Here is a 55,815-nt window from a genome sequence, read left to right on the forward strand (position 1 = left end):
TGACACAAGGGTGTCAGGAGCTGTGTTACGCGAAGCCAGGCCGCCTGCTCAATTGAACCACAGCGCGAAGGTCAAAAACCCACCGCCACCGAACTGGCGCTGGATCTGGTCGAACTCGCCGCTGGTTACGATCTCACCGCTCTCGAGGTAGGGCGCGATGGCCGGGCCGGTAATCGACAGCACTAGGTCGAAAGGCTTCGGTTCTTCGAAGAAACGCTTCATGTTGATGCCCTGGCCGGTGCTGACCGTGATGCGGAAATGCGGCAGCAGCTTGCGGCCTTCCAAAAGGTCTTCGGCCATGGTCAGAGTGGCGAGCCAGGCCTCGACCTGCTCCTCGCCGACTTCGAGCCCGGTGAGCGGGTTCTCGCCCTTCTGCTGCGGTCCCGGCAGCCATTCGCGGTCATTGTCGGTCTCGGCGCGGATCGCCTTCCAGTCCTGGCGCGACAGCCGGATCATTTCGAGCAGATGGCGGCGCGCCGCTTGACGTCGCTCGGGCTCGACCACCGGCCAGTTGACGAGGTGAACCATGGAGATGAAATCCGCGATGCGCCATTCCGATGAGAAGATGCTGCTGCCCATGTCCCCGGCGGGAGGCACCAGAACGTCCTGCAGCGGCAGTTTGGCGCGCGGGAACAGCATGTGGAACGAGCCGTCGAACATGGTCCTGAAATCATGCGCCAGCCAGAAATCGGCCTGCGCCATCAGGAATTCGGCATAGCCCTGCAGCCAGAAACCGTCGGCCCGGTCGAAGCGGAATGTGAGCGAGGGAGCGGCGCCGTCCGACGAGATACCGCCGCGCGACAGCGAGGCCATGATCGCGGCCATGCTTTCATCCGGCGCGATGGCACCGTCTTCGTTGAGATCGATGCCGGCATGGGTGAGGTCGACGACCATGCCGATATCGGCATCGGCGGGTACCGAGCCCAGAGTGGCCGCGGATGTCTCCAGCCGGTCGCGGAAGGCGACCAGAATGGCGCGGAACTGCTCATAGGTCAGCGGTTCGGGATTGGGATTGTCCGGAATCGGCAGCCGCATCAGCGGCAGCATGAATGATTGCGGGCTTTCGAACCCGTGGCGGTGCAGACCGCCGGCGAGGATTTCCAGCGCGGTGAAGAATTCGCCGGCCCCGGCGGCATAGGCTGACGCCGGATCGCCCTGGGCTGCAGCCTCGAGCGTGGTAAGCGCGGCGTTGCGCTCGGTCACCGTTTTGGCCTCGAACAAAGCGGTTGCCGCTTTGGGCGCGGCGGCGCGGGCCGAAGATAAAGGCAGCAACAGGAGGAGGGCGGACGCCAGCAGGCCTGCAAAACGTGTCATCTCATCCCTCCACTATGCGATGCGCAGACATTACACGCATTTGGCGCCGTGTCTCCCGGCGGCAGTGTTTCAAGGACTGACGGTCGACACTTCCCGGGCAGACCGTCTACACAAGCTAACCGATTGGGCAAACGATTGGGCGTCGCGTGTCGAACTATCCGCTTTCCTACAAACTGTCATGGCTGCCGCGCTTCCTGAAACCGTCTCTCGGCGGCGATGTCAGGGATCTCGCACCGAGGGCGGCGACGACGATCATCGATCCGCCGCCGGGGCGGAAGGTGCGGCTGGCCTTTGTCGGCGATATTTCGGCGGTGGCCAACCGTAGTGCGCCGGAGTGCGATCCGGAAATCGCAAAGCTCTTGGGCTCAGCCGATCTGGTGATCGGCAATTGCGAAAGTCCGGTCGTCGAGCGGCCGAGCGTGGCGTTTGGCACGCGGCTTGGCACTCACCATGCGATGAGCGAGCGGTTTCTTGCCGCGGCGCTTGCTGCCGTAGGCATCGCGCGTGAAAAGCTCGTGCTGTCGCTGGCCAACAACCATGTGCTCGACCAGGGCGTCGCCGGTTTCGACGAGACCGTTGCGGCGTTGAAGCGGCTTGGAATCCGCACCATCGGCACCGCGAAAAAAGGATCGGTCGAGCAGGTCAAGGCCGGGCCGCTGTCGATCGGCTTTGCCGCCTTCACACTGTGGCGCAATGGTGACGCCGGGCCATTCACCGAGCTTGTCTCGATGCAAGGCGATCCGGCGGCATGGCCGAGAGGCGCGGCCGACAAGAACATCGATCTTACCTGTGCGGTGCCGCACTGGGACTGGGAGTTCCGGCATTTTCCGCAGCCGCAAACGCAAACGCTGGCGAGGTTGCTGGCCGGTCACGGCGTGGGGCTGATTGCCGGGCACCACGCCCATGTCGTGCAGCCGGTGCAATGGGTCGGCAAGACGCTCGTGGCTTACGGGCTTGGCGACTTCCTCGGCACGGCGCTGGCGCGACAGCCCTGGCCCGGCCGCATCGGCGGCATTTTCGTCGTCGATGTCAGCGCCGATCTCGGCAAGCGCGGCGCGATCGCCGGCTACCGGATGCATCCCTTCATGCGGCTGCGCTCAGGCGGGCATGAGCGGTTGGTTCCGGTCGAGGCGCTGACTGGCCGGATGAAGGGCAAGGTCGAAGCCAGGCTGAAGGCGATCTTTGGCGACTGACGACTTTCCCGCTATTATAGGCATAAACGGACTTTGCGAGGGGGCGATGGAAGCAGCTGAGTTCATGCCTGATGAAGCGGTGGTCGCCGGCATCAGGAAGAATATCGAGATCTATGAGGCTGGACGGGCTTCGGCCTACCGCCAGGTGCGCTGGCGGGTGCCGGTGTTTCTGGGGCTGCTGCTGGTTTTTGTCGTGCTGGTGGCCTGGCTGTTCAACAAGGTCGCTGACTTGAACGAGCAATGGTTCTCGACGCCGCATGTGTTCCTCTATGCCGGCGGTTTCTTCGCGGCGCTGCTGCTGTACTTCCTGGCGATCAGGCCGGCGACGAGGGTGCAGCAATCGTTCCGTGACACGCTGCTGCCGATCATCTTCGGCTTCATCAGGGATGTGCGCTATCAGCACAGCGTGACGCCGAATTCCTTCGACCGGCTGCCGCGCGCCGTGGTCGGGGCCTTCAACCGGCAGAGTTTCGACGACATCGTGTCAGGCCGCTACGAGGATTTTCCGTTCGAGCTCTACGAGGCGGAGTTGCGCCAAGGTTCGGGCAAAGGCTCGTCGACGGTCTTCAAGGGCGTCATCGTTGCGTTCGAGACGATCGCGCCGTTCCCCGGCATATTGGTCGCGACGCGCCGCAGCAACGCGGTGGTCGGTTTCTTCCGCGGCATCTTCGCCGGCAAGATGCAGGAACTGTCCAGCGGCGATCCGCTGCTCGACGGCGACTACGAATTTCGCACCGACAATGTCGCCGCCGCGCAGCCGCTGGTGAGCGGCCGGCTGGCGCAGGCGCTGAAATGGCTGCACGAGACATGGCGCGATGATCCGGCGCGGGTGGCGCTTAATGGCAGCGATGGTTTCCTGCTCTTGCCGCAGCCGAAGAATTTCTTCGAACTGCCCGCCATTTCCGTGCCGCTCGATTACACCAAGCACATCGCGCCGATGATCGCCGATATGGGCGCGATCCTGGCGACCGCGGCGCTGGTGCGCAAGATCGGCGCGACGGATGGCGAGGCCTAAAGCGCCGCGCGTCGAAACGAATTCATGCGACGCGCTTCAGGTCTTGTTTTCATGCATATCGTTGCGCCAAAACGGCGGTCCTGTTTGGGCGCATGCATTAGCCAGGCTGCCGCTCGTCAGCAGTCGAAGCCGTAGTTCTGGCGATAATATTCGACGTCTTCTTGCGCCATCGTCTTGAACATCACGCAGACGGTGAAGCTGCCGACCTGGCGACCGTTTCTGGTGTAGCCCCAGTCGGAAATATCGTCCCGGTTAAATTCGAGTTCCTGGCCGGCCACGACATTGTGCACCGCTTGCGGCTCATTGGCCAATGTTCCTGCAAAGCCGGTCGCGGTCTTGTGGAAGGGGATGATCCAGAAATGCTCCGAGGCGTCTCCGTCCCTGACCTCGACCTTCAATTTGTAGCTGGTTGTCCCGGCTGGCGGCGCATCCGACAAGGACAGGAATTCATCGAGGCTGGCGCGCGCCTGCGCAATGGCCGCCGCCATGTCCGGATCGTCCTTGGCGACGCCTACAACCTTGTCGCCGCCCTGGCCGGAATCCTGCGCACCGGCCGGAATCGGCGCCAACGCCAGCACCAGGGACAGCATGGTTCGAACTGCATGCTTCATGAAATGGCGCTCCTGCGTGTCGATGCTGACACCATCATGCATCTATCTGGAGTTTTCAACGGCAGTGCGACAGCGTGGTACGGTCCGACCGGCAGGCCGCTCACAACCCGCTCGGCACCAGCCCTGCCAGCCAGTTCGCGGACCGCTTGGCCATGCCGACCGTTGCCGACGCGACGCGGCCGAGATCTGTCGTCACCACGGCGTAGCCGTTCCTGGTGCGGTAGAGCACGCCTGTTCCGCCATCGACCACTTGCTCGTAGGCGACGGGCCGTGCCGCTGCTGTCTCCATGGCCGTCGTCGGGGAGCCGACGGAAACGCTCGGCCGATGGCTCAGTTCCGGCGGCAACGGGGTTTGGACATTCCGGCTGGCCGGCTTCAGTTCCGGGCGGGATGCGGCCGCCGCCAGTTGCGAAGAAGACGCCGACCCCTTGCTGCGGCATATGCCGGAGACCAGCGGATAGTCGAAGTTCTTTTGGTGCAGCATCTGGCTTTTCATCGCCGCTTCGCAGTCGGCGATGGTCGCCCACTTCGCCGGCGTCTCGCCGATATATTCGCAAAGCTTGGCGTCGCAGTCGCAGCCGACAATGGTCATGGCGACAAGGGCGGTCTTGAGCACGGTCTTGTCCTTCGGATTGCCCCCCGGCAGCCAGTCCTTCCATCGCGCGCGAACAAGGCGGGATTTTGGCCGCGATCACGCGATGAGCCGGGGGATGCGTTTTTCGGGTACGGCTCACTATAGGTGGATTTCGAGACACCCGGTAGCAGATATGGCGGGGGCGTGATGCATTTGCAGGAAGAAGCCTGAATAAATCTTGTCGGCTATGGCCGCGACAACTGTTTCTTGGCCCGGTTTTCTACTACGATACTCACGGGGCGATACAACAATATAGGAGGGGTTTGTCATGGGAAGAATTGTCCGGTCCGCCGAGCCTGTGCCGAAAAGGGATTCAACGCTCGAGGGCATTCCAGGCGATGCTCCGCTCGGCGTCGACGATGACAAGCAAGAAGATCAAGGATCGAAAGGCGGCGACGGCTATCTCGACCGGGTTGCGAAGTACGTGCCTGCCGAAGTCGTGGCATTTTTCATCTTCGTCAACTCCATCCTGGTCAATGCCACTGAGCAGCCGGTTGCCAAGGCGTTGACCGATGCGGTGGCGGAAGAGACCAAAGGCAATCCGGGGGACATTCCGGGTAAGGTGCAGGCAGCCATCTATAAGATTGAAATGGCCGGTATCAGCGTCTGGACCATTTCATGGATCATGTTGATCGTCGCGCTGGCGATGACGCCGGTGTATCTGAAATCGGTCAGCGATTCAGCCGACAATGCGGAGGCTCCGGGAGCCAACATCGTCATGTCGATGCTCGCCTTCCCATTCTGGGCCTATGCCGTCAACGCGCTGGCCCTCAGGCCATGGCATGACGGTGCGCTGGCCAGCATCATGCTCGCCACCTTCACGCTCATCAGCGGCGCCATACGGCCGGAATATATAAACGCTGGCCTCAATTTGATCCCGGGCATCGGCCCGAAGAAGTAGCTTGGCCCGCCGGGCAGGCCGCGGTGCAGGGCGCGGCTTCAGTTGTAGACGCGCTCCAGCCTCGCGCCTGCTTCGAACAGCGCCGGCAGCACGATGTGCAGCTTGCGCACGGCGACGATCAGCCCGGTGCGACGGGTGGCCGGATCGATCGGAACGGTTGGCTGAACAGCGCCCGGGCGCCTTCGGGCGGAGCGAAGTCTGCCGCCGAAAGCACGGTGAGCATGATCGCGTCATTGCCACCGATCTCGACGAAGGACACGCCTCTGTCGATCAGGCGCGGGATCATGTCGGTGAATTGCTGATCGCGCCTGGTGATGAAGATGGTTCCGTCAGCGCCGAAATCTCGTTCCAGCAAAGTATCGGCTTCTTACGCGTCGCTTCGCCGACCGGACCTTGGCCCAAAAGACAGTCGGCGCCGGGATTTCTCCCAGCGCCTCCCTGTCAGATCAGGACACGGTCGCGGCAGCAACTTCCGCAAAGTCGTCGCGCCATGCCGGCCTTGATTTTGACGGTACTGCCAGTCACCGCCCGAGGGCAGTGCCCGTTCCAGACCACGCCGTTCTCCACCCTTGCGAGCTTCGTTCGGCGCGCCATCGAAGGTTTTCGCCGTCCTTCATGGCAGCATCGGTCCGCCGTTGGCGTTCGCACGCTTTCCGCGGCCCCGTAGGTCTCGGCATCCGTCCCTCGAACAAGCAAGCCTGCTCTCGCTTCGGGCCGTACGGGCCTCAGGAAATCCGCCTTTTCGCTTTGCCTTTCGGCGCGACGATCGGTAGCCGCCTGAGATGGGTTAAACTTACGCCGGGTAAGGGTTTTGGGGAATGGGCGTGAGCCTGTGGATAACGGGATTATCGGGGACGGTTTGCCACAAAGCTCGGAATTTCGACTCCAGCTGCATTAGACAGCCCGCCCGCTTTTTGGCGCCTGATCGGCTGTGCCCCTTGCTCCGCCGGCTGGCGCGGGCTTCAATGCAGGCAAAGCATCGAGCCTATCGGCTCGGTGCGGGGAGGGTGCGTATTGAAAGTCGGGGTGGTGCTCAATCCGATTGCCGGCGGCGGCCGGCTGAAACGGCATTGGCCGGAGGTGGCTGCTTCGCTGAAAAAGCATTTCGGCGAATTCGAGCTGCGCGAGACGCAGGCCGAAGGCGACGCCGAACGGCTGGCGCTCGACCTCGCGGCAAGCGGCTTCGAGCTGGTGATCGCGGCCGGCGGCGACGGCACCGCCAGCGAAGTGGCCGACGGATTGCTGCAGGCTTTCGATGAGAGCGGCCGGACAACCGAACTTGGCTTGCTGCCTTGCGGCACCGGCATCGATTTCGCGCGCGGGCTCGGGCTGCCGAAAGAGGTGGATGCGGTGCTGAAGCGGATCGCCGAAGCCAAGGCGCGCAAGGTCGATGCCGGGCGCATCTGCTACATCGACGACCATGGCGCGCTGGCCAGCCGGCACTTCATCAATATCGCCAGCCTCGGCCTATCCGGCGCCACGGACCGTGCGGTCAATGCCGACAAGCGCAAGGGCAGGATGTCGGCCAAGGCGCTGTTTTTCTGGCGCACCGTGGTCGAGTTCATCCGCTACCGCTTCCAGGACGTCAGGATCACCGTCGACGATGGCACCCCGGTCGAGGCGCGCATGGCGCTGGTGGCGGTCGCCAACGGAAAGTTCTTCGGCGGCGGCATGATGATCGCCCCGGACGCCGAACTCGCCGACGGCCAGTTCGACATCGTCATCCTGCGCGCGGCCGGCAAGCTGAAGCTGATCTGGGATATTCGGCTGCTCTATGGCGGCCGGCACCGCAACCATCCGGCCATCACCATATTGCGTGGCCGGAAAGTGGTGGTCGAACCTATCGGCGATGTCGAGAAGAACGGCGCGCTGGTCGACATAGATGGCGAGTCGCCGGGGCGTATACCCGCGACGTTTGAGATCCTGCCCGGAGCGCTGACGCTGAGATATTGAATCAAGGCGTTGAGGGATTGATTCAGGTGGTTTGAGCGGCGATTCCGGCGAACCGGCCAAGGGCCTGAAATCGCAGGACATATTTACCCGGCTTAGCTTTCCAGCTTGGCTGGGAAACCGGGCGCGCGCAGATCCATGTCGACGGCATCCTCGAGCAGTTTGACGATCTGGGTCGACCAGGCGCCGCCGCCATATTCCTGTTTGCCCATCAGGAAAATCTCACTCACAAGCGGCGCCAGTTGGAGTGGCAGTCTGAACTCCCTGCCCATCGCAAGCGCAAAGCCGAGGTCCTTCAGTGCCAGGTCCATGGTGAAGCCAATGTCGTAGGAGCCGTTGAGGATGAGCTGGCTTTCGGTCTCATGGACGAAGCTGTTGCCGGAGGAGGCGACGATGGCGTGGTAGGATTGCGCGAGGTCGAGGCCGCCTTGCTTGGCCAACATCAGCGCCTCGCCGGCGGCGACGAGATGGATGAAGGCCAGCATGTTGGTGATCACCTTGATCACCGCCGCCGAGCCGACCGGACCCATCAGGAACGACTTTGCGCACATCGCTTCGATGGCCGGACGATGGCGCTCGTAAAGCGCAGCATCGCCGCCGACAAGCGCGGTGATCTTTCCGACCGCGGCCAGATGCACGCCGCCGGTGACCGGGCACTCAAGCGTTTCGACGCCCTTGGCCGAGGCGAGGGCGGCGAGGCGCAGAATCTCGTCGCGGCCATTCGTCGACATCTCGATCCATGTGCCGCCCTTGGGCAATCCTTCCAGCAGTCCACCGGGACCAGCCAGCACCGCTTCACTGACCTTGGGCGAGGGCAGGCATGTGATGGCGTTGCCGGCTAGCGCTGCCGCTTCAGCCGGGCTGGTCGCGGCCGTGGCGCCGAGCGCCACGAGGCGCTCGACGGCGGCGGGGTCGCGGTCGAAGACGATGACGACAAAACCGTTGCGCAACAGGCTGGCGGCAAGGTTGGCGCCGAGATGGCCAAGGCCGATGAAGGCGTAGCGTTCGCTCACGGCATCAGCGGCGTTTGCATCATCTGCAAATGCAGGTCCTTGCCGGTGTAGGGATGCGCGTCGCAGACCGCTTCGTCCAGCTCGACGCCGAGGCCCGGCTCCTTCGATGGAATGACATTGCCGTCCTGCCATTCGATCTTCTTCTTGAGCAGTGTCGCGTGGAAGCCGTCCCACTGCTTCAGCGATTCCAGGATGAGGAAATTGGGCAGCGTCACCGCCAGCTGGATGTTGGCGGCGCCAACGATCGGCCCACAATAGCAGTGCGGCGCGATCTGGATGTGGTAGGCCTCGGCCATGGCGGCGATCTTCTTGGTTTCGAGAATGCCGCCGGAACGGCCAAGGTCCGGTTGCAGGATGGTGGCGGCGCGGTTCTCGATGATTCGGGCGAATTCGAACTTGGTCGTTAGCCGCTCGCCGGTGGCGATCGGGATCGACGTGCCTCGCGCCACCTGAGCCATCACTTCGGGCATGTCGGGCGGCACCGGCTCTTCGAACCACAAGGGATCGTAGGGCTCGATGGCACGTGCCATGCGCAGCGCACCCGACGCGGTGAACTGGCCATGCGTGCCGAACAGAATATCGGCGCGGGTGCCGACCGCTTCGCGGATCGCCTTGACCATGCGGGTGGAGACATCGATGTCGATCAGGCGCGGCTGGTGGCCGTCGAAGGCGGTGTAGGGGCCTGCCGGGTCGAGCTTGACGGCGTTGAACCCCTGCTCGACATATTCGAGCGCGCAGGCGGCCGCCAATTCGGGGTCATTGTAGACGTTCCGGCCGTCCGGCGCGTCCTCCGAATGGACGCTGCCGGTGTGCGGATAGAGATAGGTGTAGGAGCGCAGCGTCTCGTGCACCTGGCCGCCGAGCAGTTTGTAGACCGGCTTGTCGGCTTCCTTGCCGACAATGTCCCAGCAGGCCATTTCCAGCGCCGAGAAACAGCCCATGCCGGTAACGTCGGGGCGCTGGGTAAATCCTGAGGAATAGGCGCGGCGGAAGAAGGTCTCGATGTCATGCGGATCGTGGCCGATCAGGTAACGCTCGGCCATGTCCTCGACCAGCTTGGCCGTTATGTGAGCCGAGAAGGTGGCGTTGTAGGCCTCCCCATAACCGACCACGCCGCCATCGGTGGTCAGCTTGACGAATATGAAATACTTGCCGCCGATGCCCGGCGGCGGGTTGCCGACTACCCAGGTCTTGACGTCGGTGATCTTCATTCTTGGTCCTCCAGAACCAGTTCGGCGCCCTTCCATCCGGTCATGACCGAGGCGGCGTTGGTGTTGCCGGTGATGTTGGCGGGAAAGATCGAGGCGTCTATGACGCGCAGACCTTCGAGCCCGTGCACTTTCAGGCGCGGGTCGACGACGGCGGCCCCGGCGTCCGGCCCCATGCGGCAGGTCGAGACCGGGTGATAGACGGTGCCCGAGCGCTTCCTGAAATCCTGGATCAGGTCGGCATCCGATTGGATCGATGGGCCCGGCAAAACCTCCTCAGTGATGATCTCGGCCATGGCGGGCATCGAGGCTATCTTGCGCACGAATTTCACCGCCGCCAGCATCTCGTCGACATCGGCGTTGGTGGAATAGGCGTTGGCGACGATCCTGGGATAGTCCAGCGGATTGCTGGAACGGATCATGATCTCGCCGCGGCTGGACGGGCGGCAGTTGGAGAGGCCGATGGAAAAGCCCGGCCACGGATCTGGCGTCAGGATCGGCCGCTCGCCGCTCTTCGGAATGACGGTCGAGAAAGCCTGGAAATAAAGCTGCATGTTGGGGCGCGAAAACGCCGGGTCGGTTCGGAAGAAGCCGCCGCCATGGTTCATCGACAGCGACAGCGGGCCGGAGCGGGTGAGGATGTACTGCATGCCGACCAGCAGCTTGCCCCACCAGGGCCGCAGGATTTGGTTGAGCGTCGGCACGTTTCCCTTGAAGGTATAGTTGATGCCGACATGGTCCTGCAGATGCGCGCCGACATTTTCGTTGGCGTGGACGACCGGGATGCCAAGCCCCTTGAGCAGTGACGAGGGGCCGACGCCGGACAGTTGCAAGAGCTGCGGCGAGTTGATCGAGCCGGCGGACAGGATGACTTCGCGGCCGGCCCGCGCCGTCTTGGTCTCGCCGTTCTGCAGATATTCGATGCCGACGGCTCGCTTGCCCTCGAACAGGATCCTGCTCGCCAGCGCATTCGTCTCGACGCGGACGTTTTTGCGCTTCATCGCGGGGCGCAGGAAGGCGCGCACGGCCGACATGCGGCGGCCGTTTTTGGTGGAGATCTGGTAGGTGCCGACGCCTTCCTGGGCGGCACCGTTGAAGTCGGGGTTGAGCGGCAGCCCGGCTTGCTGGCCGGCGGCGAGGTAGCGCCTGGTCAGCGGATGGACGGCGTTCGTGGTGTCGGTGATATGCAGCGGCCCGCCGGTGCCGCGCCATCTATCGGCGCCGGCCTCATTGTCCTCAAGCGCCTTGAAGCCCGGCAACAGATCGTCATAACCCCAACCGGGATTGCCGGCATCGCGCCAGTCATCAAAATCCTCGCGCGCGCCTCGGATCCAGACCATGGCGTTGATCGAGCTTGAGCCGCCAAGCAGCTTGCCGCGCGGCCAATGGTCGACATTGCCGGCAAGGCCGGGGTCCGGCTCGGGCTTGTAGTTCCAGTTGACCGCGGGGTCGAAGAAAGTCTTGCCGTAGCCAAGCGGCATCTGGACATAGAAGCGGCGGTCGCTGCCGCCGGCTTCCAGCACCAGCACGGAGTAACGGCCGGAAGCCGACAGCCTTTCGGCGAGAACCGAGCCGGCTGAGCCGGAGCCGACGATGATGAAGTCATAGGTCTGCATGATTGGTGTTGGCGGCTCCGCAAAACTGGCTGCAGCCTATCCGCGGCAGGCTTCCGAAGTCGCGGTGCCTTCCGGCATGCGTTGTGAAAAATGCGACCGTGAGACGCCTGGCCGGAAAAGCTGCCATGGAACCGACATTGCGCCGGGAGCCTCGCCCGTCGCGTTGACCTCTTGGGTCCATGACGCTAGGGGATCGAGGGCAATCGTTTCAGGGGATCCGGCAGATGGTGCATTACGCGGACGGACGGCCGATCGGCGATCTGACCTTGCGTACGCTCGCCATGCCGGCCGATGCAAATGCGGCCGGCGACATCTTTGGCGGTTGGGTGATGGCGCAGATGGATCTTGCCTGCGGCATCCGTGCGGCCGAGCGGGCCAAGGGTCGCGTGGTGACGGCGGCTGTCAAGGAAATGTCCTTCGCCAAGGCGATGAAGATCGGCGACACGCTGTGCATCTACACCCATGTCGAGCGCGTCGGCCGCACCTCCATGACGCTCAAGGTCGAGGCCTGGGCGCAACGCTACCTCTCCGACCTGATGGAGAAGGTCACCCACGCCGATTTCGTCATGGTGGCGCTGGATAGCGACGGCAAGCCGAAGCCGATTCCAACCGAAAGTTGACATCGTCGATTCTGCCAAGCTTGCGCTTATGTAACATCCCCCGCGCGGGCGATGCGCTGCGCGACATCCAATGTTGCCTTCACATCCGCTTCTGCGGGCGGCGGAGGGAAGACAATGCGTCAACACATGCTGAACGGCTGGCTCGTGGCGGCCCTCGTCGCGGTGATCTGCCTGCTTGGCACGACCGCTTATACCGAGATCAGGAAAGAGCTTTCAAGCGTTGCCTGCACGCACGACCGGACCGTTGGCAACGAGCGGACTGCCCAGCGGTCTGCAAGGGTAGAGACGTGCGGCGCAGTGTGTTGCAGCAACCCTGCGTCAAAGGCCTGAGGGCCCGTCAGCGGAAGACCTCGTCAGCCTCAAAATGATGATGCGCCGGCGAACGAAACGCTGCAGCTATGTCGCGATGGCGTGACCAACGATGCAAGGGCGGATCCAGTTAAACCCGGGTACGCGTCGTCGACGGCAAAATCCGTAAACTATTGCTGGGCAACGGTTTTCAGGCGTGCACGCCATCGAATCTTTCACGCGCCGCCTGGACCCGCGAGGTGTTTTTCCGCGCCCATTCGCCGAGCGCGCCGACCGGCACCAGCAGCTCATGGCCGAGCTCCGTCAGCTCATAGTCGACGCGTGGCGGGATGGTCGGGAACACGGTTCGGGTGACGAAGCCGTCGCGCTCAAGACCGCGCAAGGTGGTGGTCAGCATCTTCTGCGAAATGCCGCCGACAGCGGCGCGCAACTCATTGAAACGCAGCGGTCCGCCGCCCAGCTTGCCGACGACCAGAACGGTCCATTTGTCGCCGACGCGCTGCAGGATTTCCGAGACGGCGCGGCAGTCTTCGGTGTTGTGCGGGTGCCTCAGTAACATAACGGTGCCTCCTTGCGCTGCCATTTGTCAGTATCTCATATAGCGCCGGTATCCAAACGATACCAGCTTTTGCATATATGGAGAGCCCCATGTCCAAGCCCAAAATTGCCATCGTCGTCGGTTCGACACGCGCCGCGCGTTTCGCCGATGTGCCCGCCCAGTGGATCGCCAAGATCGCGAAATCTCATGCCGACATCGACGTCGAGACCGTCGACCTGCGCGACTGGCCGCTGCCCTTTTTCGACGAGGTCGCCTCGTCCGCCTGGGCGCCGTCGCAGAACGAAGTTGCCCAGCGCTGGCAAAAGAAGGTCGCCGAATTCGACGGCTTCATCTTCACCGCCGCCGAATACAATCATGGCCCGACGGCCGTGCTGAAGAACGCCATCGATTACGCCGCCAATGAATGGAACAAGAAGCCGGCCGGTTTCGTCGGCTATGGCAGCGTCGGCGGCTCGCGCGCTGTCGAACATTTGCGTCTTGCCGCGGTCGAATTGCAGATGGCGCCGGTCAAATCCGCCGTTCACATTGCCTGGAGCGATTTCCTGGCGGTGCGCCAGGGCGAGAAGAAGCTCGAGGAGATCGAGCATCTGAACCAGGCTGCCACGGCGCTGGTCAACGACGTTGCCTGGTGGGCCCGCGTGCTCAAGGCAGCGCGTCAGGCCGACGCGATTGCCGGCGAAGCCCAGGCGGCCTGAGCCTTATCCTCCCAAGGATCGATGATTTTTCCAAAGGGCGGCGTTTGCGCCGCCCTTTTTCATTCACGTGAAGAGGCGCTCTCGGCTCCCTTGGCCGGATGGTGGAGTCGGACCGGCAAGGTCGCGCTGATGCCTTGACGATCCCGCGCGAAGGATCGCCGCCTGTCACAGCCAACCGCCGGAAAACCCGGCTCGGCGCAGTCCTGTGGTGATGGCCGGCACGCGGCGCATCAATCGCCACAGGAAGTCGGACCGGTAGTTCTCGATCATCAGGGCGATCGGCCCCTGGTTGATGCCGACATGGTCCGGCGATACCCAACCGCAGGCGCGGCCGTCGTCGGCAGCGATCGTCGGGTTGAAGCTCGCGGTGAAGCCGTAAGGGTTGCCGTCGCGCAGGTCCATCTCGTGGAAATGGCGCAGCGCCGGCAGCACGATTTCCGGCGCAAAAGGCAAGGAGGCGATTGCCGCCCATGGCGACAGCGTGCCGTCATCGGGGCCAAACGGTGCGCCGCGGGCGAGATAACCGAAGAAGCGGCGTCCATCGGCTCGCCGCGCGATCGGACCTGGGCCGTCGCTGGCGGTGACGCCCCAGCAATTCTCGCCATAGCCCGCGAACCCCCTCGGATTGCGGATTGCGTAATCGCGCTGCAGATACGTCGCCTGGCGGCTGTTTTCGAAATAGTCCCGGTCGTGATCGCGCATGAAGGCATCGCGGATGTCGCGAAAATCGATCCAGATATGCGAGAACTGGTGGATGAAAAGCGGGCCGGCATAGACCATCTCGCGGCCGTAGATGGTCTTCCATTTGTAAGTGGACAGCCAGGCCGCGTAGCTCTCGGGAGTTAGCGAGTGGGTCGGCGAACCGAGACCCAGGACGTACAGGATCAGCGCCTCGTCAAATCCTTCCCAGCGGTAGCGGAGAAAGCCTTTTCCAGGCCGCCAGCCATGGGTGACGGTGGCGCCGCCGTTCTGCGCCCAGCGCCAGTCGGCACGGCGGTAGAGCGCATCGGCAAGCTGGCGGATTTCCAGTTCGAGCTCATCGTCCTCGTCGAAATAAGCGCCGGCGGCCAGAACACCGGCAAGCAAAAGGGCGGTATCGATCGTGGACAGTTCGCAATTCCAGACGCGGCGGCCGGTCTTCATGTCGAGGAAATGATAGTAGAAACCCCTGTAGCCGGTGGCATCGGGCTCCGGCCCGTGCGGGGCGTTCCAGAAGAAGCGAAGCGTGGCGAGCGTCCGCTCGATTGCGGCATCGCGCGTCATGAAACCGCGCTCGACACCGACGGGATAGGACGACAAAGCGAGCCCGACGGCGGCTATGCTGGCAGGCGACGCCTGCGTGTTGCGGTCGGCGACCAGGCCGTTGGCAGGGTTGGCCTCGTTGAGAAAATACTCGAAGGACAGGCGCTGGATATCTTGGAGAAGCTCGTCGTTTAGCGCGTGTTCGTTCGATGCATCCATGACAATCGATATAGAGGCTTTGGTTGCTTTTGCCATTCTTCCAGCGGATCAATCATGGGTGAGGGCAGGCTGGGGCCGATAGCGAAAGGCGCTGCCGACGCACCGAATTCAAATCGAGGGGCTGCGAAGATCGGTTGGACCGCCATATGCATGGCCCTGCCATCTGGCCTGGCCGTCCTCCCCTGATATATCCGGCTGCGATCCATCACATGAGCATGCCCCGTGAAGTCACCCAGCCTGTCAGGCGTCGTTTCCCCCATGACCCCGGTGCTGGTCTGTGCACTTGCGATCTTCCTTCTGTCCGCCATGGATGCGGCGATGAAAATCCTGGTGATCGCCGTCGGTGTCTACAACACGGTGCTGTGGCGAAGCATGCTTGCGAGCGTGGTCGCGGGCACGGCCTGGGCGGCGGGGCCGCGTTCCCTTCCCACGCCTTCCGTGCTGCGGCTACACGCGCTGCGCGCCGTGATCGTGGGCATCGTTCTGCTTTCGTTCTTCTGGGGCCTTGCCAGATTGCCGCTAGCGGATGGGATCGGGCTTAGTTTCGTCGCGCCGCTGTTCGCTCTCCTGCTGGCGGCGCTGCTTTTGGGCGAACGCATACAGCGCCAGGCGATCTGGGCGTCGCTGGCGGGCATCGCCGGCGTCGTCATCATCATGGCCGGACAGTTCGGGCAAGGGAACTATACCGGGGATGCCCTGCTTGGCACGGTGGCGGTGCTCGCATCGACGGTGTTCTACGCCTACAATCTGATCCTCTCGCGGCGGCAGGCGCTGGTAGCCAAACCAGTCGAGATCATGCTGTTCCAGAACCTGTGCGTTGCCGCCGTCCTTCTCCCCGCCGCTCCCTGGCTCGCGGTTGCCCTGCCGGGCAATCTCTGGCTTCCGCTGGCCGGGGTGACGGCGCTGTCGCTCTCCGGCCAGTTCCTGATGAGCTGGTCCTACGCGCGGGCCGAAGCGCAATATTTGATCCCGACGGAGTATTCTGCCTTCATCTGGGCGATCGTGTTTGGCTGGCTGTTCTTCGACGAGGCGGCGACCTGGACCACGCTGGCTGGAGCGGCCCTGATCGTGGCCAGTTGCCTGATCGCCTCGCGCTCCAATCCGAAGCTTGCCGAACCGATCGAAGCCGCAGTCTGAGGGCGCTATTCGCTTTGACGGCAGAGTGTCAACGCACCACTTCGCGATGGCCGCTGGGCAGCCGGGTGGCGATCAGCTTGTCGATGCGGCGGCCGTCGAGGTCGACGACCTCGAAACGCCAGCCTTGCGCGTCGACGCATTCGCCGGTCGCTGGCAGATGGTGCATGTGCGACAGCACATAACCGGCGACGGTCTCGTAATCGCGGTTTTCCGGCAGGTCGATACCGAGAACGTCAGCCATCTCGTCGGCTTGCATGTATCCCGCGAGCAGCCATGAGCCGTCCTCGCGCCTGACGGCGTTTTCCTCGTCGCCGGCGTCGGTATCGGCCCGGAAGACGCCGGTGATGGCCTCGAGGATGTCGGCAGGTGTGACGATCCCTTCGAAATGGCCGTATTCGTCATGCACCAGCGCCATCGGCACGTCGGATTCCTTCAGCTTCTGCAGCACATCCAGCGCGTCGGCCTGGTCGTAGACGATGGGGGCGGCGCGCACATGCTTGCGCGGATCGAGTGCGCGGCCGGCGAGCAGGGCGGCCAGCACGTCGCGCGTCTGAACAACGCCAACCATGACGTCGACGCCGCCATCGCCGGCCGGCAGGCGCGAATGCTGGGTCTCCATCAAGAGCTTGCGGATGGCACCCTCATCGGACTGCAAATTGATCCAGTCGACCTCGGTGCGCGGCGTCATCACGGCGCGCACGGCGCGATCGCCGAGCCGCATGACGCCGGCGATCATGCGCCGCTCGTCGGATTCGATGGTGCCGTGGTGCTCGGCCTCGGCGACCAGCATCTTGATCTCTTCGTCGGTGACCTTCTCCTCGCTCTCGCCGCGCTGGCCAAGCAGCCACAATATGGCGCGGCCGGAAATGTCGAGCAGGAACACCAGCGGCGCCGAGACGGTGGCTAGGATGGTCATCGCAGGCGCCGCGCGGGCGGCAACACGCTCGGGATCGCGCAGCGCGATCTGCTTGGGCACCAGCTCGCCGACGATCAGGGAGAAATAGGTGATGATGGCGACGACGATCCCGACGCCGAGCGGGTCGGCGATGTTTTCGCGCATGCCGGTCGTGGCCAGGTACACCGAAAGCCTGTCGCCCAGCGTGGCGCCGGAGAAGGCGCCCGACAGCACGCCGACCAGAGTGATGCCGATCTGCACCGACGACAGGAATTTGCCGGGATTGGAGCCGAGCGTCAGCGCACGCCCGGCGCCATTGACGCCGCGGTCGATCATCGCCTTGAGCCGCGCCGGGCGCGACGACACGATGGCGAGCTCGGACATCGACAGAAGGCCGTTCACACAGATGAGGACGACCACGGTGGCGATTTCGACGTATAGCATCAGGGCTCAATAGCATTGCGGCGGGCCGCAGGAAAATAGTCCGCGATGATTTTTGGGAAATGACGGTGGTTCAGGGGAATTGCCTGAGCACCCCGGCAACAGCCTTGCCGTCGGTGAAATAGGGATCGCCGCCGCCGTTGCGTCCGGTCCTGGTGGCGCCGATGCCCGGGATGTCGCTCGCCGAGGTCACCATGCCGGCCGCCGACAGGTCGTGGATCACGAGATCGCGCTCGGCGTCGATGTCAGGGGCGATATGGTGGGTGATGGCGCCGGTATCGTGGCTGAGACCAACGCCGCGGTCGAAACTGGCCGAGCCCATCCAGAGCGTTCGGCCGTCGTCGCCGGTCGCATCGCTGCGCCAGAAGCGGACATGATGGCGCCGGTCGGCGCTCCCGCCGACCGGCTTTTCGAAGGCGAGATCCTGGGCCCGGCCTTCGAACAGCAGCCGGCTGACCGGGGCGTCAGGATAGGGATGGTCGAACAGCACGCTCTCACCGATTTCGATCGCGGTCTTTAGCGTCACGCCATCGGCCGTATCCCATCCGGTCATGGCGAAGGCATGGACCATCTCTTTTTCGGTACCGACAAGGCCGATATTGATCGGGTCGCCCGGAATGCCTTGCGGCGTGTGTGTCACCATCTCGAAAGTCTGCGTGCGAAAGCCGCGGTCGCGAACCGTCCAGAATTCCGGCGCAGCGACATAGGCGAGGGCCAGCCAGACCGCCAGAAGAGCGGCGAGCCAGGTCAATGCGCGTCGTTGCAGGCTTCGTCGGCTCATGAAAGCGGCTCGATCCGTGCGGTATCTGTGCCTGACGGACCCTGGAAATCAATGGCCAGCGGCGAGCAGCCGTTCTATCGTCGGCCATCGTTTTTGCGTGGGGTGAGCAGGAATGGATAAGAAGCCGGTGGGTCGCAGCTCGATGGCATTGACTGCGGACCTTGTCGCAAGGGTCGAGCGTGTCGAACCGGATGCGGGTCCCGAGCCCGGAACAACCGAGCATACGGACGCGGAGTTCGATAGTCTTGTCGAGCAACTTCTGTCGGAGCATCGGCCTGAAGCGCTATGGGTCTTTGCCTACGGGTCGCTGATCTGGAACCCCGAATTTGCCCATGTCGAGCAGCGCCCGGCCACGGCGCCAGGATGGCACCGCTCGTTCTGCCTGACGCTGACCCGTTGGCGCGGAACCCGTGATTTGCCGGCGCTGATGCTGGCGCTCGATCGAGGCGGCAGCTGCAACGGCATCGTCTATCGGCTGCCCGCGGAAGACCATTTCGGGCAACTTGGCCAGTTGATGCGCCGCGAGATCGATGCCAACCCGCCGACTAACGTGCCATGCTGGATCAAGGTCAAGACCAAGGATGGGCCGTTGCGGGCCTTGGCTTTCGTCGCCGCGCCAGACGGCAGGGCCTATGCGGGCCGGCTGCCATTGGAGCAGGTTGCCGACACGCTGGCGCGGGCTGCCGGGCATTGGGGCTCGTCGGCTCAATACCTGTTCCGAACAGTCAGCAAGTTGGAAGAGAGCGGTATCCGCGACAGGAACCTTTGGCGCATCCAGGATCTGGTGGCCGAGCAAATCATCGCTTCCACCGGAAACGCCAATCCCGACTGATTTCTGAACGGTGAACGCCTTAGCGGCAGGCGCGGTAGCCGCTTTTGCGGTTCTTGATGTCGAAATGGAAATGGTTGCGGTGATCGTAATTGTAGCCGGGACCGAGCACGGTGGTGAAATACTGGCAGCCGTCGGCGCGCACATTGTTGAGGAAGCCGCGGGTGCGGAAGGCAAACAGGCCGGGCTTGCGCACATCGATGTCGTCGCCGTTGTTGAGCTCGATGCTCATGACGTCGAGGGCGTTGCCCTTGCCGTGCTCGGACAGGACACCTTCGCCGGCGATGTTGCGGCAGGAATAGCTCGAGCCCTGGTGGATGGTCTTGACGCCCGAGAAATAGCGCCAGCGGGCGGAAGGAACCAGTTCGTTGCTGGTCCAGGCGGCGAAACTTGCGGCCATGTCGCAGGTCAATGTCGCGGCGGGCTTCATCTGGATGCCGCCGATGGCGGAGACCTTGACCGGCCAGTCTATGCCGCACTGTCCCTCACGGATCGGCTGGACATCGGTGTAGACGACGCGAAGGCGCTTCAGCTCGCCACGGCAATCGGTTTCGCTGGCCGGCATCTGCTGCGGCTCCGACTCCGACATCGGCTCGTCCATGCGCGGATAGGCGGCAGTCATGTAGGGATTGGACGGGACGAGCTTCTGCATGCCTTCATATTGCGGCACGGCCGCGGTCTGCGAGCCGACATCGACGGCCGGCTGCAGCGACAGCACGCTGCCCGTGTTGCAAGCCGAAACGGCGGCCAGCGCAAGACCGGCGGCCAGTATCGCTGCGCTTTTTGCCTTCGCGGCCCGAAATATTGCGGCCATGGGCGGAATCCTGTCCTTGATCGGTGGGATTTTAACGATCAAGGGTAAAGGAAAACTCAGCGTCCGCGTTCATGCCTGCGGCCGAAATGCGGCAGCCAGACCATCACCGGCATGACGATCACTGGAGGGCCATTACTGGCAGAAAGTGCCACCATTCCGGCGCGGTTCGAGATCCAGATGGAAATGCAGGGAATGGTCCGGGTCCGCGCCCGGCCCAAGCACGGTCTTGAACGGTCCGCAGGCGGCCTTGCGCACCGCATTGAGGAATTTGCCGTCCTTCTCGGGCGGCGTTGGACCGACTTCGACCTTTCTGCCATCCGACAACGTGAAGCTGGCAATATCGAGCGCATTGCCGAAGGCATGTTCCGACAGATGGCGCGTGCCGTTGCGCGGCCGGCAGACAAAGGCCGATGCCTGGTTGATCGATTTCAGGTCGGCTCCGAACTCGGCTTTCGCCGCCGGCTGTATGATTTCGGCGGCAAAGCGGGCTGCCGCCTCGGCCATCGGGCAGTTGAGTTCGGTCGCGGGGCCGATGGCGATGGATTTTCCGAGCGACTTCAGCACCAGGGGATAGGGGATCGAGCAGCCGATGTCGGGATTGCTTTCCGCCTTATGCTCCTCGAATTCGACACCAAGGGCCGTCAGCCGCTCGCGACAGGCGACTTCCGCCGCCGGCATTTTTGCATCGGGCACATCGGCCGAGCGCGGATCAGGCAGCATCTTCTTGTCGCCGGCATCGGGTTTTTCAGGTGGTTGCGGAGCAACGGCCGGCGGCTGAGCTTCAGGTTCCGAAGTGTCTGGCTTTTGTGTCGGAATCGGCACCGCGGCCGGCGGCTCGGGCTCGCTTTGCCTATCGGTCGACGGCTTCGGGGCTGACGGTCCGGGCCGCGCCTGCTTTTTAAAACCGGACTTTTCTTCGTTGAATCGATCGTCATTGGACCGGTTGGGCGCGCCAAGGGGGTTCGGACCTTCGGCCTTTTGCTTTTCGATCGGTGCCGCGCCGGTCTTCGGCGCCTCTGAAGGACGCGCCTCGGGCAGCGGGACAACGCGCGAGGGCTGCACCGGAACATCGGCGGGCGAGGGCTCTTTATCCGGGGTCTTTTGTTCCACCTGCTTTGGCGTGATGTGCCGCTGTGGCCTGGGCTTCTGGCGGTGTTTGCTGCGCGGCTTAGGATGCGAGTCGACCCGCGGTGAAAACAACTGCTCCAACCGCTGTGACAGCGGCGTGTAATGCTTCTTGCGCTGTTTGGCGTCGGCTTGCGTCAGCAGCAGAGCCGTGACGACCATGACCAGTGCAACCCTGCATGTTCGGGAAAGTACAAGCGACCCCATCCTCCTCAACGGCGCGAGCGCCCGGAGGTTGCCTGCGGCCCATCACGAACGGTAACCACGCCGTTACGCGCCAATCGCTTCCAGCCCTTCTTCCAGCCAGTCGGCCAAAAGCGGCATGCCGAGCAGGTATTTCGCCGTGCGCTTGTTGGCGCGGTCGCGCGCGGCGGCAACCGCATCGGACCATTCCGCAGCGTCATAGTCGCCGCGGCCGACCCAGGCCAGCGCGATCAACTCGGCCGCTTCGTCGACGTTGAGGTCGTTGATCAGCTCGCGCAGCTCTTCCTCGGTGAGGTCTTCCGCGCTTTCCTCCGCCAGACCGTCATGGTGGTGATTGGCATGTGATTCACCATCGAGCTCGACCTCATGCTCGGCACCGTCGGCATAGTCTTCGTTGACGGCAGCACTCAGTCCCTTTGCCTTGAGAATGAACAGGCGCACGGTGTCCGGGCCGATCGATAGCTCCCATTCCCGTTCATGGCGCTGTTGCACTCTCGCGCACCCCGCTGATCATTTCCCGAATGATAGCGGATTTGCAGCGCGCGTCACGTCATGTTCTGATCCCTGACCCCCGCCTTTGACCGAATTCAGGTCAGGCACGGCCGCACAAATAGTTCCGGCGGCTGCGGGTTTCCGGGATGAAAAGTCTGCATCCCGGCGTTAGCTTTTCATTATCGTCATTTTCCCTCAAGATCGTCATTATCCCTCAAGGAGGCTTCGATGCATAAAAGAGTGTTGATCCAGGCGGCTGCGGCGCTTGTCGCGCTGCAGTTCTTTGCGGTTGCGGTGTTTGCGGCCGGCGGCGGTGGCGGTGGTACCGAGACCACCACCCAGTGCAAGAAGGGGCAGGTCTGGGACAAGAAAAAGCAGAAATGCGTCGCGCCGAAGTACGGCATGCTGGACGACGATAACATCTATGATGCTGGTCACGACCTGGCCATGGCCGGGCGTTATGACGAGGCGATCGCCGTGCTCAGCCTTGCCGCCAACAAGCAGGATCCGCGCATCCTCAACTATCTCGGCTATTCGCATCGCCATTCCGGCCGTGTCACCGTCGGCCTCGGCTATTACGAGGAAGCGCTGCGCATCAACCCGGATTACACGCTGGTGCGCGAATATCTCGGCGAGGCCCATCTGCAGATCGGCGATCTGGCCGGCGCCCAGGAGCAGCTGGCCGAGATCGAGAAGCGGACGGGCAAAGATTCGCGCGAATACGGCATGCTGGCCGAACAGATCTACCATTTCATGAGAAGCTGACCCCACCCCAACGGCTTCTCTGGGCCGGCTGCGAGCAATCGCAGCCGGTTTTTGTTGTCGCAACTGCAACACGCTGCACATGCCGTGACGGCAATTGCGCAAGTCGGCTCATGATTTTTCAAAAAGCCTGCTTTTTCAGCGTGAAAAACGCGCGAGGATCGCTATATTGGGGAAAATTGCGGTGAAACGGTTCCGTTAGCCCGAGGCTGCCGGACCCGTTTTCTTTTTATACCCATCGACAAGGCTTTCCCCGAAATGCGGGGGTGGCGGCAGGAAAGGTCAGGCATCATGAACAAGGTCCCGATGACAGGCGAGGGGTTCGCGTCATTGAAGGAAGAACTGCGCTGGCGCCAGCAGCAAGAGCGGCCGCGTATCATCGAGGCGATCTCCGAAGCGCGCTCGCATGGCGACCTGTCCGAAAATGCCGAATATCATGCCGCCAAAGAGGCGCAGAGCCTCAATGAGGGCCGTGTCAACGAACTCGAAGACTATATTGCTCGGGCCGAGGTGATCGACGTCACCAAGCTTAGCGGCGACAAGGTCAAGTTCGGCGCCACGGTGGTGCTGGTCGACGAGGACACCGAGGAAAAGAAGACCTACCAGATCGTCGGCGACCAGGAAGCGGACGTGAAATCGGGCCGTATTTCGATCTCCTCGCCGATTGCCCGTGCGCTGATCGGCAAGGAAGTCGGCGACGCCATCGAGGTCAACGCCCCTGGCGGCGCCAGGGGTTACGAGATCGTCCAGGTGCAGTTCATCTAGCACCTCAGATCCTTCTGAAAGGCTCTAGGCAGGTGCTCGTGATTTGAGCGCCAGCTGCTTCTCAGCTTCCGCCACCACCTTCGCCGGCGTTAGGCGCTCCCCCGATGCGGCCAGCAGCGTTGAGGCATATTGCCCGCGCGGGCCGGTCAAACCCGGCTCGGTCGCCAGGAACACCGCGACCGTCGGCAGGCCGAAGGCGCTGGCGAGGTGGGTCAGACCGGTGTCGGCACCGATAACCAGCGTCGAGCGGCCAAGGATCGCGGCAATGTCTGCCAGCGGCGATCTCGGCACCACGATCGTTGACGGCACGGCTTTCGCGATCGCCTTGGCCACCGCCTTCTCACGCTCGTTCGACCAGGTGGTAACCGGCGTCATTCCGGTACCAACCAGCAGGCGAGCGGTTTCGATCCAGTCTTCGGCGGGCCATTTCTTGTCTTCGCGGCTGGTGCCGTGCAGCAGGAAGGCCGTCTTGCCGTCGATGCCGGCCAGGCGGCCCGGAGGCGGCACAATCCCGGATGCCAGCGCCGAAAGATCGGGCTCGTAGCCGAGCGCCAGCCCGAACAGCTGGCGCGTGCGTTCGATGGCGTGCAGGTTGCGCGGCACGGCGTATCTGCGCTGGTAAAACAACGTTGCCGAGGGCTCCCGCGCGCTTGCGCGTTCGAAACCTGCGATTGGTGCCGCTGCCTGTTTCGCCACCAGGGCCGATTTCAGCAGCCCCTGCGCATCGAGGACGAGGTCGTACTCGCCTGCTTGCAGAGCGCGGCGCAAGCTTGTCGCCTCCCGCCATGTGCCGGCGTTGAACAGATGCTTGCGCCAGCGCCGGATGGCGACGGTATGGATCTTTGCTATCGCCGGATGCAGCGCGACGATGCCGGCAAAGGCTTCTTCGACGCACCAGTCGAAGGCGATATCGGGGCGCTTGCGGCGTGCATCTTCGACGGCGGGGAAGGTGTGGATGACGTCGCCCATCGAGGAGGTCTTGACGATCAACACCTTCATGCGGCGGCCGGGAGTTCCAGCAACCTGTCCGCCGCCGCTGCCACTCGGGCAACGTCCAGCGTCTTCAGGCAGTTGAGGTGGCCGAGCGGACAGACCTTCCGGTGGCAGGGCGAACAGGACAGATGCAACCAGATCAGTTCGCGCTGTTCAGCCAACGGCGGCGTGTTTTCCGGCGAGGTCGAACCGTAGACGGCAACGACCGGCGTGCCGACGGCGGCCGCGACATGCATCAGCCCGCTGTCGTTGGACACCGCCAGCCTGGCCGCGGCGATCAGGTCGATGGCGTCCTCCAGCCGTGTCTTTCCTGCCAGATCGACGACACCGGGCGCGAGTGCTGCGATCTCGGCGGTGACGTCGCGATCGTTCTTCGAGCCGAACAACGCGACCTTGAATCCTTTCGCCATCATCTCTCCGGCGAGGCCGGCATAGCTTTCGCTAGGCCAGCGTTTGGCCGGACCGAATTCGGCGCCGGGCATCATGGCGACGAATTTTCCCGGCTGCACTGCGAAGCGAGCGAGCAGATCTTTCTGATTGCCGGCGTCGACGGTGAGCCGCGGCGGCCGGAAATGTCCGCCTTGGGCGAGGCCAAAATAGGCCTGCGCGGTGCGCCGTTTGACGGCATCGGGCAGCGGCACGATGTCGGTCAGCAGGCCGTAGCGCATTTCCCGGAGATTGCCGAAGCGGCGGGGGATGCGGGCAAAGAACGGGATCAGCGCCGATTTCCAGCTGCCCGGCAGGACGTAGGCCATGTCGTAGCGGCCGCGCAGCAGGCGGCCGAAGCGGCGGCGAATGGTGAATTCGAGCGCGCCCGGTTGCAGCGGGAAATCGATCTGCTGGCGAATCTCGGGCATGCGCTTGACCAGCGGGGCCGCCCAGGCCGGGGCCAGCACGTCGATGGCGGCGTTGGGATGGACGTCCTTCAGCGCTGAAAACAGGCACTGCGCCATGACCATATCGCCCACCCAGCGTGGGCCGATCACGAGGATCGTTGGGCTTTCAGCCATTCGACATAGTCTCTGACGCCGGTTTCCACGCTGCGGAATTGCCCATTATAGCCGGCTGCGCGCAAGCGGGACATATCAGCTTGGGTAAAACTCTGGTAGCTGCCCTTGAGGTGATCGGGGAATTCGATGAACTCGATCTCGCCCTGGCCCAGCGTATCGATCACGGTCTCGGCAATGGCGCGGAACGGCTGGGCGCGGCCGGTGCCGCAGTTGAAGATGCCGCTCGAGCCGCGCTTCCACAGCCACAGATTGACGTCGGCGACATCGCCGACGTGAATGAAGTCGCGGCTTTGTTCGCCGGGGCCGAAGCCGTCATGGGCGCCGAACAGCTTTGGGTTTTCGCCGCGCCCGACCTGATTGAACAGATGGAAGGCGACCGAGGCCATGGCGCCCTTGTGCGCCTCGCGCGGGCCATAGACGTTGAAGTAGCGCAGGCCCGCGACCTGCGAATGATCGGTGTCGAACACGGTGCGCCTGACATAGTCGTCGAATAGTTTCTTCGAATAGGCGTAGACGTTGAGCGGCCGCTCAAGTGCGGGATCCTCGCGAAACTCCGAACCGCCGCCGTAGACGGAAGCCGAGGAGGCATAGAGGAACGGTATGCGCAGCGAAAGACAGCCATGCAGCAAGCGCTTTGAGAAGGCGTAGTTCACGTCCATCATGAACTTGCCGTTCCATTCCGTGGTGGTCGAGCAGGCGCCCTGGTGGAAGACGGCCTCGACGCGGCCTAGGTCGCCGGCTTCCAAGGTGGCCAAGAATTCGTCCTTGTCGAGATAGTCGGCTATCTGCAAATCGGCCAGGTTGGCGATCTTGTGGCCGTCGGTGAGGTCGTCGACGACGAGGATGTCATCATGGCCTTCGGCATTGAGTGCGGCGACGATGTTGGAGCCGATCATGCCGGCCCCGCCCGTGACGATGATCATGAAGGCCTCTGGTTGCTTGCGATTCCGGTCCTTATAAGGGAGGCCAAGCGTACTGTCGATGAAGCACCACGACGCCACAGTGAGACCGCGAAGCGGCCCGCTTTATTCGAGGCCCGCAAGCTAGGGGACAAAAAATGCCGTCGACCGAACTGCTCATTGCGTTTTTCGCCACCACGGCGATCTTTGCCTATATTCCAGGACCGGCGATGCTCTATGCCGCCGCGCAGACCATGGCGCGCGGGCGCTGGTCGGGGCTGACGGCGGCACTTGGCATCCATCTTGGCGGTTATTTCCATGTCTTTGCGGCTGCCGCCGGGCTGTCGGTGCTCTTCCATGCGGTGCCGCCGCTCTACATGGCGGTCAAGCTCATCGGCGCGCTCTATCTGATCTGGCTTGGCGTGTCCTTGTTCCGCAAGCGCGGGGACGGTGACACGGCGCTGCCGGCGATCGAGCGCAAATCGGCGCGCCGGGCATTTTTCGAGAGCATCACCGTCGAAGTGCTCAATCCGAAGACGGCGATCTTCTTCATGGCGTTCCTGCCACAGTTCATCGATGCCTCGGCGGGTTTCCCGGTGTGGCTGCAATTCGTCGTGCTGGGCACCATCGTCAATTTAATGTTCTCTTCGGCAGATATTGTCTGCGTGTTGCTGGCAGGCATGGTGATCGCCCGGCTGAAGCGCTCCAGCCGTGCGCAGCGCATCATGCAGAGGGCGGGCGGGGCGGTGCTGGTCGGACTGGGCGTCCACGTCGCGTTGCAGAAGAGCTGACGGCCGCCCTGACGTTGCGCTGCGCGGATTTGCGGTATATCGGCTTCGCCATGAACGATCCGGCCCGTAAATTGACAATTTTCAGCGTGATTGAGGTCGGCCTTTCCCTCGCATTGCCAGTGACATGATCAAGCACAATCCGCCTTCGCCCGAACCTTTGCACCGCGCCATTGCCCGCTTTGGCGACGTTGCCGTGCTGGTGGTCGGCGACTTCATCCTCGACCGTTTCGTCAACGGCGTCATCGAGCGCATCTCGCCGGAAGCGCCGATCCCGGTGCTGCACGGGCGCGGCGAGACCTCGACGATGGGCGGCGCAGGCAACGTTGTCGCCAACATCGTCTCGCTGGGTGCCAGCGCTATTCCCATATCGGTGATCGGCACCGATGTGGCCGGCGACAATCTGGTGCGCATGCTGCGCGAACTCGGCGCCGATACGGCTGATATGGCGCAGGAGCGCGGTCGCATGACGTCGTCGAAGAGCCGCTTCAGCGCGCTCAATCAGCAGGTGCTGCGCTTCGATGAGGAAGAGATCAAGCCGCTCGACGACAAGGAACGGGCGGACCTGGTCCGGCATTTTCGCGCCGCACTCACGCGCGCCGACATCGTCATTCTGTCCGACTATGGCAAGGGCATCTTGCTCGACGGCGTCGCCGCCGACCTGATCGCCATCTGCCGCGAGGCGGGAAAACCGGTGCTGGTCGATCCCAAGGGCCGCGACTATGCGCGCTATGCCGGCGCGACCGCCATCACGCCCAACCGCAAGGAGCTTGGCGAAGCTGTCGGTCGCCCGGTTTTCGCCGACGACGAGATCGTCGCGGCGGCACGCCAGCTGATTTCGGCACATGGCTTCGACTTCGTCGTCGCCACCCGCAGCGAAAAGGGCATGAGCGTCGTCGGCGCGGATGAGGCGCGCCACATCGCCACCCAGGCGCGCGAAGTGTTCGACGTTTCGGGCGCCGGCGATACGGTAATCGCGAGCTTCGCGCTGGCTCTGGCCGCGGGCGCCGATCGCGTCATGGCCGCCTCCATCGCCAATGCCGCCGGCGGTGTGGTGGTGGGCAAACGCGGCACCGCGCGGCTGACCGTGGAGGAACTCACCGGCGCGCTGTTCCGCTCGCACGGCCCCACCGCCCATAAGGACGCCATCCTCGATGCCGCATCGGCCGCGCGCATGGTGGCGGCGTGGAAGGACGAGGGCCTGAGCGTCGGCTTCACCAATGGCTGCTTCGATATATTGCATGCCGGCCATGTCAGTCTTCTCCACGCGGCGCGCAGCCAGTGCGACCGGCTGGTGCTCGGCCTCAACAGCGATGCCTCGGTGCGTCGGCTGAAAGGCGCAGGGCGCCCGGTCAACGATCAGCATGATCGTGCCTGCGTGCTCGCCGCCCTGGCCTCGGTCGATGCGGTCGTGGTGTTCGAAGAGGATACGCCGCTGGCGCTGATCGAGGCGCTTCTGCCCGACATTCTGGTCAAGGGCGCCGACTACACGGTCGAAACCGTTGTCGGCGCCGATGTGGTGCAGAAGGCGGGCGGGCGCGTCGTCCTGGTCGACCTTGTCGCCGGCAAGAGCACCACCGGCACGATCGGCAAATTGCGCGCCGGCGGCGGTACCAACTGAGGGATTTCATGTCCGGACTGAATGACTATCTGGTCCGCTCGGCGGCCGCGATCACCGCGACAGTCGAGCGTGACCTGACCGCCGAGATGGAACGTGCTGTGAGTGCGGTCGTCGCCGCGCTTTCCTCGGGCAAGGCGCTGCTGGTCTGCGGCAATGGCGGCTCGGCCAGCGACGCCATCCACATTGCCACCGAACTGGTCGGCCGCTTCCTTAAGGAGCGCAAGGCCTACAATGTGATTGCGCTGCCGGCCAACGCGGGCATGCTGACCGCCTGGGGCAATGACTATGGCTTCGACACCGTGTTTTCGCGCCAGGTCGAGGCGCATGGCGCGCCCGGCGGCGTGCTGCTTGCCATCTCGACCAGCGGCAATTCGCCGAGCATTCTGGCTGCCGCCGAACAGGCTCGGATGATGGGCATGACGGTGGTCAGCCTCACCGGCGACAGCGGTGGCAAACTCAAGCCGCTCACCGACATACTGCTCAACGTGCCCTCGACCTCGACGCCGATCATCCAGCAGGGACATCTCTGCCTCTACCACTATCTCTGCGAGGTGGTGGAAGACCGTCTGTCGAATGGCTGACACCGGGGCCTACGGTCCATACCCGCTGGCTGAGCCCGGCCTGTGGGTTGAGCGGGTGGGTTCGCGGGTGTTTCCAGCCAACGCGCCGGCGCTGTTCCTCGACCGCGACGGCACCATCAATGTCGACACCGGCTATCCCGACGATCCAGCCAAAATGGCGCTGCGCGACGGCATCGTGCCGGTCATCGCGGCGGCCAACCGGGGCAACATCCCGGTGGTCATCGTCACCAACCAGTCCGGCATCGCGCGCGGCTATTTCGGCTGGAAGGAATTTGCCGCGGTCAACGGCCGGGTTCTCAAGCTGCTTGCCGCCGGCGATGCCTTCGTCGACATGGTTCTGGCCTGCGCCTACCACGAGGCGGGCAGCGGGCCACTGGCGGTCGCCGACCATCCAATGCGCAAGCCCAATCCGGGCATGCTGCTACAGGCCCGGCAGCGTCTCGGCCTCGATCTCAAGCGCTCGCTGATAGTCGGCGACAAGGCCGCGGATATGCAGGCCGGACAACGTGCCGGCCTGCCGCGCGGCTGGCTGGTGGATGGCGAGGGAAGTAATGAGCCGGGCTTCGAGGTTCTGCCGCTGCGCAACCCCGATGATCTGGAACGGCTTTTGAGAGCTGTCGAGTCGCTCGGATCGAGACTGATTTAGCTTTCCGGATCTGTTGCGACGCAATCTCAATGGGTTAGCTTGAGCGTTTCACCGTTTCGCAGAAACGGCGAGCCGATCCATTTCTTTGCTTTGACGCTATTCCCCAGGAAAGCACCATGCTCTTTTGCGGAAAAACTGCAGAGATCAGACATCATTCAAGCAAGAAATTTGCAGATGTCATTCCATCGAAGAACGAGGGGAATTCATTGAAGAAAGCAATCTCTGTTGCCGTTGTCTTGTTGATATTGGCTGTGCTTTCAGCCGTGGGGTATGTCTGGCAAAAACACGGCGTGTATGGGCTCAATGCACTTCTTCGCCGCGGCGGAAGCTACTGGATCGCCGTTGCACCCGACGATGCGCGTCTCTCGCCTGCCATGCAGCTTGCGTTGAAATCGGAAATTCCTGATGTGACCGCTGGAGCCAGCTCATGGAATGAAACCGAGCCTGGATTCCAGGTCAGAGAAATCCCCGTCATGGCGGGCGACCGTGAAATTGACCGGCTCTATCTCAACCGTTTCGATCCAGCCAAATTCCGTTTCGTTGCCCGTAACGAGCCCAGTGGTGCCAAGGACATCGACCAGTGGGAAGCGGCACTCAATCCACAAGGCGCAGGCGGCACCGTTCTGATCGTCAATGGCAGTTATTTCGGACTGAAGGGCGAAGCCGACACGCCCTTTGTCAGCATGGGTGCGAGGCTCGGGCCGGATGAATACGATGCGAAGGCCGGCGCCTGGTTCGTGAATGCCTCCGGCACGCATGTGGTCGATCTCAATTCACGTGACTGGCGCGCAGTCACGGAGAATGCCGAAAACGCTATGGTTTCCTATCCATTGCTTGTCGGTGAGGACGGCCGCAACAATGTACGCGCCAAGAGCAACTGGTTGGCCAACCGCACCTTTATCGCGGAAGATCGTCAGGGCTGGATCATCGTCGGTTCGACCAAGGACGCTTTCTTCTCGCTGGACCGGCTAGCAAACTTCCTGTTGCAGACCGACCTCGATCTCAAGACGGCGCTAAACCTCGATGGCGGGCCTGTTGCCTGCCTCAGCGTCCGCTCCGGGAACTACCGGTTGAAACACTATGCCAAGTGGGAAGCCCAGGTCGCGGATGGCGACGTCTCACTGCTTCAAGCACCGCTAGATGTGCCCTGGGGATTGCCTGTTGTTCTCACGGTGGAGCCGCAGGTAGCAGATCCTGCCCTTGGCAGGGTGGGTCAAAGTACTCCCTATTCCGTAGCTGAAACCGGATGGCATATTCAACCTTGGCCGCTCATGTTCACGCAATCTGACCCGGAATACCCTACGATTTCGGCGCCAGAATTCGCTTTCTGGCTCATATTCGTCGTCAACATGATTGTGATCGGCGCGGCGTTCTCGCGTCAAAAAACATTTTCCGTCTCAAATGGTTGCCGCATGTCATCACATTCGTCTGGCTTGCTTGCTCACCTATTTTGCTAGCCTTTTTAGCTTTGCCGGAGATGTCCCCTGGTGAGAGCCCCGGCCCTGGGGACGGCTTCATTCTTTTGCCAGTTGTCGGAGAGGTAGCAGTGTGTCTGTTGGGGTATGTCTTGGTCGGCGTCGCACATGCTTTTTCGAAGTTAATCTCGCTTATCAGGCGCTGAACGCCACCAGCCCTTCGTCCTTGACGCGGCGGATGGTCAGCGCGGTGCGCACCGTGTCGACATTCGGCGCCGAAGCCAGTTCTTCGATGACGAAGGTCTGGAAGGTGCCGAGATCACTCGCCACGCAATGCAGCAGGAAGTCGGATTCGCCCGAGACCATCCAGGCGTCGCGCACGATCGGCCAGCCGCGAGTGCGCTCGGCGAAAGCTTTGAGCTCCGCGTCGGCTTGGTGATGCAGGCCGATCAGGCAGAAGGCGACGACATCCATGCCGAGCGCCGGCGCGTTGAGCAAGGCGCGATAGCCTCTGATGATGCCGGTTTCCTCCAGCCGCCGGACACGGCGCAGGCAGGGCGGGGCGGAAATGCCGACACGGCTCGACAGTTCGACATTGGTCATGCGCCCGTCGGCCTGAAGCTCGCGCAGAATCTTCCAGTCGATGGCATCGAGGTCGGCTTTCAGGGGCATGGCGGTCTCGGCTTAGCGCAAGAATCTTTCGCGCTCTCGTCCTTAAACGACTTTTGTGTCGATGCCAGCCCTTTGGTCGGGCGATTTCGCAACCGTAACGAAAGCGGCCATTGCGCGAATAAGCCTGTAGGCCGAAGCTTTCCGGGGACGACGGCCTGATCGTCTTGCTGGTGTGGTTGGCAACCCTTACATTACCAGCAACATTTCACGTCGTTTTCCAAGGCACACTCGATTGTCTGCCCCGCAGAGGCTTTAGATGACCACCAAGCACGCGCCTGTCCTTATCATCGGTTCCGGCCCGGCCGGCTATACGGCGGCGGTCTACGCCGCGCGCGCCATGCTGAAGCCGATGCTCGTCGCCGGCCTGCAGCAGGGCGGCCAGCTGATGATCACCACCGATGTCGAAAACTATCCGGGCTTCGCCGATCCGATCCAGGGCCCGTGGCTGATGGAGCAGATGCTGAAGCAGGCCGAGCATGTCGGCACTGACATCGTCAACGACATCATCACCGAGGTCGACCTCAATGTGCGGCCGTTCCGCGCCACGGGCGATTCCGGCACCACCTACACGGCCGATGCGCTGATCATCGCCACCGGTGCGCAGGCGAAGTGGCTGGGCATCCCCACCGAACAAACCTTCATGGGCTTCGGCGTGTCGGCCTGCGCCACCTGCGATGGTTTTTTCTATCGCGGCAAGGATGTCGCTGTCATCGGCGGCGGCAATTCGGCGGTGGAGGAGGCGCTCTATCTCTCCAATCTGGCGAAGAGCGTGACCGTCATCCACCGGCGCAACGATTTCCGCGCCGAGCGCATCCTGCGTGAGCGGCTGTTGAAAAAGGACAATGTCCGAGTCATCTGGGACACGATCGTCGACGAGATCACCGGCCGGCCCGGCAAGACGCCGCTGCCGCCTTCGGTCGAAGGGCTGAAGCTCAGAAATGCGATGACCGGCGAGGTCAGCCATCTCCAGGTGGACGGCGTGTTCGTGGCGATCGGCCATGCGCCGGCGGTGGAATTGTTTGTCGGCAAGCTGAAGCAGAAGCCGAACGGCTATCTGTGGACGGCGCCGAATTCGACCCGCACCGATGTGCCCGGCGTGTTCGCCGCCGGTGACGTGACCGACGATATCTACCGTCAGGCGGTGACCGCCGCCGGGCTCGGCTGCATGGCCGCGCTCGAGGCGGAAAAATACCTGGCCGGCATCGAGGTGCACCGCGAAGCGGCGGAATAAAATCTATCAAGACGGCGTCGCAAGCCGTTCAAAAGCCTGATTTTTCATTCAGACGCCAAAAACAGAACGAGGGGAACTCAATGGCGTTGGACTGGGACAAGCTTCGCGTGTTTCACGCAGCGGCGGAGGCTGGGTCGTTTACCCATGCCGCCGAGACTTTGCACCTGTCGCAATCGGCGATTTCACGCCAGGTCAGCGCGCTCGAACATGATGTCGGGGTGCCGCTGTTCAATCGCCATGCCCGCGGCCTGGTGCTGACCGAGCAGGGCGAAATGCTGTTCCGCACGGCGCATGACGTGCTGATGAAGCTGGAGACCATCAAGTCGAAGCTGACCGAGGCCAAGGACCGTCCCTCAGGCGTGCTGAGGGTAACGACCACGGTCGGGCTCGGCGCCGGCTGGCTGACCGAGCGGGTGCAGGAATTCATCGAGCTCTATCCGGAAATCAGCCTGCAGCTGATCCTGGCCAATGAGGAACTCGACCTCACCATGCGCCAGGCCGACTGCGCGATACGGCTGCGCCAGCCGCAGCAGCCCGACCTTATCCAGCGCCGCCTGTTCACCGTGCATTTCCACCTCTATGCCTCGCCGTCCTATGTCGGCAAGCACGGCAAGCCGACCTCGGTCGCCGATCTGAAGAACCATCGCATCGTCACTTTCGGTGTGCCGGTGCCGTCGCATCTGTCGGAGCTGAACTGGCTGGAAACGATCGGCGATTTCGACGGTGGGCAAAGGGTGCCGACGCTGCAGATCAACGACATCTTGTCGATCAAGCGCGCCGTGCAGGGCGGCGCCGGCATCGCCATGCTGCCCGACTACGTGATCTCCAAGGAATCGGATTTGGTGCAGCTTTTGCCGGAGACCGAGGTGCCGTCCTTCGACACCTATTTCGCCTATCCCGATGCAATGAAGAACCAGGCCAAGCTGCACGTCTTCCGCGACTTCATCATCGCCAAAGCGCGCAGCTGGTCATTTTAAACATGCCCTTGGGAGGTGCTGGTCACCCCCGCCAAGGCGTCAGCCGTGGCAGCCAGCCGGGAACATTGCGGCGGTAGGTCTCGTATTCGCCACCGTAGCGGCGGGCGAGAGTCGGCTCCTCATAGAACCTGACGAAAGAGCCCATGACGATCGCGCCGATGGCGGCATAGGCAGCGACGCTCCAGCTTGAAAACAGCAACGCCTGGCCGAGGATGATCGACAGCACGGCGACGTACATCGGGTTGCGGACATGGCGGTAGACGCCGCCGATCACCAGTCTCTCGGTGGGTGCTACAGGCGCCGGCGTGCCCATGCCTTCGAGCGCGAAGCGGGCAAAGGAATGGACGAGCAGGGCGATGGCCGCGACGATTAGGATGGAGCCAGCCGGCACGAAGCCGGGCACCGTCGACAGCGGCAGACGGTAGCGGTCCGTCAGCAGCCAGGGCACCAGCCCGGCCACGACACAAGGTGCGGCGATGAAGAAGACCGCGCTGCCGGCGATCGCCTGGGGTGTCCGCATGTCAGGTCTCCCTTCTTCCGGCCGACCCTTCCCATCCCGCTGCCGCAAAAATAAACGCCTGCTGCCCGATTCAACGTCATTCGGCTTTTTGCCCGCGAGCGCGAGAATCAGCCCGACTTGCGGTTCTGCGAAGGCAACCGCACGGTCGCGCCATTCATTTGGCAACTTTTCGTGGTCCTATGGCCCCTAGACATGGGTTAGACCACAGCCTGTACCTTTTTGCATGCGTGTGTTGCAAAATAGATGCTTGTTTCTTGGGCATGAACAGCACATATATAGATCATCTCCTGGGCGCGTTCTCCTCCCATTAGCGCCCTCGAGTGTTCCCCTCTGGAGGTTAGCCTTAACAGGCACTTCCAATCAAACTCAGCCGGATCTTCATTGATCCGGCTTTTTTGTTTCCGGGCCTGCCGTAGCCAGCGAAAAATCGAGCAAAATCGCCGCGTAACAGTGACATGTAACCTCAGGTAACATGCCGCAGGCGCGATTCATCGTTTAAGCAGATCATAGGACGCGGTGTGGTTCGACCGGGAGATGGGGGCATCACTCGGAAGATCCGGGCTCAGGCGGCTACCGCGTCCGAACCTATTCGTCTGTCAGTGCCGCATGGCGCGGCGGATACGTGCGGCGGACCTGCCGTTTTCCTCCCAAGAAGACGGTCCGCAATAAGAGCGGCGTCCGGGTCATCCGGGCGCCGTTTTTTGTGCGGATCATCCTTCGGCCTGTCAGGCAGCCTTGCCGTTGGCGTTCATCGCCTCGTCGGCCAACCGACCGGTCAGCTCGGCCATGTGATCGAAGGCGCAACGATAGCTGGCGACGCCGGAGGTCGCCGAGCGCAGTTCGATGATCAGGTCGCCGATCTCGGCCTGCGGCATGGTCGCCTCCACGACATCCCATCCCGGCCAGTCAGGCCGCGCGTCGTAGCCAAGGATCTGGCCGCGCCGTTGCGGGATCAGCGCGATGATCTTCGAAGTGGCTTCGGACGGCGTGACGATCTCGACCTTCATGACCGGCTCGAGCAGCACCGGCGAGCAGGCCGCCATGCCTTCCTTCATGGCCAGCTTGGCCGCCATCTGGAAAGCCATGTCGGAGGAATCGACGGCGTGGTAGGAGCCGTCGGAGAGGTTGACGGCGACATCGACGACAGGGAAGCCGAGCGGGCCGGATTTCAGATAATCGCGCACGCCGGTTTCGACCGACTGGATGTAGGTCTTGGGCACGACGCCGCCGGTGATGGTGTCCGAGAACTGAAAGCCGGAGCCGCGCGGCAGCGGCTTGATCTCGATCACCACATCGCCGAACTGGCCATGGCCGCCGGACTGCTTCTTGTGGCGGCCGCGCTGCTGCACCGTCTTTCGGATCGTCTCGCGATAGGGGACGGCAGGCGCATGGCCTTCGACCGGAATCTGATTCTTGCCTTCCAGCCGCTCGCGCACGACCCGCAGATGCATCTCGCCATGGCCGGACAGCACGGTCTCGGCCGAGTCCTGGTTGTGGCGCAAGGTGAGCGAGGGATCTTCCTCGGCCAGGCGCTGGATGGCCGCCGACATTTTGACCTCGTCCTTGCGCTCCTTCGGCCGTAGCGCAAAGGCAAAGACCGGCTGCGGCGGCGTAAGCGTGACCAGCGGCTTGATACCGCCCTTCGTGGAACTCAACGTCTGGCCGGTCTTGACCTCGTCCAGCTTGCCCAACGCCACCGTGTCGCCGGCCTTGGCAGCGGTGAGCTTGGACTGGTCCTTGCCGAGCATCTTGTAGATGCCGGAGACCTTCGCCGTCTCGCCATTCGACAAATAGAGTTCGGCTGCATCGGCGATCTGGCCGGAGAGTACGCGCGACACGGACAGCTTGCCGCCATGCGCGGTGTGGATGGTCTTCATCACCTGGACCACGGTGTGATTGCCGTCGGGGACGCCGAGCCGTTTGCGCGTCGCCTCGACATCCGGTGCGTCATGGCGGATCGCCTTCAAAAGGCGCAGCACGCCGTTGCCTTTTTCGGCGGTGCCGATAAGCACCGGCGTTATGGCGCCGGCGCGCAGGTCGGCGGACAGATCGTCGAAGACCGCGTCTTTCGGCGGCTCGATCTCCTCCAGCAACTGCTCCATCAACTGGTCGTCATGGTCGGCAAGCGTCTCCAGCATGGAGAAGCGAGCCTCCAGTTCGCGCGCCTTGTCGTCAGTTGGAATTTCGGCAACCTGGCTTTCGGCATATTCGCGGTAGATGTAGGCGCGCTCTAGCGCCAGGTCGATGGAACCGATCACCACATTGTCCTTGCGCAGCGGAATCTGGCGCAGCAACAGCGGCGCCGCGCTCGTCGGCTGCAGCATCTTCAGCGTATCGCGTACGCCGGCGATTGCCTTGTCGACCTTGTTGAGGAACAGGATGCGCGGCACGCCGAGATCGTCGAGCTTGCGCATGATGAGCTGCAAGGCTGGGATCTTCTTCTCGTCGGCCTCGGCGACGACCACCGCGAGATCGCAGGCTGCCAGCACCGGCTCGGCCTCGAAGGAGAATTCGATCGATCCGGGACAGTCGACGAAGGTGATCTGCTCGCCCATGAATTCGGTGGTGGCAAAGGTCGCCTCGACGCTCATGGCGTGCGCCCGCGCCTCGGGCGAATGATCGGAAACGGTGCTTCCCGATGAAACGGGATTTTGGCGGGGGATGGCGCCCGTACGGGCGAGGATGGCTTCGAGAAGTGTCGTCTTACCGCTTGCAAAGGGACCGACTATGGCAATGCATTTCGGTCCCGTGCGTCGTCCTCCGGCGCGAGTACCCATGGCTGACCTCCACTCAGGCTTGGCCCTTGGAGTGCGATCAGCAAAAGTGGAAACGGTTTTGCGCCGATCGCACCCTGTCGTGAGCGGCGGCCGGCCTGTTCGACCGTCGCGGGGCGGGGTTGTTTCTCTTAGCCACCTGCCCAAGCCCATCGTCCCACGGGTTAGCCGGCAGGGCAAGGAAAATAGGAATCCGGTGCGCCGTCAGGCGGCCGAGGCAAGACCCCGGGATCAGAACCGTCCGGCGATTTCAGCTTGCCTGGGTGCGGCGCGTGGGCGTGGCGGCTGCACTCTGCTTCACCACCATCTCGGCGTAGCGCGACAGCAACGGGTTGAACAGGTCTGGGCGTTCCCAGAACGGTGCATGGCCGGCGCCTGATATGACATGGCATTGTTCCCACAGCAAGCCATAGGCCACCGTCTCGAAGTAACTCAGCCGCACCAGCGGATCATGCTCTCCATTGATCACCGCAACCGGGAACGGGGCGTGCTCGACCACCTGTTTCTGGTCGGCGCCCTTGCCGGCAAACATGCTGCGCGCCACGCCGGCGCGAAGCCTGCCGTCGGTGCGCCTTATGGCTTCGCGGAAAGACGGACTGGCGGTATCGCCGAAGCAAAGCGCCTCGAAGCGCTCGATGTCGCGTTCGGAGTAGACCTTCTTGGAGGCCAGCAGCATGTCCCAGTTGGCGTGAAAGCCGCGCAGCATGCCAAGCGGCCCCCGCGACACCGGCGGCGCTCCGGTCAGCACCAGGCCGCTGACCGCATGGTGAAAGCTGGCCAGTTCGACCGCCACATGGCCGCCGAGCGACCAGCCGAAGATGATGGCGTGGCCGATGCCCAAAGCGTCGAGAAGCCGGGCTGTGGTCTGGGCAAGGCCGGTAATCGTATAGGCGGTCGCCGGGTCGCGGGCATCGGAGGACTCGCCGTGGCCGGGAAGGTCGAAGGCGATCAGCCGATGGCCGTCGGCAAGCGGGCTATCGAACTGACGGGCAAACACGGCGCGCGAACTGCCCGACCCATGGATCATGACGATGGGCATGCCGGACCCAGACGACTGGCTGAGGCGCAAGTCGGCCTGCGGCGTGCGGATGGTGCGGTGAGTGATGCTCATGCTGGATTAGACCTTGAGATTTGCCTGACCGCCAACATCGCATCGCTGGCTCTATATGTTCTTTAAACATGTGGTTAAGAAAGGATTTCTAAAGAGATAGCCGGCACGATCGCTGGCTCCATGGCAATCACGCGCGGAATCCCGACAATGGAACCAGTCCTTGATCTTCTTGTCTCGATCTGCAGCATCGCGACGCTTGGCCAATATGTCTGGTCGATGCGGGCGCATTTCCAATCGCAGGCGATGTCTCCAGGCGCCATGGTGATTTCGGCGGCGGTCATCGCCACGGCGCTGTTCCTTCTCGCCATCCTTTGGATCCAATCGCAGCCGGGTTCGGCAAAGCTCACCGGACTTGCCGTCGAACTGGCGAGCTCTGCCCTGTTCTGGTGGGCGATTGTCACGTCGCGCAAGGCGCGATTGCGCTTCGCCTTCGCACCCGACGATCCACACAGCCTGCTGACCGACGGCCCCTACGGCCATGTCCGCCACCCCTTCTATACGTCCTACATCGTCTTCTGGATCGGGTGGGGGATCGCGACCTGGTCGATCTGGGCGGTGGTGCCGATCGCCGGAATCGCTATCCTCTATGTGTTTGCGGCGCTGGACGAAGAGAAGAAATTTTCGCGCACGCCGCTGGCCGGAGCCTACGCGGACTATCGCGTACGTGCCGGCCTGTTCTGGCCCCGGCTGGGGTGGTAGCCGGCACCGGGGCAGGGTAGGTTCTGCCAAACTTAGGGATCACCAGAGATGAAGATCATTGCCTGCGGCAGCGTGCCGACCATCATCGCGCCGGACCAGTATTTCACCGGCCGCGTGCTGCAGACGCCCATCATCGAGAAGGAAGCGCCGGCCCGGCTCAGAGCCACGCTGGTCAGCTTCGAGCCCGGTGCGCGTACCCACTGGCACACGCATCCGCTCGGCCAGACGCTTTATGTCACTGCGGGGGCCGGCCTTGCGCAGACATGGGGCGGGCCGATCCAGCAGATCAAGGCGGGCGACGTGATCTCGTTCGAGCCCGGCGAGAAGCACTGGCACGGCGCGGGTCCAAAGACGACAATGACCCACGTCGCCATGCAGGAAGCGCTGGACGGCGTCCATGCCGATTGGATGGAAGCGGTCACCAGCGAGCAGTGTGGCGGCTGAGGTCTGCTCCTGACAAAAAACCCGGCTCGAAGCCGGGTTTCACGTCTCGGTGCCGCCAGTTCAGGTCAGCGATGCCGTGAACCGCTGGATGCGGGCGCAGGCTTCCTCCAGCAGCGTCTCCGACGTGGCGTAGGAGATGCGGAAGTTGGGGCCGAGGCCGAAGGCCGAGCCGAACACCACTGCGACACCCTCGCCTTCGAGCAATTCGGAGCAGAAAGTCTCGTCGGTGTCGATTATCTTGCCGGCTTTGGTCTTCTTGCCAATCAGCTGGGCGCAGGACGGGTAGACATAGAAGGCGCCTTCCGGCGACGGGCAGGTTATGCCGCGCGCCTGGTTGAGCATCGACACGACGAGGTCGCGACGGCCCTGAAAGATCGCCTTGTTCCTGGCGACGAAATCCTGCGGGCCGTTGAGCGCCTCGACCGAGGCCCATTGCGCGATGGTGCAGGCGCCCGAGGTCTGCTGGCCCTGGATCATGTCCATCGCCTTGATCAGCTGGACGGGACCCGCGGCATAGCCGATGCGCCAGCCGGTCATGGCGTAGGCTTTCGAGACGCCGTTCATGGTCAGCGTGCGCTCGTAGAGTTTCGGCTCGACCTCGGCGATCGTCCTGAAGACGAAGTCGCCATAGGTCAGGTGTTCGTACATGTCGTCGGTCAGTGTCCAGACATGCGGATGCTTCAAGAGCACGTCGGCCAGCGCGCGCAGCTCGGCTTCCGTGTATGCGGCGCCGGACGGGTTCGACGGCGAGTTCATCAGCAGCCATTTTGTCTTCGGCGTGATCGCCTTTTCCAGCGCGGCGGGAGTGAGCTTGAAACCATTGTCGATCGAGGTGTCGGCGAACACCGAGGTGCCGCCGCAGATCGCCACCATTTCGGGATAGCTCACCCAATAGGGGCGGGGGATGATGACCTCATCGCCTGGGTTCAGCGTCGCCATGAAGGCGTTGAACAGGATCTGCTTGCCGCCGGTGCCGACAATGGTCTGCTCGGGCTTGTAGTCGAGATTGTTCTCGCGCTTGAATTTTTTCGCGATCGCCTCGCGCAGCGGCGCGATGCCCGAAACCGGCGGGTATTTGGTCTCGCCGCGGCGGATCGCCTCGATCGCCGCATTCTTGATGTTGTCGGGCGTGTCGAAATCCGGTTCGCCGGCGCCGAGGCCGATAATGTCGCGGCCGGCATTTTTCAGCTCGCGGGCTTTCTGCGTCACCGCGATGGTGGCGGAAGGCTTTACGCGGGCAAGGGCGTCGGCAAGAAAGGCCATGACCAGATATCTCCAGAGGGGTCGGCGCAACCGCAAACAGCTGCGGCGCTTCTCATGTCGCATCGACCCGGCAAGTGCAAGCATTGTCGGATGAGCCAGGGCTCAAGGACCTGTGAAGATGCCTTTTTGGAGCGCGTGCATGACGGTTTCACTCTGCGTTGCGGGCTCTGCAATCGACGCCTATCCCCAGCAAGACTAAATTCATCAACGGCCGCTAAAACCTTTGACGGCAGGATCGCCAGCCATTTCGCCTGTCTCGCGGAGCGAGGGACCCTTGTCGCGCAGCACCGGGCTTGCCCACATCATCCGTCACGATGACGGCACCGTTTCAGGTGTCTGGGGTCCCTACACGCTGCAGAGCGCCTTTCAGCCGATCTTCGCCTTCAAGGAGAGCAAGCTCTCGATCGCAGCGTTCGAGGGGCTGATCCGGCCGTTTCGTGACGGCGAGCCGCAATCGCCAATGAACTTCTTCCGCACCTGTCCGGCCGGCGACCGCCTGCACATCGAGGCGCTGACGCGCACGCTGCATTTGCTCAACGCCGGCGCCTGCCTGCCGCAAGAAGCTTCGATCTTCGTCAATTTCGATCCGTCGGTGTTTACCGAGCGCTCCATCGCCGATAACGCGCTGCGCGACATGCGGCTGGTGCTGCACGAAGCCGGGATCGATCCGCGCCGCATCGTGTGCGAGGTGACCGAGCAGAAGTCGGCGTCGCAGGAAACGCTCTACAGCTTTGTCGAGGCGCTGCGGGCCAATGGCTTTCGCATTGCCGTCGACGATTACGGCGCCGATGAATCCGACATCAACCGCATCAAGGAGCTCAAGCCCGACATCGTCAAATTCGATGCGCACTGGATCACGCAGCTCATGGAATCCGGCGCCGGCTTTGCCCTGCTGACTGCCATGGTGACGAACTTCGAACTACAGGGCATCCGCACCGTGTTCGAAGGCATCGAGGAAGGCTGGCAGCTTGAATTGGCCGAGAAATCCGGCGCATCGATGGTGCAGGGCTTCGTGCTGGCGAAGCCGGAACTGGCGCCGACCAGCTTTCGCGCTTTCGGCAAGGATGGGCAGCCGTCTGTCGCGGCGGCCGAGCCTGGCAAGACGCCTGCCGGCCCGACTGCAGCGCCTCCGGCGCGGCCGGGCAGGGTGTTCGGGCGCAGGACCGGGCCATGACCGGGCAGCGCGAGAGGCGTCGCGATATCGGCGAAGCGATCTTTGCCGACGAGGTCGGCATCGAATACGGCGTCTACGGCACGTTCCGGCTGAAGAGCGCCTACCAGCCGATCTTTGCGCCACGCGGCGGCGCGTTGGCCGCGGTTGCAGTCGAGGCGCTGATCGAACCGCAGCGCGCTTCCATGCCGGTTGCACCCGCCATGTTCTTCGACAGTGTTGCGCCGGGCGACCGCCTGTTTGTCGAGACGATGTGCCGGATGCTGCATCTGAAAAACTTCCGCAACATCGGCGTCGACGGGCTCGGCCTGTTCTTCAATTACAACCCGATGATCAACGATCATCTCGGGCGGGCGCTGGCCGAGATCCGGCTGATGACGCGGCATCTCGGCGATCTCGACCTGCATGCCGCCATGCTGGTCTGCGAGATCACCGAACAGGCGGCCGACGATAATGTGCTGGCCCCGCTGGTGCGCGAGATGCGGCGCCACGGCATCCGCATCGCCATCGACGATTTCGGCACCGGCCACTCGACCGCGGAGCGGATGAGCCTGCTTCAACCGGATATTGTGAAGATCGACGGCGGCTGGTTCGCCGAATTCTGCCGCCACGCTGCCGCCGAGCGCTTCTTCCGGCCGCTCGTCTCGTCGCTGCACGATCGCGGCGCCAAGGTGCTGGTGGAAGGCATCGAGCAATCCGTGCATCTGCGCGTCGCGCTGGATGGCGGCGTCGACCTGCTACAGGGGTTCCATCTCGGCCGCCCGGCGCTGGCCGGCACGATCTTCAACCGGGAGCCGCTGTCGATCGAGGCGCTGCTTGGCGCCGACAACAAGGTGGTGCCGCTGCATCTGCGGCGCTGATTTTGTCCTCACGCTTGCCGCCGCTTCGCGGCTCGTTCCGGACGGGACGCCAACGGGCGCGATGCCCGGTTGGGCTTGCGGCCTTCGGCCGTAGCGCGCATTCAAAGAGGGCGAACTCGGCCCGCGTGAAGTTCAGCCAAAGCCTGCTCGGCAAACTTATCCAGCCGGCCAGCCTTGGCGTCCGCCTCGATCTGCATATCCCACACCTCTGCCTGATACGCTGCGAACCATTTGGCAAAGGCCTTTAGTTCTGTGGTGTTCAGGGCTGCGATGGATCTTTCAATCTGTTCGAGCTTGGTCATGGGGCGAAACTAATAGCATGGCCATCGTCCAATTCCAGACAAACAAAAAGGCGGGATAAATCCCGCCTTCCCATTTTCGGTAGCCTGATCGGAGCTTTAAGTCCGTGCCGGCAGCTATCTGCTGATCCAGCTTGTCGGGTCTTTCCGCTCCAGCGCGCTTCTCGCGCGACCGTCAGTACATCCGTGACTTGCCGCGCGCCCCGAACTCTCGTCCGGCGCGCGCTATCGCAAAATCAGGCTGCCTTGCTCAGAGAACCAGCGGACGACTTGCCTGTGCGGCGGTCCTGCTCGATCTCGAAGTTGATTTTCTGGCCTTCGACCAGGGTCGACAGTCCAGCGCGCTCGACAGCGGAGATGTGAACGAAAACGTCCGCACCGCCCGAATCAGGCTGAATGAAGCCGAAGCCCTTGGTGGCATTGAACCACTTGACCGTACCAGTTGCCATATGAATAGTCCTCGCATTTGCTTTGGTTTGACCGAACCGAGGTTCAGCCGGTTTGTATCGAGATTTTGGAGATAGACGTCAGCAAACGCGAAGATCGCGAGGCCCGGATCGATCGGCCGAAATATCAATGGAGCTGATATAGGCGGGTTTCGCACCAAAAACAAGATGGCTCGAAAAATGGCGTTGCGGTGGCGCCGCCCAAAGGCCGCCCCAATCGCATGAAAGCGTCGAGCAATCGGGAAGACCGGGACGCCCGACGGCGTTAGTCCGGTTTTGGGAGACTGTCATGAAAACGGTTGTGAAAACCATTCTGCTTGCCGCCTGCCTGACGCTGGCGGCCGCCGAGGCGCAGGCAATTTCGCGCTACGACCCCACTCGTATGAGCTGCGACACGGTGCAAGGCACGATCGCCCGCCAGGGCGCGGTCATCCTGCGCTATCAGTCCAGGCGCGTGCCGGGGCTGCCGCTCTTCGACCGCTATGTGCAGAGCCAGCAATTCTGCAATGTCGGCGAGGTCAGGAAGCGCGCCTATGTACCGAGCGCCGATACCGAATCCTGCCCGGTCTATCTCTGCAAGCGGATCGAGAACGACCATTTTCACCGCCGCTTCCTGCGCCGTCATTAGGGCATATTGATATTCGGGTGAGGCCGGCCTGCGAACGATGGTCTTCTGCGCTTCCGGCGCCCACGTACATTAAGTACGCTCCGCTCCGGTTCTCGAAGACCATAGTTCTCGGTGCGGCCTGACCTGAATCTCAACATACCCAGCCGGCATACCATTCAAGCTCTTAGAACCCGAACGAGACCTGCGCCGCCGGCGGCGGGCCGACGCGCACGCCTTCCATGGCCAGCATCTTTTCCTTGGTGGCCGAGCCGCCGGGCGCCGAGAAGCCGCCGATCTTGCCGCCCGCGGCTAGAATCCGATGGCAGGGGATGACCAGCGGCACCGGGTTGGCGCCCAGCGCTGCCCCGGTTTCGCGCGGCAGGCCGGCTTGGCCAGCGCGCTTGGCCAGTTCGCCATAGGTGGTGGTTTCGCCATAATGCAGTTTCCGCGCCGCCTCGTAGATGGCGAGACGGAAGTCGTCGACGCCGTCGAGATCGACCGGCACGCCGGAGAAATCGACGTCCTCGCCTGACGCATACGCCTTGATCGAGGCGATCAGCTCGACCACCCATTGCGGCTGCCCAATGTTCGCAGTGGTATTGGCGGCAACACCGGCATGCCGCATCAGCCGGCGCTCCACCGCTTCGCGGCTCCTTTCGGGCAGGCAGAGCCGGATCAGGCCCTTTTCGCTCCAGGCGATGCCCATGAAGCCGATCACTGTTTCTAACACTGCGTGGCCGGCTGTGATCGAAGATGCCGTTTCCATGATGCGCTCCTTTCCGCAAAGCGGCGAAAACCGGGATGCCAACCGGTACATATGCAGAACAATATGGCATCTGATCCCGGCTCTCGCCACCCGAAAACCACCAGATGGTCCCGATTGCCCACCAGGAATCGCTGGTGTAAGGACTTCTTAACAACCGACAAATCGGACCCGCGCGGCTTGCCAGCAAAATTCAACCTTTTCGCGATCTCTGTGATCGTCGGCGCAGCTGCCCTCAGCGGCTGCCAATCGACCTCGCAGATGAAGGCCACGCCTGCGCTGACCGAAACCGCGACCGCTGCCGGCAGCGATGCCGGCTTTACCGTGCCGCTGCCCGATACGGTTTCGGTGCTGCCGCAATCCTCGGGCATAACACCCGTCCAGGCGGCCGAAGCGGCGCCGGCCACGCCAGCGCTCGATGCCGCTGCGCAGCCGGTTGCCGCGACCGCGGCCTTTGCCGGCGCGACGCCCACGGCCCCGGCCGTGCCTGCGGTGATGGCCGCCAATGCTTGGCAGGCGCCTGCGCCCGCCAACGCCGGACAGCCGGTCGCGGCGCAATATACGACCGCCAGCCTTGTCATGCCGGCGACCGCCAAGGGCGGCCAGAACGCCATGCCCGGCGTGCAGCAGGTAGCCTATGTCGTGCCGCAGAACCCGGCTTCCTTGGGCCTGTTCCCCGCCGCGCCGCTCGGTCTCCCGGAAGAAGAGCATGCGACCGGCATGCGCGGCGACGTCGACCGGCTGATCCAGAAATACGCCGCTCTCTACGAGGTGCCGGTCGATCTGGTGCGCCACGTCGTCAACCGCGAAAGCACCTACAATCCGAAGGCTTACAATAACGGCCATTGGGGCCTGATGCAGATCAAGCACGCGACGGCGCGCGGCATGGGCTATGACGGGCCGGCCAAGGGCTTGTTCGACGCCGAAACCAATCTGAAATACGCGGTCAAATATCTGCGTGGCGCCTGGCTGGTGGCGGGTGGCAACGCCAAGAAGGCCGATTGGCTCTACCAGACCGGCTATTATTTCGACGCCAAGCGCAAAGGCCTGCTCGAGGCCACCGGCCTCGGTGTCGACCGCAAGCGCCGCCGGCTGCAGCCCGACGCCTGAGCGCGATGCCTGAACCGCGCCCGCCGGCTCCAAACGACATCCGGCTGCGCAAGATCCTCGACGAGACGCTCGTTGCGCCGCACTGGCCGGACGGCTTTGCCATGCGCTGCTTCGAACATGGTGACGCGCAGCCCCTGCACGCGCTTTTGACCGAGGTGTTCGACGACGGCACCGACGGCCCGTTCGACGAATGGTGGCCGCGCATATCCAGCGATGCCGAATTCGACCCGGCGCTGTGTTTCCTGGTCATCGACGCCAAGGGACGGCTGGCGGCGGCAGCGCTGTGCTGGACGAGGGCCTTCGTCAAGGACCTCGCGGTCCATCCCGGAGCGCGCGGCAAAGGAATTGGCGAAGCGCTGATGTGGCAGGCCTTCAACGCCTTTCGCGATCGAGGCGCGGCCCATGTCGACCTCAAGACCAACACGGTCGAGAACGCCGCCGCGCTCCGGCTCTACGAGCGGCTGGGAATGATGCCTGTCGCCTGGGAAGGGTAAGGGCTTTTTTCTTGCCGCAATTCCCTGGGGAAAACGCTACGCGCTTTTCCCGGGAAAACCGGTTCCCACCTTTCCTGGAATTGCTCGAGCGCTGTTGAAATCCTTCGGATTGTGAACTGCTTCACATTGGCCGCTGCAACCGGATGCTAACTCACCATCCATGCCTTTCGACCGATGGCGGATCGACGACTGGCAGATGTGGAGGGGCTGCACCGGCATGTGTTCAGCCACTCCTTGGCGGGTCCCAGGCGGGGGTTTGGGGCCCGCCAGTCGTTTTACGGCAGCCCTCAGATATCGGGCGCATTGCCGATCTTCTTTTTGAGCTCAAGCGCCCAGGCGCGGCCCTCGTCGCCGCCCCACAACAGCCAGGCGATATGGCCGGCCGAAGGATTGTCTTCATTGCCGTAATTCTTGCCGCGCTTGTCGACCTCGTGGCGGGCGAAGTAGCTGACCATGCGGCGGATGGTGGATGGCGCCAGCTTTTCGCGGTTCTTGAGTTCCGTCGCCCGCGCGACGCCGATCTCGGTGCCGCCACGGCCGAACTGCTTGCGCAGCCTCAACCCCTTGGCGGCATTGTCGGCCACCACTTGCGGGCAGCGCAGATCGATCTCTTCATCCTCTTGCATGTGTCTCCCCAGCTCCGGAAGCCTAGCCTGCGGACCCAATGCGGGAAAAGCAACCGGTTCCCAATGCCGCGCCGTCCATCAGGACCAGGATCCGCGCGCCATCGGCGCGTGCGAGATCCTGTGGAACCTTATGGATGTCACGCCTGAGGGTCGGCCGAACTGGACCGAACAGCTGCAATATGGCGAGGCGTGCTGTCCTGAGGTTTGTCCGCCAGGGGCTCGGGACGGCTCTTCGGCAGATGGTCGCTGACGAATAGTTCTCCGGACGCAACCCTGCCGCCAATGCCGCGTTTGATTAGCCGAGGGGGAAATTTTCAAATCGGAGAACTCAGATGAAAACGCTTCTCACCATTGCCGCCGTCGCCTTGTTCGCCGGTGCCCCTGCCGCCTTTGCGGCCAACTCGACTGCGGTCGCGCCTGCCATGGCCGCCAGCAAGGTCGATACCCCAACCTTCGTCAAGACGGTGCCTAGCTCCAACGAATTCGAAATCCAGTCGAGCAAGCTCGCCGAGGAAAAATCCAAGGCGGCTGACGTCAAGAAATTCGCCAAGCAGATGGTCAAGGACCACACCAAAGCCGGCAAGGAGTTCAAGGCGGCGCTGAGCCAGGGCCAGACCACCGGTTCGACCAAAGCCGCGGGACCGGCCCTGCAGCCGAAGGAGCAGGCAATGCTCGACGAGTTGAAGAGCGCAAGCGGCAAGGATTTTGACGCCAAGTACATCCAGATGCAGACGGACGCGCACAAGGAGGCAGTTGCCCTTTTCAGCAGCTATGCCAACTCGGGCGACGACCCGGCGCTGAAGGAATTCGCCAAGAAGACGCTGCCGACGCTGCAGATGCACGAGAAGCACGTGAAGGAACTCGCGGCGGCGCATCAGGGTTGAGGGCTGGTGACTGGCCAGCAATAGCATTCTACGGCGCCCCCCTCTGTCCTGCCGGACATCTCCCCCACGAGTGGGGAGATCAGCAGCGTCGGCGCCGTGCTTTTCTTGCGACGGTGAAAATTGGCGAAGGCTGAGGCGAGCCAATCTCCCTCCTTGCGGGGGATATGTCCGGCAGGACAGAGGGGGGCGCCGTAGAGTGCGACGGCCGATGCCAGCCGTTGGCAAGGCATTGCGGCAAAGTGGCTCTGTGGCTGCGCCGGCAGTGACATACACTGCCGCCACCAATTCAATGGAGCTCCCATGCCCAAGATCGACCTGTCCACCGTGCCTGTCCGCAAGGGCTCCGGCTACCCCGCACCCTTCGACGCCCCTTGCGCCGAGCGCACACGCCACCGCCTCGGCGATGCCGGCGGCCTGACCGATTTCGGAGTCAACTTGATGACCCTGCCATCAGGCGGCTGGTCGAGCCAGCGCCACTGGCACAGCCATGAGGATGAGTTCGTCTATGTGCTGGAAGGCGAACTGGTGCTGGTCGAGGATGGCGGCGAGACGCTGCTCAAGGCCGGCGATAGTACTGCCTTCGCCAAGAACAGCGGCAACGGCCACCACATGATCAACCGCTCGTCCACAACGGCGCGCTATCTCGAGGTCGGCTCGCGCAATCCGGATGATCTCATCACTTGCTCCGACATCGACATGATGAGCCCGAGTTCGGATGGCAGGTTCCTGCACAAGGACGGCATGCCCTATCCGGGGCAGGGGTGAGGGCTGGACCATGCTTCGGCGCTGGTGTTCGCTGGGTGGGGGGATAAGTTCCTCACGATTAAAGGTGGCGCCGGCCCCCTCATCCGACCGCTTCGCGGCCACCTTCTCCCCGCTGGGGAGAAGAGGGAAGCGCTGGCGCTGACCGGCTCCTCTCCCCTCGGGGAGAGGTCAGCCGAGCGAAGCGGAGGCTGGGTGAGGGGGCCTTGGCGCCAGCTTGGCAAACAAGGGGAAGATCACCATGAAAAAAGAAGTCATCGAAGTGCCCGTCATGTCGGCCAAGGTGCGGGCGCTCGGGCTGCCCTGCTCGACAGCGGTCCGGGCCAACGGCTTCGTGTTCATATCGGCGACGCCGCCGGTGGACATGGTGACCGGCGAGATGGTGCGCGGCGACATCGAAACGCAGACCGAGGCGTCGCTGAAGGCGCTGAAACACTGCCTGGAAGCGGCGGGAACCTCGCTCGACAATGTGGTGATGGTGCGCATCTACGCCGTCAATTCCGGCTTCTACAACGCCATCAACCGGGTCTACGCCAAGTACTTCAGCGTCAATCCGCCGGCGCGCAGCTTCGTGCCTGTGGCGTCGTGGCCGATGGAGTTTGATATCGAGATCGAGTGCGTGGCGGTGGGGTGAGGGGGCCAAAGCCTTCTTAAATCTAAAAGACTCCAAAAACACAAGGCTATCTCAACCGCGCTGCGGGCCGGGAGGCAGCAGAAAGCGAAAGAGCTTGCAACCCGTTCTATTCACATAGATATAAGTTGGTTGGGCATGTAGATTGGGGAGTGGGAGCATAAAATGGTCGACTTCAGATCAACTAAAACATGGTCATCGTCTTTAGAAATCAAATCACAAGATAAATTTGGCGAGGAAAGGGGAATTTTGCGAAGCTCCTTTCTCGCCGCGCGCACCAAGGCGTCGTTACTAGTTCAGGAAATAGCTAGAGATTTGCCAGAATATACTTCCCACGATATAACGCATCTTGATGCTCTTTGGGAGTACTGCGATCTTATTATTGGCGATAGCCTAGATCTCAATCCAGCTGAGGCGTATGTCTTAGGGTTGAGCTTTCTTACCCATGACGCTGGTATGTCGCTAGCTGCCTACCCGAATGGCCTCGATGATCTTAAGAAGACAACTATTTGGAAGGACTTGAGTGCTCTATATAGAAGTGATATAAATTGGTCTGGCCTTCGTGACGAAGCCGATTTAGATAAAATGGCCACTGCTGAGTCTCTAAGGCTTATGCACGCCGAGAAGTCGGTAGATGTTGCCAACCAGTTTTGGGTAGATAGGAATGGCAAGCAGATATACATAATTGATGACGAAAGGCTTCGTAATTCATTTGGTGAGGTGATAGGTGCTGTCGCCAAAAGTCACTGGGAAAGTATAGAGAAAATACATGTCGACTTAAATAGAATAATTGGGTCTCCTCCGTTCCTTCCTCCAGAATGGACGTGCGATCTTCTCAAGTTGTCGTGCATATTGAGAGCGTGCGATGTTGCTCATTTAGACTCCCGCCGCGCTCCATATTTTACCCAGCTATTTCGCAACCTACCACCAACCAGCCGAGACCATTGGATTTTTCAGGAAATGTTAGGTCGACCTATCGCTGTTGGCGACCGCCTTTCCTACGCCAGCACTAGAAGGTTCAGCGAGACGGAATCTGCGGCCTGGTGGCTCTGCTATGACACGTTGAGATATGTAGATGCCGAGTTGCGATCTACAGATGCACTTTTGGCGGATACACGGACTGACTGTCGCTTGGCAGTACGCGGCGTGTCGAACGTTGAAACTCCTGCGCTTATGGAAAAGAACGTGGGGACAAGGGACTGGGTTCCGGTTGATGCTCAAATCAGAATTTCAAACGTGTCCAAAATTGTTTCTATACTGGGTGGTCGGGGCCTTTACGGCGATAATCCGCTAGTTGCGTTACGTGAGCTGATACAAAATAGCTGCGACGCAGTTAGGGCCCGTCGGCTTATTGAGGGTCGGGGAAACGATTGGGGAAAGATAAGGGTCCGCAAGAGAGTAAGTGACAATGGAACCTATATTGATATCTCCGACGATGGGATTGGCATGTCTTTGGAAGCTATCAATTCTAAGTTATTAGATTTTGGCTCAAGCTATTGGGAGTCTTCGCTTTCCTATCTCGAATTGCCGGGCTTGTACGCGAAGGGATATAAGAGCACAGGGCGCTTCGGCATAGGGTTCTTTTCCGTCTTCATGCTCGGAGATCAGGTCTCAGTTTGGACAAGGCGGCCTTCTGCCCCTTTGGAGAAAACAATTGAGCTGGTGTTTAATTCCGGAATTTCTACTCGACCGTTTATTCGATACGCGAACGAGTCGAAAAGACTTGTGGATCCAGGCACTATTGTCAGCGTGAAGATTTTCGATAAGCCTGAGAAGCTTTTTCCTAGAGGTCGAGAGGTCGGGTATTTCTCAAAAAGCATAGAGAGAATAGCGTGCAGTTGTGACGTAAATATAGAGATAGTTGATGATGGTGATGGTGGATATCAATTGAGCATTCCAGCTAACTCCTGGAAAGAGCTTGATCCACCTGGCTTGGTTAGAAGAACGTTTGACGCTGATCGCTCAAATAACGAGAGATTTGGCTCGATAAAGCAAATTCAAAAGGAGTTGATGAAAGACGCGAGACGTGCTCGCCCCGTTATCGCGAAGTCTGGGGAAATCCTTGGCTTCGGCTTTTTGAACCCAAGGCCGGATTACTATATTGGCCCGGAGCTCGATGGAATAATTACGGTGGGCGGATTGAAGGCCGATCAAATAAATGGACTGTCAGGAATTTTCTTGGGTACGACTAACGCAATCTCACGAGACATAGCGTGCTTACGAGGTTCTAGAGAAGACTATAGCGATTGGATTAGTGATCAAGTCAACCTTATTCGTAAGGAGAATATCGACTTTGGAATATCAGTCGGGCTTGCCGAAACTTTGTTGCATCTTGGGATTAAGGATGAATCCCTTCCTATAATGGAAAGGGCAGGCCCAGCAGCATCGATTAACGATTTAAGGAATTTTCTTCGGGTAGAGGGGGAAGTCAAGTTTATTCATGATGCATCTCTGAGCCTGATGCGAAGAAGTTATGCAGCTGTTTCGTCCAAGAAACTTGGAAGCATAGTACTAGATGATAATGTCTTTTCTGTTAGAATGGGAACTCGGCCGATATTTCCGATGAGGCGGGGGCATTTTAGAGAAGAGGTGATTTGGAGCGGCGACGGAGTCCGTTCCGATTTTGGTATTTTTGGTTGGGTCGTTAGTGTTGTCGAAGAAGAGTGGAATGTGTCAATAGCCATAGATGAATATAGAGAAGCTAAGGCTAGGCTAGGCTCCTTAGATGGCAACCAGCTTGATGACAGATTATATGTGTTTAACAGGAATTCTTTGAGCTCCAGGGGAGCTAAGAGAAAGAGGTCGATGCGTCAGAAGTGATTCTGGATGCGGTGGCGATTACCCGATCAACTCCCTTCTCCCAGTTGAACGGGAGAAGGGAGCTAATCGCCTACGCAAAATACTCCTGCAGCGGCCTGACTTCCAGGCTCCCCGCCTTCAACGCCGCAATCGCCTCCGCCACCGCCGCGGCGCCCGACAGCGTCGTATAATACGGCACCTTCTGCATCAGCGTGGCGCGGCGCAGCGACTTGGAGTCCGACACCGCCTTCTGGCCGTCCGTCGTGTTGAAGACGATCTGGACCTGGCGGTTGCGGATGGCGTCTTCGATGTGGGGGCGGCCCTCCAGCACCTTGTTGATCTTCTGGGCGTCGACGCCGTTTTCGGCGAGGAAGCGGGCCGTGCCGGATGTCGCGAGCACCTTGAAGCCCTGGCCGGCGAGGCGCTTGACCGCCGGCAGGATGCCGGCCTTGTCCTCGTCGCGCACCGAGACGAACAGCGTGCCGGAGCGGGGGAGATCAACGCCGGCGCCGAGCTGGCTCTTGGCGAAGGCGAGCGCGAAGTCGCGGTCGAGGCCCATGACCTCGCCGGTCGAGCGCATTTCCGGGCCGAGCAATATGTCGACGCCGGGGAAGCGGGCGAAGGGGAAGACGGCTTCCTTGACCGCGATGTGGCCGGGGTTCCTGGGGTCGGGCATGGCGCCGTAATGGGCGAAGGCGTCTTCCAGTTTTTCGCCGGCCATGATGCGGGCGGCGATCTTGGCGATCGGACGGCCGATGGTCTTGGCAACGAAGGGCACGGTGCGTGACGCCCGCGGGTTGACCTCCAGCACATAGACCGTGCCGTCCTTGATCGCATACTGCACGTTCATCAGGCCGCCGACATTGAGCGCGCGGGCAAGCGCCGCCGTCTGGCGCTCCAGCTCGTCGACCAGCTCGGAAGGCAGCGAGTGAACAGGGAGCGAGCAGGCACTGTCGCCGGAGTGGATGCCGGCCTCTTCGATGTGTTCGAGAATGCCTGAGACAAAGGTCGACGTGCCGTCGCAGAGGCAATCGACATCGACCTCGATGGCGCCGGAGAGATAGGTGTCGAACAGAAGCGGGTTCTTGCCCAGCAGCGTGTTGATCTGGCCGGTCTTGTCGTTGGGGTATTTCTGCTTGATGTCCTCCGGCACCAGGCCGGGCACGGTGTCGAGCAGGTAACTCTGCAGCATGCCTTCATCATGGATGATCTGCATGGCGCGACCACCCAGCACATAGGAGGGGCGCACCACAAGCGGGAAGCCGAGCTCGCCGGCGACCAGGCGCGCCTGCTCGACCGAATAGGCGATGCCGTTCTTCGGCTGGCTGAGGTTGAGCTTGTGCAAGAGCTTCTGGAAACGGTCGCGGTCTTCGGCGAGATCGATCATGTCGGGGGAGGTGCCGAGGATCGGGATGCCGGCCTTCTCCAGCGCATCGGCCAGCTTCAGCGGCGTCTGGCCGCCGAACTGGACGATGACGCCGACGAGTTCGCCCGAGGCCTGTTCGGCGCGCAGGATCTCCAGCACGTCCTCGGCGGTCAGCGGCTCGAAATAGAGCCGGTCGGAGGTGTCGTAGTCGGTCGAAACCGTCTCCGGGTTGCAGTTGATCATGATCGCTTCATAGCCGGCGTCGCGCAGCGCGAAGGCGGCATGGCAGCAACAATAGTCGAACTCGATGCCCTGGCCGATGCGGTTCGGACCGCCGCCGAGGATGACGACTTTTTTTCGCGATGACACCTGCGCCTCGTTGGCGAGCGCGCCGGCGAACGGGACTTCATAGGTCGAGTACATGTAGGCGGTGGGCGAGGCGAACTCGGCAGCGCAGGTGTCGATGCGCTTATAAACCGGATGAACGTCGAGCTTTTCACGAATCTTCGCAATCACTTCGGCGTCGGTCTTCGTCAGCGAGGCGAGGCGAGCATCGGAGAAGCCCATCGCCTTCAGCATGCGCAGATTGACGGCGTCATTGGGGATGCCGTGCTCGCGGATGCGGGCTTCCATGGCGACGATGCCGGCGATCTGTTCGAGGAACCACGGGTCGATCTTGCACATTGCGTGCACGTCTTCCAGCGAGGTGCCCATGCGGATCGCCTGCGCCACCATGCGCAACCGGTCGGGCGTCGGCGTGCCGAGCGCGGCACGGATGGCGTTGCGGTCGTCGGCGTGGTTGGCAGCCACGGCACCGTGGCCGAGGCCGGGGATCTCGATCTCGTCTAGGCCGGTGAGGCCGGTTTCCAGTCCACGCAAAGCCTTCTGCAGGGACTCCTGGAAGGTGCGGCCGATGGCCATGACTTCGCCGACAGACTTCATGGCGGTGGTCAGCACCGGCTCGGCGCCGGGAAATTTCTCGAAGGCAAAGCGCGGGATTTTTGTGACGACGTAATCGATGCTTGGCTCGAAGGAGGCGGGCGTGGCGCCGCCGGTGATGTCGTTCTCCAGCTCGTCCAGCGTGTAGCCGACGGCGAGCTTGGCCGCGATCTTGGCGATGGGGAAGCCGGTCGCCTTCGAAGCCAAGGCGGAACTGCGCGAGACGCGCGGGTTCATCTCGATCACCACCAACCGGCCGTCGGCCGGGTTGACGGCGAACTGCACGTTGGAGCCGCCGGTCTCGACGCCGATCTCGCGCAGCACCGCGAGCGAGGCGTTGCGCATCATCTGGTATTCCTTGTCGGTCAAGGTCAGCGCGGGGGCGACGGTGATCGAGTCACCGGTGTGTACGCCCATCGGGTCGATGTTCTCGATCGAGCAGACGATGATGCAATTGTCCGCCTTGTCGCGGACGACCTCCATCTCATACTCCTTCCAGCCGAGCACGCTTTCCTCGATCAGCACTTCGGTGGTCGGCGAGGCGTCGAGGCCGGACTGGACGATGTCGTAGAATTCGGCGCGGTTGTAGGCGATGCCGCCGCCGGTGCCGCCCATGGTGAAGGACGGGCGGATGATGGCGGGCAGGCCGACATGGTCGAGCGCCTGGGCGGCAATCGCCATGCCATGGCTGATGTAGCGCTGCTTGCGGTCGCCTTCGCCGAGGTTCCAGCGGGTTTCCAGCGCGTCGAGCGCGGCATCGAGGTCGGCAGGCGCCTCGGCCTTGACGGCGGCGCGCTCGGCCTCATGGGTCTTGCGGTCGGCGTTCTTGACGTCGGTGGCATTGGCCAGCATCGACTTCGGCGTTTCCAGGCCGATCTTCTTCATCGCCTCGCGAAACAGCGCCCGGTCCTCAGCCTTGTCGATCGCCGTGGCGTCGGCGCCGATCATCTCGACATTGTAGCGCTCGAGCACGCCCATGCGGCGCAGCGACAGAGCGGTGTTTAGCGCGGTCTGGCCGCCCATGGTCGGCAGCAGCGCGTCGGGCCGCTCCTTGGCGATGATCTTGGCGA

55 protein-coding genes (1 of these 55 cut by a window edge) are annotated in these 55,815 nt (G+C 62.4%); 28 read left to right on the top strand and 27 right to left on the bottom strand.

Translation table 11 applies throughout. The annotated features are described in order from the left end of the window. Positions 1–48 precede the first annotated feature (48 nt). Positions 49–1,314 (bottom strand): hypothetical protein, encoded by a 1,266-nt coding sequence (locus NKI10_RS00835; protein ID WP_023754565.1) that lies wholly within the window; start codon positions 1,312–1,314, stop codon positions 49–51. A gap of 146 nt (positions 1,315–1,460) precedes the next feature. On the opposite strand from NKI10_RS00835, the gene NKI10_RS00840 reads away from it, so the two are divergent. Both NKI10_RS00840 and NKI10_RS00845 read left to right on the top strand, forming a co-directional pair. Next, positions 1,461–2,507: a CapA family protein gene (locus NKI10_RS00840; RefSeq protein WP_031262090.1), complete on the top strand. Its 1,047-nt coding sequence runs from the start codon at positions 1,461–1,463 to the stop codon at positions 2,505–2,507. Positions 2,508–2,553: 46 nt separating this feature from the next. Further along, positions 2,554–3,522: a DUF3137 domain-containing protein gene (locus NKI10_RS00845; protein WP_023733336.1), complete on the top strand. Its 969-nt coding sequence runs from the start codon at positions 2,554–2,556 to the stop codon at positions 3,520–3,522. A gap of 116 nt (positions 3,523–3,638) precedes the next feature. Here NKI10_RS00845 and NKI10_RS00850 read toward each other — a convergent pair whose 3' ends face one another. Both NKI10_RS00850 and NKI10_RS00855 read right to left on the bottom strand, forming a co-directional pair. Further along, a complete protein-coding gene (locus tag NKI10_RS00850; RefSeq protein WP_023705888.1) occupies positions 3,639–4,133 on the bottom strand; it encodes a YegJ family protein in 495 nt (164 codons plus the stop codon). A gap of 100 nt (positions 4,134–4,233) precedes the next feature. Then, positions 4,234–4,749, bottom strand: coding sequence for a hypothetical protein (locus NKI10_RS00855; RefSeq protein WP_352858028.1), 516 nt, complete (start codon positions 4,747–4,749; stop codon positions 4,234–4,236). Positions 4,750–5,035: 286 nt separating this feature from the next. Between NKI10_RS00855 and NKI10_RS00860 the strand changes: the two genes are divergently transcribed. Next, positions 5,036–5,668 carry a hypothetical protein gene (locus NKI10_RS00860; RefSeq protein ID WP_155923215.1) on the top strand — a complete coding sequence of 211 codons (633 nt, stop codon included), beginning with the start codon at positions 5,036–5,038 and terminating at the stop codon, positions 5,666–5,668. A gap of 118 nt (positions 5,669–5,786) precedes the next feature. Here the strand turns inward: NKI10_RS00860 and NKI10_RS00865 are convergent, their stop codons facing one another. Further along, positions 5,787–6,023: a hypothetical protein gene (locus NKI10_RS00865; protein WP_023733333.1), complete on the bottom strand. Its 237-nt coding sequence runs from the start codon at positions 6,021–6,023 to the stop codon at positions 5,787–5,789. A gap of 659 nt (positions 6,024–6,682) precedes the next feature. Here NKI10_RS00865 and NKI10_RS00870 point away from each other — a divergent pair. Further along, positions 6,683–7,621, top strand: coding sequence for a diacylglycerol/lipid kinase family protein (locus tag NKI10_RS00870; RefSeq protein WP_023689702.1), 939 nt, complete (start codon positions 6,683–6,685; stop codon positions 7,619–7,621). Positions 7,622–7,713: 92 nt separating this feature from the next. Here the strand turns inward: NKI10_RS00870 and NKI10_RS00875 are convergent, their stop codons facing one another. Genes NKI10_RS00875 through NKI10_RS00885 form a run of 3 tightly spaced genes read right to left on the bottom strand, consistent with a single transcriptional unit; the run spans position 7,714 to position 11,455 of the window. Continuing rightward, positions 7,714–8,631 carry an NAD(P)-dependent oxidoreductase gene (locus NKI10_RS00875; RefSeq protein WP_352858032.1) on the bottom strand — a complete coding sequence of 306 codons (918 nt, stop codon included), beginning with the start codon at positions 8,629–8,631 and terminating at the stop codon, positions 7,714–7,716. Then, a complete protein-coding gene (locus tag NKI10_RS00880) occupies positions 8,628–9,842 on the bottom strand; it encodes a mandelate racemase/muconate lactonizing enzyme family protein (RefSeq protein ID WP_023671997.1) in 1,215 nt (404 codons plus the stop codon). Before NKI10_RS00880 ends, NKI10_RS00875 begins: the two co-directional genes overlap by 4 nt. Beyond that, positions 9,839–11,455 carry a GMC family oxidoreductase gene (locus NKI10_RS00885; protein WP_352858035.1) on the bottom strand — a complete coding sequence of 539 codons (1,617 nt, stop codon included), beginning with the start codon at positions 11,453–11,455 and terminating at the stop codon, positions 9,839–9,841. The genes NKI10_RS00880 and NKI10_RS00885 overlap by 4 nt, the downstream gene beginning before the upstream one ends. 224 nt (positions 11,456–11,679) lie before the next feature. Between NKI10_RS00885 and NKI10_RS00890 the strand changes: the two genes are divergently transcribed. After that, positions 11,680–12,075: an acyl-CoA thioesterase gene (locus NKI10_RS00890; RefSeq protein ID WP_023671995.1), complete on the top strand. Its 396-nt coding sequence runs from the start codon at positions 11,680–11,682 to the stop codon at positions 12,073–12,075. Positions 12,076–12,574: 499 nt separating this feature from the next. Here NKI10_RS00890 and NKI10_RS00895 read toward each other — a convergent pair whose 3' ends face one another. Then, a complete protein-coding gene (locus tag NKI10_RS00895; RefSeq protein WP_023683744.1) occupies positions 12,575–12,943 on the bottom strand; it encodes a winged helix-turn-helix transcriptional regulator in 369 nt (122 codons plus the stop codon). Between the two features lie 89 nt (positions 12,944–13,032). On the opposite strand from NKI10_RS00895, the gene NKI10_RS00900 reads away from it, so the two are divergent. Continuing rightward, positions 13,033–13,638, top strand: a complete 606-nt coding sequence (locus tag NKI10_RS00900; RefSeq protein ID WP_023671992.1) for an NADPH-dependent FMN reductase — start codon at positions 13,033–13,035, stop codon at positions 13,636–13,638. Between the two features lie 165 nt (positions 13,639–13,803). Here the strand turns inward: NKI10_RS00900 and NKI10_RS00905 are convergent, their stop codons facing one another. Then, positions 13,804–15,099 carry a glucoamylase family protein gene (locus NKI10_RS00905; RefSeq protein WP_023724933.1) on the bottom strand — a complete coding sequence of 432 codons (1,296 nt, stop codon included), beginning with the start codon at positions 15,097–15,099 and terminating at the stop codon, positions 13,804–13,806. A 258-nt stretch (positions 15,100–15,357) separates the two neighbouring features. On the opposite strand from NKI10_RS00905, the gene NKI10_RS00910 reads away from it, so the two are divergent. Beyond that, positions 15,358–16,236, top strand: coding sequence for a DMT family transporter (locus NKI10_RS00910; protein WP_023701605.1), 879 nt, complete (start codon positions 15,358–15,360; stop codon positions 16,234–16,236). Positions 16,237–16,264: 28 nt separating this feature from the next. Here the strand turns inward: NKI10_RS00910 and NKI10_RS00915 are convergent, their stop codons facing one another. Next, on the bottom strand, positions 16,265–17,575 hold the full coding sequence (locus NKI10_RS00915; RefSeq protein WP_352858038.1) for a hemolysin family protein: 1,311 nt from the start codon (positions 17,573–17,575) through the stop codon (positions 16,265–16,267). Between the two features lie 70 nt (positions 17,576–17,645). Next, entirely contained in the window at positions 17,646–18,353 is a 708-nt protein-coding gene (locus NKI10_RS00920) for an LssY C-terminal domain-containing protein (RefSeq protein ID WP_352858041.1), read from the bottom strand. A gap of 112 nt (positions 18,354–18,465) precedes the next feature. On the opposite strand from NKI10_RS00920, the gene NKI10_RS00925 reads away from it, so the two are divergent. Further along, positions 18,466–19,185 carry a gamma-glutamylcyclotransferase gene (locus NKI10_RS00925; protein WP_502897517.1) on the top strand — a complete coding sequence of 240 codons (720 nt, stop codon included), beginning with the start codon at positions 18,466–18,468 and terminating at the stop codon, positions 19,183–19,185. 19 nt (positions 19,186–19,204) lie between these two features. Here NKI10_RS00925 and NKI10_RS00930 read toward each other — a convergent pair whose 3' ends face one another. The 3 genes from NKI10_RS00930 to NKI10_RS00940 all read right to left on the bottom strand — a co-directional run bounded on the left by NKI10_RS00930 (position 19,205) and on the right by NKI10_RS00940 (position 21,817). Beyond that, entirely contained in the window at positions 19,205–19,996 is a 792-nt protein-coding gene (locus NKI10_RS00930; protein WP_352858047.1) for an extensin-like domain-containing protein, read from the bottom strand. A gap of 132 nt (positions 19,997–20,128) precedes the next feature. After that, positions 20,129–21,205, bottom strand: a complete 1,077-nt coding sequence (locus NKI10_RS00935; protein WP_352858634.1) for an extensin family protein — start codon at positions 21,203–21,205, stop codon at positions 20,129–20,131. Positions 21,206–21,391: 186 nt separating this feature from the next. After that, a complete protein-coding gene (locus NKI10_RS00940) occupies positions 21,392–21,817 on the bottom strand; it encodes a DUF3775 domain-containing protein (protein ID WP_352858048.1) in 426 nt (141 codons plus the stop codon). A 228-nt stretch (positions 21,818–22,045) separates the two neighbouring features. Here NKI10_RS00940 and NKI10_RS00945 point away from each other — a divergent pair, with 228 nt between their 5' ends. After that, positions 22,046–22,582, top strand: a complete 537-nt coding sequence (locus NKI10_RS00945; protein WP_352858051.1) for a tetratricopeptide repeat protein — start codon at positions 22,046–22,048, stop codon at positions 22,580–22,582. A 288-nt stretch (positions 22,583–22,870) separates the two neighbouring features. After that, complete coding sequence (gene greA / locus NKI10_RS00950; protein WP_023683753.1) at positions 22,871–23,344, top strand: transcription elongation factor GreA; 474 nt, start codon at positions 22,871–22,873, stop codon at positions 23,342–23,344. A 24-nt stretch (positions 23,345–23,368) separates the two neighbouring features. Here greA and waaC read toward each other — a convergent pair whose 3' ends face one another. The 3 genes from waaC to rfaD are packed head-to-tail and all read right to left on the bottom strand — an operon-like array spanning position 23,369 to position 26,270. Further along, positions 23,369–24,343, bottom strand: coding sequence for a lipopolysaccharide heptosyltransferase I (gene waaC, locus NKI10_RS00955; protein WP_352858054.1), 975 nt, complete (start codon positions 24,341–24,343; stop codon positions 23,369–23,371). Then, positions 24,340–25,347: a lipopolysaccharide heptosyltransferase II gene (gene waaF / locus NKI10_RS00960; protein WP_023695762.1), complete on the bottom strand. Its 1,008-nt coding sequence runs from the start codon at positions 25,345–25,347 to the stop codon at positions 24,340–24,342. The genes waaC and waaF overlap by 4 nt, the downstream gene beginning before the upstream one ends. Next, complete coding sequence (gene rfaD, locus NKI10_RS00965) at positions 25,320–26,270, bottom strand: ADP-glyceromanno-heptose 6-epimerase (RefSeq protein ID WP_023683756.1); 951 nt, start codon at positions 26,268–26,270, stop codon at positions 25,320–25,322. The genes waaF and rfaD overlap by 28 nt, the downstream gene beginning before the upstream one ends. A gap of 134 nt (positions 26,271–26,404) precedes the next feature. On the opposite strand from rfaD, the gene NKI10_RS00970 reads away from it, so the two are divergent. The 5 genes from NKI10_RS00970 (at position 26,405) to NKI10_RS00990 (ending at position 31,339) form a co-directional block, all read left to right on the top strand. Beyond that, positions 26,405–27,037, top strand: a complete 633-nt coding sequence (locus tag NKI10_RS00970) for a LysE family translocator (protein WP_023671977.1) — start codon at positions 26,405–26,407, stop codon at positions 27,035–27,037. A gap of 124 nt (positions 27,038–27,161) precedes the next feature. Further along, positions 27,162–28,655 carry a D-glycero-beta-D-manno-heptose-7-phosphate kinase gene (gene rfaE1 / locus NKI10_RS00975; protein ID WP_023671976.1) on the top strand — a complete coding sequence of 498 codons (1,494 nt, stop codon included), beginning with the start codon at positions 27,162–27,164 and terminating at the stop codon, positions 28,653–28,655. An 8-nt stretch (positions 28,656–28,663) separates the two neighbouring features. Next, positions 28,664–29,236: a D-sedoheptulose-7-phosphate isomerase gene (locus tag NKI10_RS00980; protein ID WP_023671975.1), complete on the top strand. Its 573-nt coding sequence runs from the start codon at positions 28,664–28,666 to the stop codon at positions 29,234–29,236. After that, on the top strand, positions 29,229–29,882 hold the full coding sequence (locus tag NKI10_RS00985; RefSeq protein WP_023671974.1) for a D-glycero-alpha-D-manno-heptose-1,7-bisphosphate 7-phosphatase: 654 nt from the start codon (positions 29,229–29,231) through the stop codon (positions 29,880–29,882). Before NKI10_RS00980 ends, NKI10_RS00985 begins: the two co-directional genes overlap by 8 nt. Positions 29,883–29,998: 116 nt before the next feature. Continuing rightward, a complete protein-coding gene (locus NKI10_RS00990; protein WP_352838688.1) occupies positions 29,999–31,339 on the top strand; it encodes a phosphodiester glycosidase family protein in 1,341 nt (446 codons plus the stop codon). Positions 31,340–31,492: 153 nt separating this feature from the next. Here the strand turns inward: NKI10_RS00990 and NKI10_RS00995 are convergent, their stop codons facing one another. Beyond that, positions 31,493–31,969 carry an Lrp/AsnC family transcriptional regulator gene (locus tag NKI10_RS00995; protein WP_023689719.1) on the bottom strand — a complete coding sequence of 159 codons (477 nt, stop codon included), beginning with the start codon at positions 31,967–31,969 and terminating at the stop codon, positions 31,493–31,495. A 256-nt stretch (positions 31,970–32,225) separates the two neighbouring features. Here NKI10_RS00995 and trxB point away from each other — a divergent pair, with 256 nt between their 5' ends. Next, on the top strand, positions 32,226–33,200 hold the full coding sequence (gene trxB, locus NKI10_RS01000) for a thioredoxin-disulfide reductase (RefSeq protein WP_023671971.1): 975 nt from the start codon (positions 32,226–32,228) through the stop codon (positions 33,198–33,200). A gap of 80 nt (positions 33,201–33,280) precedes the next feature. Further along, on the top strand, positions 33,281–34,177 hold the full coding sequence (locus NKI10_RS01005; RefSeq protein ID WP_023671970.1) for a LysR family transcriptional regulator: 897 nt from the start codon (positions 33,281–33,283) through the stop codon (positions 34,175–34,177). A gap of 22 nt (positions 34,178–34,199) precedes the next feature. Here the strand turns inward: NKI10_RS01005 and NKI10_RS01010 are convergent, their stop codons facing one another. The 3 genes from NKI10_RS01010 to NKI10_RS01020 form a co-directional block, all read right to left on the bottom strand. Continuing rightward, on the bottom strand, positions 34,200–34,697 hold the full coding sequence (locus NKI10_RS01010) for a methyltransferase family protein (RefSeq protein ID WP_023671969.1): 498 nt from the start codon (positions 34,695–34,697) through the stop codon (positions 34,200–34,202). A gap of 725 nt (positions 34,698–35,422) precedes the next feature. Next, entirely contained in the window at positions 35,423–37,474 is a 2,052-nt protein-coding gene (locus NKI10_RS01015; protein WP_023683761.1) for an elongation factor G, read from the bottom strand. A 247-nt stretch (positions 37,475–37,721) separates the two neighbouring features. Next, the gene (locus NKI10_RS01020) at positions 37,722–38,582 is read right to left on the bottom strand and encodes an alpha/beta fold hydrolase (RefSeq protein ID WP_023671967.1); all 861 of its coding nucleotides are present in this window, start codon (positions 38,580–38,582) and stop codon (positions 37,722–37,724) included. A gap of 147 nt (positions 38,583–38,729) precedes the next feature. Here NKI10_RS01020 and NKI10_RS01025 point away from each other — a divergent pair, with 147 nt between their 5' ends. Then, entirely contained in the window at positions 38,730–39,281 is a 552-nt protein-coding gene (locus tag NKI10_RS01025) for a methyltransferase family protein (RefSeq protein ID WP_023833501.1), read from the top strand. A gap of 48 nt (positions 39,282–39,329) precedes the next feature. After that, entirely contained in the window at positions 39,330–39,725 is a 396-nt protein-coding gene (locus tag NKI10_RS01030) for a (R)-mandelonitrile lyase (protein WP_023833500.1), read from the top strand. A gap of 60 nt (positions 39,726–39,785) precedes the next feature. Here NKI10_RS01030 and NKI10_RS01035 read toward each other — a convergent pair whose 3' ends face one another. Beyond that, complete coding sequence (locus tag NKI10_RS01035) at positions 39,786–40,988, bottom strand: pyridoxal phosphate-dependent aminotransferase (RefSeq protein ID WP_023671964.1); 1,203 nt, start codon at positions 40,986–40,988, stop codon at positions 39,786–39,788. Positions 40,989–41,262: 274 nt separating this feature from the next. Here NKI10_RS01035 and NKI10_RS01040 point away from each other — a divergent pair, with 274 nt between their 5' ends. After that, positions 41,263–42,162, top strand: a complete 900-nt coding sequence (locus NKI10_RS01040; RefSeq protein WP_023671963.1) for an EAL domain-containing protein — start codon at positions 41,263–41,265, stop codon at positions 42,160–42,162. After that, complete coding sequence (locus NKI10_RS01045; protein ID WP_023671962.1) at positions 42,159–43,019, top strand: EAL domain-containing protein; 861 nt, start codon at positions 42,159–42,161, stop codon at positions 43,017–43,019. Before NKI10_RS01040 ends, NKI10_RS01045 begins: the two co-directional genes overlap by 4 nt. A 101-nt stretch (positions 43,020–43,120) precedes the next feature. On the opposite strand, the gene NKI10_RS01050 is transcribed toward NKI10_RS01045, so the two are convergent. Further along, the gene (locus NKI10_RS01050) at positions 43,121–43,321 is read right to left on the bottom strand and encodes a hypothetical protein (RefSeq protein WP_023748189.1); all 201 of its coding nucleotides are present in this window, start codon (positions 43,319–43,321) and stop codon (positions 43,121–43,123) included. A gap of 233 nt (positions 43,322–43,554) precedes the next feature. Next, on the bottom strand, positions 43,555–43,767 hold the full coding sequence (locus tag NKI10_RS01055; RefSeq protein WP_015316174.1) for a cold-shock protein: 213 nt from the start codon (positions 43,765–43,767) through the stop codon (positions 43,555–43,557). A gap of 298 nt (positions 43,768–44,065) precedes the next feature. Between NKI10_RS01055 and NKI10_RS01060 the strand changes: the two genes are divergently transcribed. Beyond that, the gene (locus NKI10_RS01060; RefSeq protein WP_023748190.1) at positions 44,066–44,392 is read left to right on the top strand and encodes a hypothetical protein; all 327 of its coding nucleotides are present in this window, start codon (positions 44,066–44,068) and stop codon (positions 44,390–44,392) included. 163 nt (positions 44,393–44,555) lie between these two features. Here the strand turns inward: NKI10_RS01060 and NKI10_RS01065 are convergent, their stop codons facing one another. Continuing rightward, positions 44,556–45,137 carry a methylated-DNA--[protein]-cysteine S-methyltransferase gene (locus NKI10_RS01065; protein WP_023828092.1) on the bottom strand — a complete coding sequence of 194 codons (582 nt, stop codon included), beginning with the start codon at positions 45,135–45,137 and terminating at the stop codon, positions 44,556–44,558. Between the two features lie 177 nt (positions 45,138–45,314). Between NKI10_RS01065 and NKI10_RS01070 the strand changes: the two genes are divergently transcribed. Both NKI10_RS01070 and NKI10_RS01075 read left to right on the top strand, forming a co-directional pair. Beyond that, the gene (locus NKI10_RS01070) at positions 45,315–46,244 is read left to right on the top strand and encodes a lytic transglycosylase domain-containing protein (protein WP_023748191.1); all 930 of its coding nucleotides are present in this window, start codon (positions 45,315–45,317) and stop codon (positions 46,242–46,244) included. A gap of 5 nt (positions 46,245–46,249) precedes the next feature. Continuing rightward, on the top strand, positions 46,250–46,738 hold the full coding sequence (locus NKI10_RS01075; protein ID WP_023705860.1) for a GNAT family N-acetyltransferase: 489 nt from the start codon (positions 46,250–46,252) through the stop codon (positions 46,736–46,738). A 287-nt stretch (positions 46,739–47,025) separates the two neighbouring features. On the opposite strand, the gene NKI10_RS01080 is transcribed toward NKI10_RS01075, so the two are convergent. After that, positions 47,026–47,364, bottom strand: coding sequence for a hypothetical protein (locus NKI10_RS01080; protein ID WP_023683772.1), 339 nt, complete (start codon positions 47,362–47,364; stop codon positions 47,026–47,028). Between the two features lie 332 nt (positions 47,365–47,696). On the opposite strand from NKI10_RS01080, the gene NKI10_RS01085 reads away from it, so the two are divergent. The 4 genes from NKI10_RS01085 (at position 47,697) to NKI10_RS01100 (ending at position 52,461) form a co-directional block, all read left to right on the top strand. Next, positions 47,697–48,248: a DUF4142 domain-containing protein gene (locus NKI10_RS01085; protein WP_352858064.1), complete on the top strand. Its 552-nt coding sequence runs from the start codon at positions 47,697–47,699 to the stop codon at positions 48,246–48,248. 300 nt (positions 48,249–48,548) lie between these two features. Further along, on the top strand, positions 48,549–49,013 hold the full coding sequence (locus NKI10_RS01090; protein ID WP_352651435.1) for a cupin domain-containing protein: 465 nt from the start codon (positions 48,549–48,551) through the stop codon (positions 49,011–49,013). A gap of 238 nt (positions 49,014–49,251) precedes the next feature. Beyond that, entirely contained in the window at positions 49,252–49,644 is a 393-nt protein-coding gene (locus NKI10_RS01095; protein WP_023711190.1) for a RidA family protein, read from the top strand. Positions 49,645–49,806: 162 nt separating this feature from the next. Then, positions 49,807–52,461 carry an HD domain-containing protein gene (locus tag NKI10_RS01100; protein WP_352858067.1) on the top strand — a complete coding sequence of 885 codons (2,655 nt, stop codon included), beginning with the start codon at positions 49,807–49,809 and terminating at the stop codon, positions 52,459–52,461. Between the two features lie 70 nt (positions 52,462–52,531). Here the strand turns inward: NKI10_RS01100 and carB are convergent, their stop codons facing one another. Then, positions 52,532–55,815 carry the 3' portion of a carbamoyl-phosphate synthase large subunit gene (gene carB / locus NKI10_RS01105; protein ID WP_352858070.1) on the bottom strand. The gene runs 220 nt beyond the window's last position, so the window shows 3,284 of its 3,504 coding nt (coding positions 221–3,504); its start codon lies off the right edge, out of view; its stop codon occupies positions 52,532–52,534.

The sequence above is a fragment of the Mesorhizobium sp. M0802 genome (genome assembly GCF_040320115.1).
GTDB lineage: Bacteria > Pseudomonadota > Alphaproteobacteria > Rhizobiales > Rhizobiaceae > Mesorhizobium.

What these genes read in the sequence shown, in the direction of transcription:
- NKI10_RS01020 (WP_023671967.1), bottom strand. Translation starts at nt 38,582, where the DNA reads ATGAGCATCACTCACCGCACCATCCGCACGCCGCAGGCCGACTTGCGC.
- NKI10_RS01075 (WP_023705860.1), top strand. Translation starts at nt 46,250, where the DNA reads ATGCCTGAACCGCGCCCGCCGGCTCCAAACGACATCCGGCTGCGCAAG.
- trxB (WP_023671971.1), top strand. Translation starts at nt 32,226, where the DNA reads ATGACCACCAAGCACGCGCCTGTCCTTATCATCGGTTCCGGCCCGGCC.
- NKI10_RS01035 (WP_023671964.1), bottom strand. Translation starts at nt 40,988, where the DNA reads ATGGCCTTTCTTGCCGACGCCCTTGCCCGCGTAAAGCCTTCCGCCACC.
- NKI10_RS00990 (WP_352838688.1), top strand. Translation starts at nt 29,999, where the DNA reads ATGCTCTTTTGCGGAAAAACTGCAGAGATCAGACATCATTCAAGCAAG.
- waaC (WP_352858054.1), bottom strand. Translation starts at nt 24,343, where the DNA reads ATGAAGGTGTTGATCGTCAAGACCTCCTCGATGGGCGACGTCATCCAC.
- NKI10_RS00900 (WP_023671992.1), top strand. Translation starts at nt 13,033, where the DNA reads ATGTCCAAGCCCAAAATTGCCATCGTCGTCGGTTCGACACGCGCCGCG.
- waaF (WP_023695762.1), bottom strand. Translation starts at nt 25,347, where the DNA reads ATGGCTGAAAGCCCAACGATCCTCGTGATCGGCCCACGCTGGGTGGGC.
- NKI10_RS01090 (WP_352651435.1), top strand. Translation starts at nt 48,549, where the DNA reads ATGCCCAAGATCGACCTGTCCACCGTGCCTGTCCGCAAGGGCTCCGGC.
- NKI10_RS00835 (WP_023754565.1), bottom strand. Translation starts at nt 1,314, where the DNA reads ATGACACGTTTTGCAGGCCTGCTGGCGTCCGCCCTCCTCCTGTTGCTG.
- NKI10_RS00895 (WP_023683744.1), bottom strand. Translation starts at nt 12,943, where the DNA reads ATGTTACTGAGGCACCCGCACAACACCGAAGACTGCCGCGCCGTCTCG.
- NKI10_RS00925 (WP_502897517.1), top strand. Translation starts at nt 18,466, where the DNA reads ATGGATAAGAAGCCGGTGGGTCGCAGCTCGATGGCATTGACTGCGGAC.
- NKI10_RS00845 (WP_023733336.1), top strand. Translation starts at nt 2,554, where the DNA reads ATGGAAGCAGCTGAGTTCATGCCTGATGAAGCGGTGGTCGCCGGCATC.
- NKI10_RS00850 (WP_023705888.1), bottom strand. Translation starts at nt 4,133, where the DNA reads ATGAAGCATGCAGTTCGAACCATGCTGTCCCTGGTGCTGGCGTTGGCG.
- NKI10_RS00885 (WP_352858035.1), bottom strand. Translation starts at nt 11,455, where the DNA reads ATGCAGACCTATGACTTCATCATCGTCGGCTCCGGCTCAGCCGGCTCG.
- NKI10_RS00880 (WP_023671997.1), bottom strand. Translation starts at nt 9,842, where the DNA reads ATGAAGATCACCGACGTCAAGACCTGGGTAGTCGGCAACCCGCCGCCG.
- NKI10_RS00860 (WP_155923215.1), top strand. Translation starts at nt 5,036, where the DNA reads ATGGGAAGAATTGTCCGGTCCGCCGAGCCTGTGCCGAAAAGGGATTCA.
- NKI10_RS01015 (WP_023683761.1), bottom strand. Translation starts at nt 37,474, where the DNA reads ATGGGTACTCGCGCCGGAGGACGACGCACGGGACCGAAATGCATTGCC.
- NKI10_RS01085 (WP_352858064.1), top strand. Translation starts at nt 47,697, where the DNA reads ATGAAAACGCTTCTCACCATTGCCGCCGTCGCCTTGTTCGCCGGTGCC.
- NKI10_RS00905 (WP_023724933.1), bottom strand. Translation starts at nt 15,099, where the DNA reads ATGGATGCATCGAACGAACACGCGCTAAACGACGAGCTTCTCCAAGAT.
- NKI10_RS01065 (WP_023828092.1), bottom strand. Translation starts at nt 45,137, where the DNA reads ATGGAAACGGCATCTTCGATCACAGCCGGCCACGCAGTGTTAGAAACA.
- NKI10_RS00910 (WP_023701605.1), top strand. Translation starts at nt 15,358, where the DNA reads ATGACCCCGGTGCTGGTCTGTGCACTTGCGATCTTCCTTCTGTCCGCC.
- greA (WP_023683753.1), top strand. Translation starts at nt 22,871, where the DNA reads ATGAACAAGGTCCCGATGACAGGCGAGGGGTTCGCGTCATTGAAGGAA.
- rfaE1 (WP_023671976.1), top strand. Translation starts at nt 27,162, where the DNA reads ATGATCAAGCACAATCCGCCTTCGCCCGAACCTTTGCACCGCGCCATT.
- NKI10_RS01045 (WP_023671962.1), top strand. Translation starts at nt 42,159, where the DNA reads ATGACCGGGCAGCGCGAGAGGCGTCGCGATATCGGCGAAGCGATCTTT.
- NKI10_RS00970 (WP_023671977.1), top strand. Translation starts at nt 26,405, where the DNA reads ATGCCGTCGACCGAACTGCTCATTGCGTTTTTCGCCACCACGGCGATC.
- NKI10_RS00890 (WP_023671995.1), top strand. Translation starts at nt 11,680, where the DNA reads ATGGTGCATTACGCGGACGGACGGCCGATCGGCGATCTGACCTTGCGT.
- NKI10_RS00945 (WP_352858051.1), top strand. Translation starts at nt 22,046, where the DNA reads ATGCATAAAAGAGTGTTGATCCAGGCGGCTGCGGCGCTTGTCGCGCTG.
- NKI10_RS01080 (WP_023683772.1), bottom strand. Translation starts at nt 47,364, where the DNA reads ATGCAAGAGGATGAAGAGATCGATCTGCGCTGCCCGCAAGTGGTGGCC.
- NKI10_RS01050 (WP_023748189.1), bottom strand. Translation starts at nt 43,321, where the DNA reads ATGACCAAGCTCGAACAGATTGAAAGATCCATCGCAGCCCTGAACACC.
- NKI10_RS01055 (WP_015316174.1), bottom strand. Translation starts at nt 43,767, where the DNA reads ATGGCAACTGGTACGGTCAAGTGGTTCAATGCCACCAAGGGCTTCGGC.
- NKI10_RS00930 (WP_352858047.1), bottom strand. Translation starts at nt 19,996, where the DNA reads ATGGCCGCAATATTTCGGGCCGCGAAGGCAAAAAGCGCAGCGATACTG.
- rfaD (WP_023683756.1), bottom strand. Translation starts at nt 26,270, where the DNA reads ATGATCATCGTCACGGGCGGGGCCGGCATGATCGGCTCCAACATCGTC.
- NKI10_RS01095 (WP_023711190.1), top strand. Translation starts at nt 49,252, where the DNA reads ATGAAAAAAGAAGTCATCGAAGTGCCCGTCATGTCGGCCAAGGTGCGG.
- NKI10_RS00985 (WP_023671974.1), top strand. Translation starts at nt 29,229, where the DNA reads ATGGCTGACACCGGGGCCTACGGTCCATACCCGCTGGCTGAGCCCGGC.
- NKI10_RS01100 (WP_352858067.1), top strand. Translation starts at nt 49,807, where the DNA reads ATGGTCGACTTCAGATCAACTAAAACATGGTCATCGTCTTTAGAAATC.
- NKI10_RS01005 (WP_023671970.1), top strand. Translation starts at nt 33,281, where the DNA reads ATGGCGTTGGACTGGGACAAGCTTCGCGTGTTTCACGCAGCGGCGGAG.
- NKI10_RS00920 (WP_352858041.1), bottom strand. Translation starts at nt 18,353, where the DNA reads ATGAGCCGACGAAGCCTGCAACGACGCGCATTGACCTGGCTCGCCGCT.
- NKI10_RS01025 (WP_023833501.1), top strand. Translation starts at nt 38,730, where the DNA reads ATGGAACCAGTCCTTGATCTTCTTGTCTCGATCTGCAGCATCGCGACG.
- NKI10_RS01010 (WP_023671969.1), bottom strand. Translation starts at nt 34,697, where the DNA reads ATGCGGACACCCCAGGCGATCGCCGGCAGCGCGGTCTTCTTCATCGCC.
- NKI10_RS00980 (WP_023671975.1), top strand. Translation starts at nt 28,664, where the DNA reads ATGTCCGGACTGAATGACTATCTGGTCCGCTCGGCGGCCGCGATCACC.
- NKI10_RS00915 (WP_352858038.1), bottom strand. Translation starts at nt 17,575, where the DNA reads ATGCTATACGTCGAAATCGCCACCGTGGTCGTCCTCATCTGTGTGAAC.
- NKI10_RS01030 (WP_023833500.1), top strand. Translation starts at nt 39,330, where the DNA reads ATGAAGATCATTGCCTGCGGCAGCGTGCCGACCATCATCGCGCCGGAC.
- NKI10_RS00995 (WP_023689719.1), bottom strand. Translation starts at nt 31,969, where the DNA reads ATGCCCCTGAAAGCCGACCTCGATGCCATCGACTGGAAGATTCTGCGC.